The sequence below is a fragment of the Luteitalea sp. genome, from assembly GCF_044337415.1.
Classification (GTDB): Bacteria; Acidobacteriota; Vicinamibacteria; order Vicinamibacterales; family Vicinamibacteraceae; genus Luteitalea.
In genome coordinates this window covers 1-43,363 of the sequence record NZ_JBIINP010000027.1, presented here as the reverse complement: position 1 = coordinate 43,363, position 43,363 = coordinate 1, and the positions used below count along the sequence as shown (strand labels likewise).

At 70.0% G+C, this 43,363-nt stretch carries 41 protein-coding genes; 18 read left to right on the top strand and 23 right to left on the bottom strand.

Annotation, left to right across the window (positions count from 1 at the left end; translation table 11 throughout):
- The 4 genes from ACIRDX_RS07225 to ACIRDX_RS07210 form a co-directional block, all read left to right on the top strand.
- On the top strand, positions 1-1,188 hold a 1,188-nt coding region (locus ACIRDX_RS07225; protein WP_396624733.1), incomplete at its 5' end, for an IPT/TIG domain-containing protein.
- A 185-nt stretch (positions 1,189-1,373) separates the two neighbouring features.
- Positions 1,374-2,108, top strand: coding sequence for a DUF3891 family protein (locus ACIRDX_RS07220; protein ID WP_396624732.1), 735 nt, complete (start codon positions 1,374-1,376; stop codon positions 2,106-2,108).
- Positions 2,105-2,815 (top strand): response regulator transcription factor, encoded by a 711-nt coding sequence (locus ACIRDX_RS07215; RefSeq protein WP_396624731.1) that lies wholly within the window; start codon positions 2,105-2,107, stop codon positions 2,813-2,815. Before ACIRDX_RS07220 ends, ACIRDX_RS07215 begins: the two co-directional genes overlap by 4 nt.
- A 197-nt stretch (positions 2,816-3,012) precedes the next feature.
- Positions 3,013-4,434 carry a sensor histidine kinase gene (locus ACIRDX_RS07210; RefSeq protein ID WP_396624730.1) on the top strand — a complete coding sequence of 474 codons (1,422 nt, stop codon included), beginning with the start codon at positions 3,013-3,015 and terminating at the stop codon, positions 4,432-4,434.
- A 73-nt stretch (positions 4,435-4,507) separates the two neighbouring features.
- On the opposite strand, the gene ACIRDX_RS07205 is transcribed toward ACIRDX_RS07210, so the two are convergent.
- Both ACIRDX_RS07205 and asnB read right to left on the bottom strand, forming a co-directional pair.
- On the bottom strand, positions 4,508-5,368 hold the full coding sequence (locus ACIRDX_RS07205) for a glycosyltransferase family 2 protein (protein WP_396624729.1): 861 nt from the start codon (positions 5,366-5,368) through the stop codon (positions 4,508-4,510).
- A 5-nt stretch (positions 5,369-5,373) separates the two neighbouring features.
- Positions 5,374-7,263, bottom strand: coding sequence for an asparagine synthase (glutamine-hydrolyzing) (asnB, locus tag ACIRDX_RS07200; RefSeq protein ID WP_396624728.1), 1,890 nt, complete (start codon positions 7,261-7,263; stop codon positions 5,374-5,376).
- Positions 7,264-7,464: 201 nt separating this feature from the next.
- Between asnB and ACIRDX_RS07195 the strand changes: the two genes are divergently transcribed.
- From ACIRDX_RS07195 to ACIRDX_RS07175, 5 genes are all read left to right on the top strand, one after another.
- Positions 7,465-10,266, top strand: coding sequence for a TonB-dependent receptor domain-containing protein (locus ACIRDX_RS07195; RefSeq protein ID WP_396624727.1), 2,802 nt, complete (start codon positions 7,465-7,467; stop codon positions 10,264-10,266).
- A gap of 11 nt (positions 10,267-10,277) precedes the next feature.
- The gene (locus ACIRDX_RS07190) at positions 10,278-11,609 is read left to right on the top strand and encodes a T9SS C-terminal target domain-containing protein (RefSeq protein WP_396624726.1); all 1,332 of its coding nucleotides are present in this window, start codon (positions 10,278-10,280) and stop codon (positions 11,607-11,609) included.
- 5 nt (positions 11,610-11,614) lie between these two features.
- Positions 11,615-12,148: a hypothetical protein gene (locus tag ACIRDX_RS07185; RefSeq protein ID WP_396624725.1), complete on the top strand. Its 534-nt coding sequence runs from the start codon at positions 11,615-11,617 to the stop codon at positions 12,146-12,148.
- Between the two features lie 199 nt (positions 12,149-12,347).
- Positions 12,348-12,701 carry a YciI family protein gene (locus tag ACIRDX_RS07180; RefSeq protein ID WP_396624724.1) on the top strand — a complete coding sequence of 118 codons (354 nt, stop codon included), beginning with the start codon at positions 12,348-12,350 and terminating at the stop codon, positions 12,699-12,701.
- Positions 12,701-13,972, top strand: coding sequence for an RNA polymerase sigma factor (locus ACIRDX_RS07175; protein WP_396624723.1), 1,272 nt, complete (start codon positions 12,701-12,703; stop codon positions 13,970-13,972). Before ACIRDX_RS07180 ends, ACIRDX_RS07175 begins: the two co-directional genes overlap by 1 nt.
- 39 nt (positions 13,973-14,011) lie before the next feature.
- Here the strand turns inward: ACIRDX_RS07175 and ACIRDX_RS07170 are convergent, their stop codons facing one another.
- The 4 genes from ACIRDX_RS07170 to asd all read right to left on the bottom strand — a co-directional run bounded on the left by ACIRDX_RS07170 (position 14,012) and on the right by asd (position 17,684).
- A complete protein-coding gene (locus ACIRDX_RS07170; protein ID WP_396624722.1) occupies positions 14,012-14,548 on the bottom strand; it encodes a hypothetical protein in 537 nt (178 codons plus the stop codon).
- Complete coding sequence (locus ACIRDX_RS07165; protein ID WP_396624721.1) at positions 14,539-15,714, bottom strand: glycosyltransferase family 4 protein; 1,176 nt, start codon at positions 15,712-15,714, stop codon at positions 14,539-14,541. Before ACIRDX_RS07165 ends, ACIRDX_RS07170 begins: the two co-directional genes overlap by 10 nt.
- Entirely contained in the window at positions 15,714-16,625 is a 912-nt protein-coding gene (locus tag ACIRDX_RS07160; protein WP_396624720.1) for a PHP-associated domain-containing protein, read from the bottom strand. Before ACIRDX_RS07160 ends, ACIRDX_RS07165 begins: the two co-directional genes overlap by 1 nt.
- Before the next feature lie 189 nt (positions 16,626-16,814).
- Entirely contained in the window at positions 16,815-17,684 is an 870-nt protein-coding gene (gene asd / locus ACIRDX_RS07155; protein ID WP_396624719.1) for an archaetidylserine decarboxylase, read from the bottom strand.
- 11 nt (positions 17,685-17,695) lie between these two features.
- Between asd and ACIRDX_RS07150 the strand changes: the two genes are divergently transcribed.
- Complete coding sequence (locus tag ACIRDX_RS07150) at positions 17,696-19,363, top strand: aminotransferase class III-fold pyridoxal phosphate-dependent enzyme (protein ID WP_396624718.1); 1,668 nt, start codon at positions 17,696-17,698, stop codon at positions 19,361-19,363.
- A gap of 43 nt (positions 19,364-19,406) precedes the next feature.
- Here the strand turns inward: ACIRDX_RS07150 and ACIRDX_RS07145 are convergent, their stop codons facing one another.
- The 4 genes from ACIRDX_RS07145 to ACIRDX_RS07130 form a co-directional block, all read right to left on the bottom strand.
- Positions 19,407-20,012, bottom strand: a complete 606-nt coding sequence (locus ACIRDX_RS07145) for a hypothetical protein (RefSeq protein WP_396624717.1) — start codon at positions 20,010-20,012, stop codon at positions 19,407-19,409.
- Positions 20,009-20,689, bottom strand: coding sequence for a class I SAM-dependent methyltransferase (locus tag ACIRDX_RS07140; RefSeq protein ID WP_396624716.1), 681 nt, complete (start codon positions 20,687-20,689; stop codon positions 20,009-20,011). Before ACIRDX_RS07140 ends, ACIRDX_RS07145 begins: the two co-directional genes overlap by 4 nt.
- Before the next feature lie 25 nt (positions 20,690-20,714).
- Positions 20,715-21,050 carry a hypothetical protein gene (locus ACIRDX_RS07135; RefSeq protein WP_396624715.1) on the bottom strand — a complete coding sequence of 112 codons (336 nt, stop codon included), beginning with the start codon at positions 21,048-21,050 and terminating at the stop codon, positions 20,715-20,717.
- Positions 21,051-21,204: 154 nt separating this feature from the next.
- Positions 21,205-22,194: a glycerophosphodiester phosphodiesterase family protein gene (locus ACIRDX_RS07130; protein WP_396624714.1), complete on the bottom strand. Its 990-nt coding sequence runs from the start codon at positions 22,192-22,194 to the stop codon at positions 21,205-21,207.
- Positions 22,195-22,358: 164 nt separating this feature from the next.
- Here ACIRDX_RS07130 and ACIRDX_RS07125 point away from each other — a divergent pair, with 164 nt between their 5' ends.
- Positions 22,359-25,613, top strand: coding sequence for a carboxypeptidase regulatory-like domain-containing protein (locus tag ACIRDX_RS07125; RefSeq protein WP_396624713.1), 3,255 nt, complete (start codon positions 22,359-22,361; stop codon positions 25,611-25,613).
- 126 nt (positions 25,614-25,739) lie between these two features.
- On the opposite strand, the gene ACIRDX_RS07120 is transcribed toward ACIRDX_RS07125, so the two are convergent.
- The 5 genes from ACIRDX_RS07120 to ACIRDX_RS07100 are packed head-to-tail and all read right to left on the bottom strand — an operon-like array spanning position 25,740 to position 30,520.
- The gene (locus tag ACIRDX_RS07120) at positions 25,740-27,005 is read right to left on the bottom strand and encodes a DUF5690 family protein (RefSeq protein ID WP_396624712.1); all 1,266 of its coding nucleotides are present in this window, start codon (positions 27,003-27,005) and stop codon (positions 25,740-25,742) included.
- A 2-nt stretch (positions 27,006-27,007) separates the two neighbouring features.
- Positions 27,008-27,556 carry an HD domain-containing protein gene (locus tag ACIRDX_RS07115; RefSeq protein WP_396624711.1) on the bottom strand — a complete coding sequence of 183 codons (549 nt, stop codon included), beginning with the start codon at positions 27,554-27,556 and terminating at the stop codon, positions 27,008-27,010.
- Between the two features lie 50 nt (positions 27,557-27,606).
- Positions 27,607-28,635 carry an alcohol dehydrogenase catalytic domain-containing protein gene (locus ACIRDX_RS07110; RefSeq protein WP_396624710.1) on the bottom strand — a complete coding sequence of 343 codons (1,029 nt, stop codon included), beginning with the start codon at positions 28,633-28,635 and terminating at the stop codon, positions 27,607-27,609.
- Positions 28,632-29,402: a phosphonoacetaldehyde hydrolase gene (gene phnX / locus ACIRDX_RS07105; RefSeq protein WP_396624709.1), complete on the bottom strand. Its 771-nt coding sequence runs from the start codon at positions 29,400-29,402 to the stop codon at positions 28,632-28,634. The genes ACIRDX_RS07110 and phnX overlap by 4 nt, the downstream gene beginning before the upstream one ends.
- Complete coding sequence (locus ACIRDX_RS07100; protein WP_396624708.1) at positions 29,399-30,520, bottom strand: TIGR03364 family FAD-dependent oxidoreductase; 1,122 nt, start codon at positions 30,518-30,520, stop codon at positions 29,399-29,401. Before ACIRDX_RS07100 ends, phnX begins: the two co-directional genes overlap by 4 nt.
- A 282-nt stretch (positions 30,521-30,802) precedes the next feature.
- Here ACIRDX_RS07100 and ACIRDX_RS07095 point away from each other — a divergent pair, with 282 nt between their 5' ends.
- Entirely contained in the window at positions 30,803-31,120 is a 318-nt protein-coding gene (locus tag ACIRDX_RS07095; RefSeq protein WP_396624707.1) for a hypothetical protein, read from the top strand.
- Between the two features lie 461 nt (positions 31,121-31,581).
- On the opposite strand, the gene arsN2 is transcribed toward ACIRDX_RS07095, so the two are convergent.
- Both arsN2 and ACIRDX_RS07085 read right to left on the bottom strand, forming a co-directional pair.
- Positions 31,582-32,013 carry an arsenic resistance N-acetyltransferase ArsN2 gene (gene arsN2 / locus ACIRDX_RS07090; RefSeq protein ID WP_396624706.1) on the bottom strand — a complete coding sequence of 144 codons (432 nt, stop codon included), beginning with the start codon at positions 32,011-32,013 and terminating at the stop codon, positions 31,582-31,584.
- 5 nt (positions 32,014-32,018) lie between these two features.
- Positions 32,019-32,831 carry an arsenite methyltransferase gene (locus ACIRDX_RS07085; RefSeq protein WP_396624705.1) on the bottom strand — a complete coding sequence of 271 codons (813 nt, stop codon included), beginning with the start codon at positions 32,829-32,831 and terminating at the stop codon, positions 32,019-32,021.
- Between the two features lie 141 nt (positions 32,832-32,972).
- Here ACIRDX_RS07085 and ACIRDX_RS07080 point away from each other — a divergent pair, with 141 nt between their 5' ends.
- Genes ACIRDX_RS07080 through arsA form a run of 4 tightly spaced genes read left to right on the top strand, consistent with a single transcriptional unit; the run spans position 32,973 to position 36,010 of the window.
- On the top strand, positions 32,973-33,419 hold the full coding sequence (locus ACIRDX_RS07080) for an ArsR/SmtB family transcription factor (protein ID WP_396624704.1): 447 nt from the start codon (positions 32,973-32,975) through the stop codon (positions 33,417-33,419).
- Entirely contained in the window at positions 33,416-33,847 is a 432-nt protein-coding gene (locus tag ACIRDX_RS07075; RefSeq protein ID WP_396624703.1) for an arsenate reductase ArsC, read from the top strand. Before ACIRDX_RS07080 ends, ACIRDX_RS07075 begins: the two co-directional genes overlap by 4 nt.
- Positions 33,844-34,227, top strand: coding sequence for an arsenite efflux transporter metallochaperone ArsD (arsD, locus tag ACIRDX_RS07070; RefSeq protein WP_396624702.1), 384 nt, complete (start codon positions 33,844-33,846; stop codon positions 34,225-34,227). Before ACIRDX_RS07075 ends, arsD begins: the two co-directional genes overlap by 4 nt.
- Position 34,228: 1 nt before the next feature.
- Entirely contained in the window at positions 34,229-36,010 is a 1,782-nt protein-coding gene (arsA, locus tag ACIRDX_RS07065; RefSeq protein ID WP_396624701.1) for an arsenical pump-driving ATPase, read from the top strand.
- Between the two features lie 3 nt (positions 36,011-36,013).
- Here the strand turns inward: arsA and ACIRDX_RS07060 are convergent, their stop codons facing one another.
- Together ACIRDX_RS07060 and ACIRDX_RS07055 are read right to left on the bottom strand one after the other, a co-directional pair.
- On the bottom strand, positions 36,014-37,180 hold the full coding sequence (locus ACIRDX_RS07060) for an AI-2E family transporter (protein ID WP_396624700.1): 1,167 nt from the start codon (positions 37,178-37,180) through the stop codon (positions 36,014-36,016).
- A gap of 75 nt (positions 37,181-37,255) precedes the next feature.
- Entirely contained in the window at positions 37,256-38,362 is a 1,107-nt protein-coding gene (locus tag ACIRDX_RS07055; RefSeq protein ID WP_396624699.1) for a P1 family peptidase, read from the bottom strand.
- 275 nt (positions 38,363-38,637) lie between these two features.
- Here ACIRDX_RS07055 and ACIRDX_RS07050 point away from each other — a divergent pair, with 275 nt between their 5' ends.
- Positions 38,638-39,360: a response regulator transcription factor gene (locus tag ACIRDX_RS07050; protein WP_396624698.1), complete on the top strand. Its 723-nt coding sequence runs from the start codon at positions 38,638-38,640 to the stop codon at positions 39,358-39,360.
- Between the two features lie 90 nt (positions 39,361-39,450).
- Here the strand turns inward: ACIRDX_RS07050 and ACIRDX_RS07045 are convergent, their stop codons facing one another.
- The 4 genes from ACIRDX_RS07045 to ACIRDX_RS07030 form a co-directional block, all read right to left on the bottom strand.
- Positions 39,451-40,452, bottom strand: a complete 1,002-nt coding sequence (locus ACIRDX_RS07045; protein ID WP_396624697.1) for an anion permease — start codon at positions 40,450-40,452, stop codon at positions 39,451-39,453.
- A 13-nt stretch (positions 40,453-40,465) separates the two neighbouring features.
- On the bottom strand, positions 40,466-41,086 hold the full coding sequence (locus tag ACIRDX_RS07040; protein WP_396624696.1) for a DUF47 domain-containing protein: 621 nt from the start codon (positions 41,084-41,086) through the stop codon (positions 40,466-40,468).
- Positions 41,087-41,299: 213 nt separating this feature from the next.
- Positions 41,300-42,145 carry a PHP domain-containing protein gene (locus ACIRDX_RS07035; protein WP_396624695.1) on the bottom strand — a complete coding sequence of 282 codons (846 nt, stop codon included), beginning with the start codon at positions 42,143-42,145 and terminating at the stop codon, positions 41,300-41,302.
- 3 nt (positions 42,146-42,148) lie between these two features.
- Entirely contained in the window at positions 42,149-42,919 is a 771-nt protein-coding gene (locus ACIRDX_RS07030) for a glycosyltransferase family 2 protein (protein WP_396624694.1), read from the bottom strand.
- Between the two features lie 133 nt (positions 42,920-43,052).
- Between ACIRDX_RS07030 and ACIRDX_RS07025 the strand changes: the two genes are divergently transcribed.
- Positions 43,053-43,363: sugar phosphate nucleotidyltransferase (locus ACIRDX_RS07025; protein WP_396624693.1), on the top strand; the 311-nt coding region annotated here is incomplete at its 3' end.

Sequence of the window (43,363 nt, the reverse complement as noted above, 5' to 3'; positions counted from 1 at the left end):
CGCAAGTGGGGCTTTGCCGAGGGCCTGCAGGGCGGCTTCCTGATGTACCAGGACGCGTCGCAGACCGACAAGCGGCGCTTCAACACGTTCTTCCCCATCTACAACCCCGGCACCACGCCCGCGGTCGTCACCGTGTACTTCTACACCGAGGGTGCGAACACCGGCGTGACCAAGACGGTGAACGTGCCGGCCCGCTCACGCGCCACCGTGTGGCCGCTGCTCTACCCCGAGCTCGCCAACGAGAAGTTCGCGACGTTCCTGTCGTCGGACCAGCCCATCGTGGCCGAGCGCGTCGTCTATTGGGGCAACGGCTTCACGGCCGGTCACGCCTCGCTCGGCACGCCCCTGCCCGACGGGTTTGCTCTGACGGCGGCGACGCTCCCGCCCGCGCCGCCGGGCGCCACCCTCACGCTCACGCCCAACCGCGGCGTGCCGACCGGCGGCACCGTGGTGGAGATCGAGGGCACCGGCTTCGGCCACCACGACCTCGGCACCCGCGTGCTCTTCGGTGGCGTGCCCGCAGCCTCGTTCGAGGTCGAGACCGACACGCTCATCCGCGCCGTGACGCCGCCAGGCGCGCAGGGCCTGGTGGACGTGACCGTCGAGACCAACGGCCAGACGGTCACCGCGCCGCAGGCGTTCGAGTACTTCAATCCCTGGGCGGCCACGGGCGCGCCGATCAACACGTTCCGTCCGAACTCGGGCTTCAACTGCACCGGTGGCGGGCGTCCGTGCCAGATCACGCCGTCGTTCCTGAACGTCGTGTCGGACATGGCGCGTCGCCAGCCGTTCGACATCGCCAACTCCTGCCGCGCCTTCGGCGGCAACGAGAAGTTCATGGAGGACGTGGTCGCCGAGCTCCGCATCCGCACCGGCACGAACCGCTGGGGCCTGAACATCAAGCGTGGCAACCAGGGGCTGTCGGAGGACATCGTGAACTACTACTACGGTCCCGAGGGCAGCGACATGCGCAACAGCACGCAGGTGTTCATCGTCGACATCATCGCCAACCACTGCAACCCGGCGCAGCGCAGCGGCGGAGCCCCGTTCTGGCTCGACCAGACGCAGGCCACGTTCGACGCCGGCACCATCGGGCGCTGGACGCTCGGCGAGATGTGCAGGAGCGCGCGCTACCGCGATGCGCGCAACCCGAACACCGGGGCATTCCTCTTCCCGGAATGCAGATAGAGCAATGCCGCGATGCCGGAATGCCGCCAAGGCATTCCGCGCGCGGACAGGGTTAGGCCTGACGGCCGCCGGAGTCTGACTCCGGCGGCCGTTGTCGTTCCCCTTCGGCCTTCCCTCCTTCCGGTTCCTGCATTCCGGCATCGCAGCATTCCCGGCATTGCCGCAATGTGCGCTACCCTGCCTCCGTGATCGTCCGACCCGACGGGGACAGCTGGCTCTTGATCCGGCAGCCTGACCACGCCGCGATGGCCGCCGACCTGCTCGCGCACTGGCAGGGCGACGGCGTGCCCGACCGGCCGACCCGCGACGTCCTGCTCGCGGCCACGCGGGCCCACGACTGCGGCTGGAGCGAGGAAGACGACGCCCCGACGGTCGATCCCGCGACCGGTGCCCCGTGGGATTTCATCCACCTGCCCGTCGCCAGGCGGCAGGCGGTATGGACGCGCGCGATGCAGACTCTGGGCGACACGCCGCATGTGGCGGCGCTGGTCGCGCATCACGCGCTCACCGCCTACGCCCGGTACGACGGGCAGCCGGAGTGGCGCGACTTCTTCCGCGCCATGGCCCGCGAGCGCGACAGCCGCGTGGCCGACCTCGCGGCTGGAGCCGCGGGCGGATTCGACGGCTTCCTGCGCGACTACGCTTCGCTCCGGGCGGTCGACCTGCTCTCGCTGGCGCTCTGCCACGGGTGGCAGGACACGTTCGAGATCGATTACTACAAGGGCGTCCCCGATGGCTTGAGCCTGACGCTCACCCCCGACCCGTTCGGCGGTACGGTGGTGCCGTGGCGTGTGCCCGCCAGGCGCATCCCCCGTCATGCCTACGCGACGGACGCCGACCTGCAGGCAGCGATGGCTGCAGCGCCCGTCGAGTGGCTGTCGGGCCACGTACAGGGACGCCCGGAGCCGCTCCCCTCATGAGCCGCATCCTCGTCGTCGAGGACGACCCCGACATCGCCGAACTGCTGCGCCACTTCCTCGAGCGCAGCGGCCATGCCGTCGACGTCATCGCGCAGGGCACCGACGCGCTCGCCCGCCTGCGGGATCAGCCGGCCGACCTGGCGATTCTGGACCGCATGCTGCCCGGCATCGACGGCCTCGAGGTGTGCCGACAGGTGCGCGCCACGCCGGCGCTCGCCGACCTGCCCGTGATCATGGTCACGGCGCGCGCCGAGGAGAGTGACCGCATCGTGGGCCTCGAACTCGGCGCCGACGACTACATCACCAAGCCGTTCAGCGCCAAGGAGGTCGTGGCTCGGGTCAACGCCCTGCTGCGCCGGTCCACGCGCGGACTGTCGCCGGGCGGGCCCGTCGGGGCGGCGGGGGCGGCCGCGCCCGCGCGGCTGCTCGAGTACGGCGCCCTCCGTGTCGACCTCGAGCAGCACGTGGTGACCCTCGACGGCCGCGACGTCCGCCTCACCGCGAAGGAGTTCCTGCTCCTGCAGTACTTCCTCGAACACCGGGGGCGCGTGCTGTCCCGCGACCTGATGCTGACCGACGTGTGGGGCTACCAGTACACCGGCGGGTCGCGAACCGTGGACGTCCACGTCCGGCGCCTGCGCGAGAAGCTGCCGCTGCTCACCGACGCGATCGAGACGGTGAAGCAGTTCGGCTACAAGCTGCGATAGGCCAGTCACACGCGGCCGCAGTGCGGGTCTCAGGCATCAGGTCTCGGGATTGACGTCACTCGTGAGCCCTGAGACTTGAGCCGTGAGCCGCCCCCGCCCCCGTCACGCGATCGTCGTACCGGCGCGGGATGCTTCTGGGGCACGTGCCTGCCCTACCCGATCCCGTCGCGCCCCCGGTACACTCGCATGACGCCACCGTGACGTCCCCCGAGGCGTCCGACAGCTACCGGGCTCCCGTGCGCATCCCCACCTTCGTCCTCCTCACGGCGCTACAGACGGCGATCTTCACGCCGCTGTTCATGCTGGGCGTCGCGTGGACCACCGGGCAACCGCTCGAGGCCACACCTGCCTTCCTGCTCCGCGTCGCCCTGGTCGGCGTGGGTACGGCGGCCGTGTCGGCCATGATCACCGGCTGGGCGGCATCGACGATCGTGGACGACCGCATCGGCGACGTGGTCACCTCCATCCGGGCGCTGGCCAACGGCGAGCCCCACCGCTCGCTGCCGGAGACCCGCGGCGATGCGCTCGGGCGGGTGTCGCGCGCGGTCAACGCGGCCGCCAACGCCCTCGAAATCAGGCTCGGCGACCTCACACGTGATCGCGCCCGCCTCGAAGCGGTGCTCTCGGGCATGGTCGAAGGCGTGCTGGTGGTGAACGAGCAGGGGCAGGTGCAGTTGGCCAACGAGGCCGCCCGCCAGTTGCTGCGCCTCGAGGCCTCGCCGATCGGCCGCAAGTACGTGGAGCTGATCCGGCATCCCGACATCGCGTTGCAGATCACCCAGGCGTTGCAGGGGGAGCGACCGGGCGGGCTCGAGCTGTCGATCGGGCGCGACGGGCAGACCTTCGTCGCCCGCTGCTCGCCGGCCATCACGCCCGGCAGCCGCGGCGCCGTGCTGGTGCTGCACGACATCACGGACCTGCGACGTGCCGATCGTATCCGTCGCGACTTCGTGGCCAACGTCTCGCACGAGTTGCGGACGCCGCTGACGGCCATCCGCGGCTACGTCGAGGCCCTCCTCGACGGCCCCGAGCTGTCGGATCAGTCGACGCGCTTCCTCGAGATCATCGCGCGGCACTCGTGGCGCATGGAGCGCCTGGTGAAGGACCTGCTGCGCCTGGCACGGCTCGACGCCGGCCAGGAGCGCCTCGACCTGGCCGACGTGTCGGTGGAAGGGTTGTTCTCGGCGGTCTCGGGCGACCTGCAGACGCTGACGGACGGCCGGAACCAGACGGTGTCGATCGCGGTCGCGCCCTCAGACCTCACCCTCCGCTGCGACCCGGCGAAGCTGCACGACGTGCTCCGCAACCTCGTGGAGAATGCCTGTGCCTACACGCCCGAGGGCAGCCGCATCGAGCTCACCGGGAGCGCCGACGCCCAGCACGTGCGCCTGGTGGTCGCCGACACCGGCCAGGGCATCCCCGAGGCGGAGCTGCCGCGCATCTTCGAGCGGTTCTACCGTGTGGACAAGGCACGGTCGCGCGAGTCGGGCGGCACCGGCCTGGGCCTGTCGATCGTGCGGCACCTGGTGGAACTGCACGGCGGGTTGGTGAGCGCGACCAACCGTCCCGAAGGCGGCGCCGTGTTCACGATCACGCTCCCGCGCACACCCCAGTCGTAGCCGTCGACCTTGGTCAACGGTCAGCGACCGCTGCAGTCTGCCTGCCGCCCGTCGCCTGTCGCCTTCGTCCGGCCTACAGGCTCGTCCTCCGCGTCACCAGGTCGGCCAGCAGGCCCATCAGCGCGATCTGAATCGCGGTCAGGATGAGGATGGCGGCGCCGACACCGAACGCCCCGGTTCGGGAGAAATCGAGCGCCGCCTTGACGGCACCGAGCATCAGCAGCGCCGCCGCCGTCGGCAGGAACACGTTGAGCGGGCGGAACGTGACCACCATCCGGACGATCAGCAGTAAGAAGTTCAGCGTGTCGCGCACCGGCCGGATCGACGAGGCGCCGGTGCGACGGTAGTAGTCGATCGGCACGTACTCCACGCGATAGCCGTTGATGTGCGAGGCGAGCGTGATCGTGGACGTGAACGAGAACCCCTCCGGGTACAACCCGAAGAACCGCTCCGCGAGGTCGCGACGGAAGACCCGCATGCCCGAGTTGAGGTCGGGAATGCGGTGGCCGCTCAGCAGGTTCGCGACACGCGTGAGCAGCCATTTCACCGGGCGTCTCAGCGCCGGCACGTGCACGCTGGCGCCAGTGCGTGCCCCGACGACCATGTCCGCGTCGTCGGCGCGCGCGAGCAGTTCCGGCAGCCGCGCGATCGGGTACGTGCCGTCGGCGTCGAGGATGGCGATGAGCGGGTGCGCGGTGGCGCGGATGCCGGTCTTCAACGAGGCGCCATAGCCCCGATTGGCGCGGTGACGCACCACACGGGCCGATGTCGCCGCCAGCGCCAGCGGCGTCCCGTCGGCCGACCCGTCGTCCACGACCAGCACCTCGTACCTGCGCCCGGTGGGCTGCATGGTGGCGTCGATCGCGGCGAGCGTGGACGCGATGGCGCCCTCCTCGTTGTAGACCGGGACGATGATCGAGACGGCTTCGGGCATGAGGGTCAGGGACGCCAGGCCTGGGCCCAGCGCACGAGCGTGACCAGGCCCCACAGCTTGAACGCGTGGTTGGCGCGACCGGCGACGTGCGCCTCCATCATCGCCTGTACCCGGGCCGGATCGAGCTCAGGAATCGCCGCGAGGGCGTCGGCAGACAGCGTGTGGCGGAGCAAGGGCTGCAGCGGCCCGCGGAACCACGACGCGAGCGGCGCGTGGAATCCTGCCTTCGTGCGCCGCACGATCGGGTCCGGCACGAGGCCGCGCATCGCGTCCTTGAAGATCACCTTCGTGTCGCGACCGTGCAGCTTCCACCGCCACGGCAGGCGCGCGCCGAGTTCCACCAGGCGGTAGTCGAGCCACGGCTCACGCGCTTCGAGCCCGAACGCCATCGTCGTGCGATCCACCTTCGGGAGGATCGAGTCGGCCAGGAAGGTCTTGACGTCGACGTGGAACAGCCGGTCCATCACCTCGGGCGCACCTGAAGCGAGGTAGGCGGCGAGGAACGGCGCCTCGGGCGCGGCTTCGCGCGCCGCCGCCTCGCGCACGTCTGGCCGCAGCAGGCTCGCGCGTTCGTCGCGCGTGCAGATCGTCCGCCAGTGGTAGTGCGCCTGTTCGGGCGCTTCCCCGGCGCCCGCCACGAACTGCCGCAGCGCGTAGTCGAGGCTCATCTTGCTCGTCGAGGCCGGGAGTCCCTCCACGATCGGCCGCACGAGCCGCTCTCGGAACCAACGTGGCAGCGCCCGCCACACGTGCGCGGCGCGGTCGGCGTGGTACACCGCGTAGCCACCGAACACCTCGTCGCCGCCGTCGCCCGAGAGCACCACGGTCACGTGGCGGCGCGTCTCCTCGGCCAGGCGGAACATCGGCACCATCGAGATGTCGGCGACCGGGGAATCGGCGTGCCACACGAGCCGATCGAGGCAGCCCTCGACATCCGACGCCCGGCACACGACCTCGTGGTGCGTGAGGTCGTAGGTCTTCGCGACCAGCGCGGCGTAGGGCCCCTCGTCGAACGAGCCCTCCTCGAAGCGGACGCTGAACGTGTGCAGCGGCCCGGTGTGCCGGGGTCGCATGAAGTGGACGACGGCCGATGAATCGAGTCCGCCACTGAGGAACGCGCCGAGCGGCACGTCCGACACCAGCCGCAGTCGCACGGCGTCGTCGCACAGCGCGCGAATCTCGTCGATGGCGGCCGAGCGGTCGGTGCGCAGATCACGACCGAAGTGCACGTCCCACCACGACTCGACGCGCACGCCGGAGGCATCGGCCGTCAGGAGGTGTCCCGGCGGGAGTTGCGCGACCTCGCGCCAGATGGTGCGCGGCCCCGGTACGTAGTTCAGCGCCAGGAACGCGTCGAGCGCCGCCGGGTCGAGCGAGCGCTGCACGCCGGGCACGGCCAGGAGCGCCTTGATCTCCGAGCCGAAGATCAGGCGGCCATCCTGCTGTGTGTAGTAGAGCGGCTTGACGCCCAGCCGATCACGGACCAGCCACAGCCGTCGCTCGCGCCTGTCCCACACCGCGAACGCGAACATGCCGTTGAAACGCGGCAGCGCGGCCGGCCCCCACTCCTCCCACGCGTGCGCGACCACCTCCGTGTCGGTGCGCGACACGAACACGTGCCCACGCGCCAGCAGGTCGCGGCGGATGTCGTCGAAGTTGTAGATCTCGCCGTTGTAGCAGACCTGGAAGCGGCCGTCCTCGGTGCCGATGGGCTGGCGCCCCGCGTCGGAGACGTCGATGACGCTGAGGCGTCGGTGGGCGAAGCCGAGCCCCGGCTCAGCCAGGAATCCGTCGGCGTCGGGTCCGCGGTGGCACAACCGGTCCGCCATGGCGCCGAGCCATGCCTGCTCCACCGGACCGCCGTCCTGGCGGTAGATCCCCGCAATTCCGCACACGCGCGACGGCATCGTACCAGAGCGACCGTTCGCTGGTGGGGCCGGACGCCACACCGACATCACACGCGAAACACGCAGGGATCAGGCATTTAACCTCCCGGAAACCAACCCGTCGTGACCCGGTGACGAGCCGTCCCTAGCCTTGATGGCGGGCATGCCGCGTCAGGTATGGGCGGACGGGCCCCCCAATAGAGGACCCCAATGAGATTGCTTCGTTACACAGGCGTGGCCCTGCTGTTCGCCACGACGCTCCCCACGACCGGCCTTGCCCAACCCACGGGATCTGCGGCGGTGCCCGCCTCCCGCGCGTCTGCGGCGTCCCGGGTACGCGTGGCTGGCCGAGTGCTCGACCAGGGCAACGCCATCCCGCTGCCCGGCGTGCCGGTGGAGTTGGTCGGCAGTGAGACCATCGTCTACACGGACGTCGACGGCCGCTACGTCATCGACCTGCCGGTCGGCCCCCACGAGCTGAAGGTGTCGATGGGCGGCTACCAGACACGCACGGTTCGCGTCGACGCGCAGCCGGGCTCGCCCATCACTGCCGATGTCGGCCTGTCGATGGAGGGCTTCGCGGAGCAGGTGACCGTCACGTCCGACGTCACGGACGCCAATTCGTCGACCGCCGAAGCGCAGCTCCTCGAGCGCAAGAACTCGGCCGTCGTGTCCGACAACATCGGCTCCGACGAGATGAAGGCCAACAACGACAGCAACGCGGCCTCGGGCCTGTCGCGCGTCACGGGCCTGTCGGTGGTCGGCGACGGCTACGTGTTCGTGCGTGGCCTCGGTGAGCGGTACAGCAGCACGACGCTGGGCGGCGTGTCGCTGCCCACGACCGAGCCGGAGCGGCGGGTGGTCTCGCTCGACCTCTTCCCGGCCGGCCTCATCGACAACGTCAAGGTCGCCAAGACGTACTCGCCCGATCAGAGCGCGGAGTTCGCGGGCGGCCTGGTCCAGATCGAGCCGCTGAAGTTCCCGTCGCGGCCGGTCCTGGACCTGTCGCTCGGGTTCGGGTTCAACGACCAGACGACGGGCCAGGACATCCTCAGCTACCGCGGCGGCAGCAACGACTGGTGGGGCTTCGGGACGGCTGACCGCGCCCTGCCGGCCATCATCCCCAGTTCGCGCGTGATCCGCGGCGCCGGCCGCTTCACGCCGGACGTCGGCTTCACGCAGGCGCAGCTCGAGACCTTCGGCGAGTCGTTCTCGAACAACTGGTCGGTGCTGCCCTCGACGGGCGACCCGAACCAGAGCTTCGGTGCGGTGTTCGGCAACCGGTTCGGCAAGCTCGGCGTGGTGGCCAGCTACAGCCAGAACTACCGTGAGCAGTACTACACCGACAACCAGATCACCTACGTGATCGGCCAGAACGACCAGCTGGAGAACTTCGTCGACTACGACTTCGAGTACGCCACCAAGCGCGCGACGATGGGCGTGGTGGCCAACCTCGCCTACCAGTTCACGCCGACGCATCGCCTCTCGTTCGACAACTTCCTGACCAACAACGGCGAGGACGAGGCCCGACGGTACACCGGCTTCAACGGCGAGGCCGCCCGCTACCAGAGCGCCCAGCGTCTCTTCTGGACCGAGGAGCGCATCACCACCAACAACCTCACGGGTGACCACTTCTTCGCGGGCCTCTCCAACAGCCACATCGACTGGCGCGTCGGCTACGGCCGGGGGCTGCGCAACGAACCGGACCTGCGCGAGACGATCTACCAGGCCATCAACCCGGCCAACCCGTACGAGTTCGCGGACCTCTCGCAGAGCGGCTTCCGCATGTTCAACGACCTCGAGGACGAGACCATCGACGGACAGGTGAACTGGTCGGTGCTCCAGCAGGCGGGGGGCAAGGCTCTTCTCTGGAAGTTCGGCGGTGCGTACCTCGACCGGCAGCGCGAGTTCCAGTCGCGTCGCTTCCGCCTGGTGCCCCTCAACCTGACCGGCCTGCCGATCACGTCGGCGCCCGAGGTGCTCCTCACGCCGGCCAACATCAGCCCGAACGGCTTCGAGTTGAAGGAAGAGACGCGCACGACCGACTTCTACGACGCCTCCCAGCAGGTCGCGGCGGGCTACGGCATGGTGGACCTCTCGCTGTCCTCGCGCCTGCGCCTGATCGGCGGCCTGCGCGTCGAGCAGTTCACGCAGGAAGTCAACACGCGCGACCTGTTCAGCCTGTCGTTCGATCCGCAGGTCATCACGGCCCGCCTCGACGAGACCAACCTCTTCCCGTCGGTCAACATGGTCTGGGCGCTGACGCCGGCCTCGAACCTGCGCGTCGGGTTCAGCCAGACGGCCAACCGTCCGGAGTTCCGCGAGCTGGCGCCGTTCGAGTTCACCGACGTGGTCGGCGGCCGCTCGAGCGTCGGCAATCCCGACCTGCAGCAGGCGCTCATCCAGAACTTCGACGTGCGCTACGAGATCTTCCCGCGCGCCGAGGAAGTGCTGGCCGTGAGCTTCTTCTACAAGAACTTCGACAGCCCGATCGAGCGCGTGCTCGAACCGACGGCCAACATCCGCACCTCGTACGCCAACGCCGAGAGCGCCCGCAACGTCGGCATCGAGCTCGAGGCCCGCAAGCGCCTGACCAACTGGTTCTTCGTCGGCGCCAACTACTCGTACATCGACTCGAGCGTGACGCTGTCGCAGGCGGCGGCGCAGGTGCAGACCTCCAGCGAGCGCCCGCTCGCCGGCCAGTCCAACAACCTGTTCAACGTGATGGCCGAGACGCGCTTCGGCTCGTCGGCGTCCTTCCGCGTGCTCTGGAACTTCGTCGGCGACCGCATCACCGACGTGGGGGCCTACGGCCTGCCCGACATCATCCAGGAAGGCCGTAACCAGCTCGACGTGGTGTATTCGCAGCGCCTGTTCCGGCGCCTGACGCTCCGCCTCAGCGCCGACAACCTCACGAACGACCCCTACGAGTTCACCCAGGGCGAGTTGCGCCAGCGCTACTTCGAGCTCGGCCGCACGTTCTCGGTCAACTTCGGCTTCTCGGCCTTCTAGTCATGAATCGCATGCCACTGAACCGTTTCGTCCGCACCGCGGCCCTCCTGCTCGCCGTCACGGCGCTCGCGGCGACCCAACGCGCGACCCTCGTGGGCCAGACCACCGTCATCGGACCGGCCTACACCGTCCCCGGCGTCGACAAGCCGATCCGGATCATCCAGGGCCGGTTGTCCAGCCCGCTGAACCTGACCAACGACCACTACTACGTGCTCCGCGGCGCGGTCTTCATCGACCCGGGCGGCGTCCTGAACATCCAGGCTGGGACGACGGTGGCCGGTGAACTGGCCACGCTCGGCACCCTCGTGGTCTCCCCCGGCGGCCGGCTGAACGCGCTCGGCACCGCCAGCCAGCCCGTGGTCATGACCTCGGACCAGGCCATCGGCAACCGCAACCGCGGTGACTGGGGTGGCCTCATCATCAACGGGCGCGCGCCCCTGAACGTCCCTGGCGGCATCGCGGTCGGCGAGGGCGACACGGGCGACTACGGCGGCACCGATCCCAACGACAACAGCGGCATCCTCCGCTACCTGCGCGTCGAGTTCGCGGGCATCGAGTTCAGCCCCGACAACGAGCTGAACGGCATCGCCTTCCAGGGCGTGGGCCGCGGCACGACCGTCGACTACGTGCAGGTGAAGATGAACCGCGACGACGGCGTCGAGTTCTTCGGCGGCACGGTCGACGCCAAGCACCTGGTACTCAACGCCATCCGTGACGACAGCCTGGACTGGACGTTCGGCTGGAGCGGACGCGTGCAGTACGTGGTCATCCAGCAGCGCGGCGACGACGCCGACATGGGCTTCGAGGCCGACAACAACGACGTCAACAACAACCTGCTGCCGCGCTCGAACCCCACGATCTACAACGTGACGCTCGTGGGCGACCCGACGACGACCTTCGGCAACGAGAGCAACATCGGCATGCTCCTGCGCCGCGGCACGGCGGCCACCATCCGCAACGCCGTCGTGACGGGCTTCAAGAGCTGGGGCGTCGACATCAACGGCACGGCGGCGGCGGCGCAGGCCCAGGAAGGCGCGCTCACCGTCCGCAACAGCATCTTCTTCGGCAACGGCATCACGCGCGCGGGCGCGCAGTTCAGCCCGGCCTCGGTCACTTTCATGACGCACCCCACGGTGCGCATTGCCGACCCGGGTCTCATCGACCCGTTCAACCTCACCAACCCCAACTTCCGTCCGACGATCGGCTCGCTCGCAGGCGGCCAGTTGGCCCCGGCGACGCCACCCAACGACGGCTTCTTCGAGGTCACGACGTTCATCGGCGCGCTGAGTCCGGATCCGGAGCAGGACTGGACGCGGGGCTGGACGGACTTCACGCTACGCTAGGCGCCGTGCCCACACTCCCACGCCAGGGCTGCTCGCGACGGGCAGCCCTGGCGGCTCTCGTGGTTCCGTTGGTCGGAGGAGCGGCGTGCCAGCGCCAGCGCTCCCGCCCACCGCTCTCCAACACGTTCGGCAGCCCCGAAGACCTCGGACGCGCGGTCCTGCGTCTCCTCCTGTCGCGGGATCTCGCCGGTCTGCGCACCCTCGCACTCACCCGCGACGAGTTCGAGGCCTGGGTGTGGCCGCGCCTGCCCGCGAGCCGACCCGAGCGGAACATGCCCATGGACTTCGTCTGGGACCGCCTGCATCAGCGCAGCGAGCTCTCGCTCGCGGCCACGATGGCCCGGCACGGTGGCCATCCGATGTCACTCGACGCTGTCCTGTTCGAGGGCGAGACGACCGACTACGTCGACTTCCTCGTCAGGCGTGACACCGTGCTCGTCGTCCGTACGGCCGACAACGTCGTCGAGAAGGTGCGTCTCTTCGGGTCACTCCTGACCATGGGCGACCGCCACAAGGTCTTCAGCTTCGTCGTCGACTGACGGCCGTCGCCTGCCCGACGCCGACGCCCCGGCGTGTCGCGCCCGTCTGCCTCGTCCCGCCTGCCTCGACGTCTGGTGCCCACGAACCATGTCGGCCCGCCCCGGCGTCCATCGTGTCGAAACGGGCAAGGCTCGCGCGTCATGATGCTGCGGGCCGGATGACCCGGCCCCACCCCACCTGACGAACAGAGGAGTGGCCATGCAGTACATGATCATGTTCTACGAGACCCCGGAGGACTTCGGACGCCGCCAGACCGATTCACAGGTCTACTGGGGCAGCTGGGCCTCGTACATCCGCGCCCTTCAGGACGCCGGCATCGTCCGTGGCGGAGGCGGCTTGCAGCCCCCCGACCTCGCAACCACGGTACGGATGCGTGACGGCGTGCGCCAGGTGCAGGACGGGCCCTTCCCCGAGACCAAGGAGCAGTTGGGCGGGTTCTTCGTGGTCGACGTGCCGACGCTGGACGACGCGCTCCAGTGGGCGGCGCGCGCGCCGTGCGCGTCGACCGGGGGGGTGGAAGTCCGCCCCGAACTGCCGCCGATGCAGGGGTGATGAGTGACGACGCGAGGCGGGCGGCGGAACACGTCGCTCGCCACTCGTACGGGCGTCTGCTGTCCTACCTGGCCACGCGCACACGCGACGTGGCGGCGGCTGAAGACGCACTCGCGGACGCGCTGCATGCCGCACTCCGGACGTGGCCGACGCGAGGCGTGCCCGATCGCCCCGATGCCTGGTTGCTGACGGCGGCGCGCCACGCCCTCGTGAGCAGTCAACGCCGCCAGCGCGTGCGCGATGACGCCGTGCCGGCGCTGACGGCCTTGATGGACCAGACCTCGCCCGCCGGTGACGAGGCGCCCTTCCCCGACGAACGATTGAAGCTGTTGTTCATCTGTGCGCACCCGGCCATCGATCGCGGGGTGCGCGCCCCGCTGATGCTCCAGGTCGTCCTGGGCCTCGACGCCGCGCGCCTGGCGTCCGCCTTCGTCGTCTCACCGTCCGCCATGAGCCAGCGCCTCGTGCGAGCGAAGAAACGCATCGCGCAGGCCGGGATTCCGTTCGACGTGCCCACGGGTCCGCTGCTCGAGGAGCGACTGGGGGATGTCCTCGAAGCCATCTATGCCGCATTTGGCGTCGCATGGCAGGAGGTGGTCCAGGGCACCGACGGCATGAGCGACCTGGCTGAGGAAGCCATCTGGCTGTGCCGGGTGGTGGTCGACCTCCTGCCCGACGCGCCGGAGGCACGCGGGTTGCTCGCGCTGATGCTGCACAGCGACGCGCGACGCAACGCGCGGCGCACGCCGCAGGGCCGCTTCGTCCCCCTGGTCAGCCAGGACGTGTCACGGTGGGACGCATCCCGCATGGATGAGGCCGACCGGCTGTTGCACGAGGCGTCTCGACTCGCGGCCCCGGGGCCGTTCCAGATCGAGGCCGCCATCCAGGCCGCGCACGCCTCGCGCCGTCACACCGGACTGGCGCCCTGGTCGGCCATCGCCCAGTTGTACGAGGGGCTGGTCCGCCTGGCACCGAGTCTGGGCGCACGCGTTGGACACGCGGCGGCCGTTGCCGAGACTGAGGGAGCCGAGCCGGCGCTGAGGCTGCTCGACGACCTGTCGGTCGCCCTCGTCAACACGTACCAGCCCTACTGGGCCTTGCGCGCGCAGGTGCTCGCCCGCCTGGGCGAGGCGAGCGGGGCTCGGGAGGCCTACGCCCGCGCCGCCGGGCTCGCGTCCGACCCGGCGGTCCGCGCATTCCTGCTGGAGCAGGCCGCGGGCGTTCCCGACACTCCGCCCGCGGACGAGCAGGAGGGTCGACGCAACACGTGAACCGAGCCGATGCCGGCAGCTATCGCCGACGCTGTCGTGTCAGACGCCCCTGAAGGGGGCCAGCAGGAACTCCGCCACCAGGCGCGGCAACCGACGGAAGTCCTGCGCCAGCGACCCGCCGGCGGGTCCTACCACCAGCACTCCCCTGCGCATCGCATACAGGTTGAACGCGGTCGACACCACGCTCAGCGCCACCGACGCGCTGATGCTGGCCGACAACAGGGCGGTACCGGCGGCGCGATGCACCAGCCATTCGACACCGTGGCCCGCCAGCGGGAGGCACACGACGGCCATGAGCGTGGCGCACCAGCGCGGTCTGGCGCGGCTCAGGGCCTGCGTGGCGGCGCCGTACACACCGGACGCCACGCCCCTGTACGACAGTTCGACGAGGGCAGCGTGCGCGGCCGCGTCGAAACCCGCAGCCGCATTGGTCGCGGCAAACAGGCTGGCCCTGACGATGGACGAGCAGACCGCCGCCTTCCAGTTCCAGGACGCAGCCAGTGCGCGCACCGCTGGCGGTAGCGCCACCGGTCGCGGTCGCTCGAGGGGCGCCGGCGGCCGACGCGTCAGCTCCATGACGTCGGCTGCACCGCCCATCGCCCCGCGGGACTGCGCTGGGCCAGGCTTCCGGCGTCGCGCCATGTCTGGAACAGCGGCTGCATCGCGCCCTTCCAGGTGCGCTGGAGCGCGTAGTGGCGTGCCCCGACGGACAAGCGCGCCCGCAGGTCTGCCGACGCCACCAGCTGTGCGAGCCTGGCCTCGAAGCCCTCGCCCATCGCACCAGGCCGGCACACGAAACCGGAGTGCCCCGGCACGAGGTTTTCCTGTGGGCCACCGGCGTCGGAGACCAGCACGGGCAACCCGCTCGCCTGGGCCTCGAGGACGACGTTGCCCAGGGTGTCGGTACGACTCGGAAACAGGAACGCGTCAGCCGAGGCCATGACCACGGCCAGCGCATCGTGCGTGAGCGGTCCGGTGAATGTCGCCTCGGGCAACCGCCGCTGCAACTCGGCGCGCAACGGCCCGTCGCCGGCGATGACCAGCCGTGCTGGCCCGGTCGCCGTCGCGTACCGCCACAGGGCCGGGATGTCGAGCAATCCCTTCTCCACCGACAACCGCCCCGCGTACACCACCACGGGCCGACCATCGGCCGCACCCCACGCGCGACGAAGTTCCATCGACCGCCGATTCGGGTCGAATCGCACGGTGTCCACGCCGCGGCTCCACACGTGCAGGCGATCGGGGGCGATCCGGGCGGCCACGAGTTGGTCGCGCGTCGCGGCCGACGGGACGAGCACCCGAAGGCATCGCCCGTAGGGCCAGCGGAGGTACGCCGCCATCAGGTCGCCGAGCCGTTGCGATCCGCTGAGCATCGCCGCGTAGTCGGCCAGCAGTGTATGGAAGCTGCCGACCATCGGCAGCCGGAGCCGCCATGCCACGTACTGCGCGACGAGTCCCATCGGCCCGGGCGTCGTGTAGTGCACGACATCGAGGCGGTCGCGCTGCGCCGCCCGCAGGAAGGCGCCGAACCGGGGCGCGCACATGTCCATGCCTTCGTAGAACGGGATCCCGAACGCGGGAGCGCGCAGCGCGAGGTAGCCTGGCGTCTCCACCGCTGCGCGCGACGCCGTGTACACGCGCACAGTCACGTCGTCCGGCGCGTGGTCGAGGACGGCCTTGAGCGTGGTGGTGACGCCGTTGATCTTGCCGAAGTCGTTGTCGGTGAAGATACCGACGCGCATCACGCGGCCTCCGGGACGGCCTGCCCCGACACCGGCGGCCTGGCCACCAGGTCGAGCAGCAACGACTCGGTGAACCGCTCCTCGTCCCGGAAGTGGCCGTGGGCCAGGACCAGCGGGACCAGGACCAGCGGACACGCCGCGATCGCCACACCGCACACGGCGTGGTTCCGCCACGCCAACGGGTGGCGCAGCAGCATCCCGATCCGCTCGCGATAGAAGTTCGTGGCGAACCGGAGGATGTCGGACGCCATCGTGAAGTAGTGGCCGTGCTGCCCGCCCACCTGCACGCGACCGGCGCGCAGTTCGCGCATGAACGACGCCCGGCAGGTGGCCGCCGGCGCCTCGACCCAGGTGCGGCCGATGCCACGCTCGGTGTGTGCATCGCTCCCGCCGCACGGCACCGAACCTGCTGCGGCCGCCAGCGCGCACGCCGCGCTGTTCTGCACCGCGAGCCGGGATCCGTTGCGCACCTCCATGCCGTCGACCCAGGGCAGGAGCCAGGCCAGGTGCGCGGCAGTGACGTGCCCGTTGACGCGCGACGCCACGTGGTTGAGGCTCACGAAGATGCCTTCGGCCCGCAGGTACGGCATCAGCTCGTGAATCGCGAGCCGCGCCCGATCGATCTCGGCGAACTGGGCCTCGGTGATGTCCAGCACGTTGAGGTGCACCCGCACGCCATCACGGAAGTGCGCCGTCACCTCGCAGCCGACGATCACGTCCGGCCGCTCTGCCAGAGTGAGGGCGCCGCTGATCGTGTCGTGATCGGTGATGGCGACCAGGTCCATGCCACGGGCTTTCGCCAGGGCATACACGCGCTCCGGCGTGTTGTATGACTCGCGCATCAACCGCGTGAGGGGCGCGAGCCCGGTGTAGCCCGAGTAGTGGGTGTGGACGTGCGTGTCGATCTTCACGAGCCCCCCTTCCGAAGGCGTCGGACGCGTCCGGCAGCGGACGCCAGCCTCCTGCAGCGTGCGGGTGTCGCGTGACCATCGGGTGATGTCGCGATGTAGGCTTCGTAAACTTCGCGCCCGAGACGCATGCCGGTGCGACACATCGTCACGCGGCCGTCAGATGGGACCGTTAGGCTGTGGGCCGTGTCCTCACCGCGACACGCGGCGCAGCAATGGCTCGCCCATGCGGATGCCGGTGCCTTCACGGAGGCCCTCACAAGGCTCGATGCCCGGCGGGGCGATCACCACGATCGTCGATCCGTGCTCGAACCAGCCCATCTCGTCGCCGCGAGCGACGGGGCTCGCGCAAGCACGGACCGACGGGCGCTCCGTGCGGACGAGGCCACCGAGCGCGTGCACCCGGATGCTGGCCACGAGCACGGCCGCCACGGCAACGAGCAGCAGCGGCGCCGACAGCCCCTCCACCTCCAGTTGCACCACGGCGCGCTCGTTGCGGCAGAACAACCGGGCCACACGACGGAGGGCCGGCGGATTCACGTTCCAGACATCGCCCGGCACGTAGGTGACCCGGCGCACGATCCCATCCTCCGGGGCATGAAACCGGTGGTACATCGCCGCGGTGAGTCGGAGCGTGACGAACGCGCCACCGGTGTACGCCGTGGCCAGCGCCGGGTCGCACAGCAGTTCCGCGAGCGGATAGCGGTCGTCCTTGGCCTGGACCACCCAGCCCTCCGCGATACGGCCGTGTGCCCCGACGATGGCATCAGCGGGACTCACGAGCACATCGGTGGCGCCGGCAACGGGCCGCGCCCCGGTGCGCAGTTCCCGAATGAAGCAGTCGTGCAGGCTGGCGAACCGCGTGTGCCTCGCCTCGGTGAGGTCGAGCGATGGATCGAACCAGCGCCACGCCGCGATGGAGATGTCGCGGATCAGCGGCTGGCGTATGCGGCTGAACCAGCCCATGAACTGCGTGAGCGCGCGACGCGGCACGCGGTTGGTCATCACGAAGTTCACGCCGTCGTGGGCGACGGCGGCATCGATCAGGCGGCGGAGAGACATGAGGAGACGTGATGACGAGTGAGTGGGTGGCGCTGGCGTCGGTGGGTCTGCCGGCAAGCGTGTGGGCAGCGCGGGCGGGCCGCAGGCGCCTGCAGTTGTCGCGCGCCAAGCACCCGTCGCTGCAGGGCCATGTGCGGCTGGCGCGGCGGATAGCCCGGCTGCTGCCGGGCTACAGCTACGACGAGGCGATGTTCTTCGGTGCCGACGGCGCCCCGCCAGACATCGTCATGGCCAGGCGCGAGGGCTTCGGGCGACTGGCCGCACTGCTGGCGCAGCGCTCGCCGCGGTCGATTGCGGCCACCACCCGGCTCGAGCCGATGGTGTCGGACCTGCAGTTCATCAAGGCATACCAGGTGCCCTTCCAGTACGCGCGCTACCTCCGCTCGCACCTCCAGGTCGGGCGCGTGCTGCAGGCGTCGTCGGGGGTGTTCCTGGAAGACCTCGACGGCCATCGCTACTACGACGTCGCGGGCTCGTATGGCGTCAACGTGTTCGGGCACGACTTCTACAAGCGCTGCATCGAGGACGGCGTGGCGCGGGCGCGCGACCTCGGCCCGGTGCTCGGCGCGTACCACCCGGTGGTCGAGGCCAACGTGGAACGGCTCCGCCGGATCTCCGGCCTCGACGAGGTGTCGTTCCACATGTCCGGGACCGAGGCCGTGATGCAGGCCGTCCGGCTGGCGCGCTACCACACCGGCCGATCGCACGTCGTGCAGTTCGTCGGGGCCTACCACGGCTGGTGGGACGGCGTGCAGCCCGGCGTGGGCAACCCCAGGGCCGTCGGCGACGTGTACGTGCTCGGTGACATGTCCGAACGGACCCTGCGCGTGCTCGAGACCCGCGACGACATCGCCTGTGTGCTGGTCAACCCGATTCAGGCGTTGCACCCCAACAGCGGGGCCCCCAGCGACGGCACGCTCATCGCCGGCGACAGGCGGGCGACGCCACAGCGAGACCGCTACGAGGCCTGGCTGGCCGACCTCCGCGCCGTCTGCACGCGGCGCGGCATCGTGCTGATCTTCGACGAGGTCTTCGTCGGCTTCCGCCTGGCGCTCGGCGGCGCCCAGGAGTACTTCGGCGTCGGCGCCGACCTGGTGACCTATGGCAAGAGCCTCGGGGGCGGACTGCCCGTCGGCGTGCTCTGCGGCAAGGCGGCGCTGATGAAGCGGTTCCGCGAAGACCGTCCCAGCGACATCTGCTTTGCCCGCGGCACCTTCAACGCCCATCCGTACGTCATGGCGACGATGGATGCCTTCCTCTCGCACCTGGAGTCGCCAGCAGTGGCCGAGGCCTACCGCCACGAGGAAGCGCGGTGGGACGGGTACGCGCTCGAGTGCAACCGACGCTTCGAAGGCGCCGGCCTCCCCATCCGCGTCGGCAACCTGTCGTCCATCTGGACCATCGGGCACACCGCGCCCTCGCGCTACAACTGGATGCTGCAGTTCTACCTGCGGGCACACGGACTGGCCCTCAGCTGGATCGGGACGGGGCGCCTGATCTTCAGCCACGACTACACGTCCGATGACGTCGCCGCGGTGGCCGATCGCATCCTCGCTGCCGGCGCGCAGATGGCCCAGGACGGCTGGTGGTGGCACCCGGCCGAGGCCACCACGAAGTCGGTGCGCGCCTCCGTGCTGCGCGAGGTGCTGCGCGTCCGCCTGGGCCGGGGTCCGGCGTGAGTCCGGCGGCGGCCAGACCTGGCCGCCGTCGGGGACGCCCCGGCTAGGCCTCGCGCGTCGTGTGCGCGGGCGCATACAACTCGCCGCGCAGCACCTGCAGCGGGGCGCGCCAGTAGAGCGTGATGTCGTGCACGGGATCGGTGAGGATCTTCGTGCCCCACGCCAGCCCCGTCTGGACGTCGGCCAGCACGAACAGCTGGACCATCCGGAACAGGACGCCGCCGACGCCGACGACGAGCCACAGCATCGACACGTTGTGCGCGAGGCTCCACGCGTCGTGGTGCGGGGTGAGCCAGCCGAACACCGAAGGGTCGAGCAGCAGCACCAGCGGCGAGAGCAACCAGATCGAGAGGAGCACCACCTTGCGCGCGAGGTTGTAGCCGACCTTGATCGCTTCCTTGTGCTCGTGGGTCGCCTGGTTGACCTCGTCGTAGGTATGCGGCTCGAAGAAGAAGTGGCCGGCCTGCCGGGTCGGCATCGAGACCAGCCACGCGATCATCACCGCGATGGTCGGCTCCACGAACAGCCACACGTACGCGGCCAGGAAGCTCAGCGCGCTGACCAGGTGCAGCGACTGGTTGATGCGGTTATGGTGATAGTAGCGGTGGTCGTCCCACCGCTGCTGGCGCAGCGTCTCGGCAAACGTCATGACACCTCCTTGGATGGACATGGCGGGTGAAGGGTGCGGGATGGAACACGGCACACCACCAGCGTCGACACGCCGGCGAAGTTGACACGCTCGACCGACAACGCGGCGAGCCCGGAACCGGCGAGGAAGGTCCCGAGGTCGATGTCCCAGTCGACGTCTCCCAGGCGCGCGGCGATGCGCCCGGCCAGTCGGTCGACCACTGGCGACGCGGCCCCGGCGCCGGCGAAGTGGTTCAGCAGCACGACCCGTCCGCCGGGCCGGCACACGCGACGCAGTTCCCGGCCCACGGCCACGGGGTCGGGGACGACGTTGACCATGTAGGGCGCATACACCGCATCGAACGTGTCGTCGGGCAACGCCAGGGCCCCGGCGTCCATCCGCGCCAACGCCACGTGGGCCTGCGGCGGCCTGCGGAACCGGTGCGCGGCACGACGCAGCATCGCGGCCGACAGGTCGATACCGACCACCGACACGCCTGCCGGATACGTGAGGGCACCGAGTCCGGTGCCGATGCCGACTTCGAGCACGCGCTCTCCGGCGCGCACTGCCATCGCCGCCATGGCCCGTCGGCGGCCCGGTTGCAGGCCCAATCCGTAGACCACGTCGTACAGCGGCGCCAGCCGGTCGTACAACGACGGCATGGACGACGGGGAACCGAGGGCGGTCGTGGAGTTCATGCGGCAGGCAGGCGGCGCAGCAGGCTCACTCCCCCGACAGTTCCGTCAGGAGTTCCAGGGCAGCCCGCGCCGGCGCCGCAGGCGCGACCGAGACGCAGAGCGCGCCCGAGATCGCGCGCCGGACATCCCCGAAGCGGAGGAGCCCGACCAGCGACTGCTCCTGGTCGATCCAGCGACGGACCTCGACATGGTCGGCGCCGCGGAAGAGGAGGCGTCGAGCGTCACCGTCACGCTCGACGTTGATCAGCGACTGTCGCCGCAGCGCCGCAGCGCCGGCGAGCACGTCGTCATACGGATCGGCAGGCAGCGCGTCTCCACCGCTCACATCGCTGACCGGGACGGACAGTTGTTGGAATGTCATGGCTGGGTGACTCTGCTCCCCCACGCGACGCACCGCGCGGGCCCGTCGTGACCTGGCCGGGTTGCCCACGGTTCTGGCATCGCGGGGCGATGGTCCCAGAGCCACGTGACACTCCGGCGACGCCTGCGTATCGATGGCAAGGCAGGCCCGCACGTCAGCGAGGAAAGAGGTCCGGATTGTCGGTGAAGAGGCCATCGACGCGATGCACGTCGACGAACCGGCGCATCTCGGCCGTCAGGGCCTCACGCGTGGTCGGCAGGCTGCGCAGCGACTGCTCGATGGCCGCACGCCACTCGGCGGGCGCGTCGGGATACGGGTCCTTCACCGGGCGCATCGCGAACGTGTACGGCACCACGGTCAGTCCAGCGGCGTGCGCGTCAGCCACGAGTGACGGCATGCGGTCGACGATCTGGTACGCCGGCGCGATGCCGGTGGCGAAGGTGCGGAGTTCGGACAGGCCGGCCGGCGTGAGCCACCGCTTCGCGCCGTCTGCTGATCCGATGAGGAAACTCCGCGGCACGTCGGGGAGAACCTTCGCCAGGCGCCGCAGGCTGTCTTCCTCGAAGACCTGCAGGTGCACTTCCGGACGTCCCTTGAACGAGGTGCCCACGAGGCCGTTCTTGCGAAGCGCATCGGCCACCAGCGCTTCGGGATCGAAGCCGAGGCTCCTGAACCGGCCTGGCGTCTTCAACTCCGGGAAGAAGCCGGCCTTCCCCTTCACCAGGTCGATGGCTTCCTGGAAGGTGAGCATCTTCGCGCCGGCGAACTTCGGGTCGAGCCACGATCCGGCATCGAGCTGCTTGATCTCGGCGAGCGTGAAGCTGTCGACGAACCAGTGACGCTCGACACGCCCCTGCCGCGTGACCTCGGTGTAACGATCAGGGAACAGCGCACGCACGTTGCTCGTGCGCTCGAGCATGGTGTCGTGCGTGCAGACGAGTACGCCGTCCTTCGTGATGCCGAGATCCTGCTCGACATAGTCGGCCCCCTGCGCGATGGCCAGATTGTAGGCCTCGGCCGTGTGCTCGGGCGCGTAGGCAGACGCCCCACGATGGGCGATCACGAAGGTGCCCGCTGGCGGCGCCGCCAGTGTGCTGATCGACAGGGCGGCGAGGACGGCGAGTCGCAGGAACGGCATCGGCATGGCGGCACGCTAGCGCGCGGCCGTGACGCCGCCGTGACAGGCCACACACATGACAACGGTGCATCGCGGTCGTCACAGGAACGTCAGGCCGCCTCCCTAGCCTGAGGGGGTCCGTCGCCGATCCGTGCGACGCCTTGCACCCTCGTCCATTTCAGGAGGCAGTGTTGTTGGCCATCACTCGACTCATGCTGGTCTGGGTCTTCATGCTCGTCTGCGTCACGCCGACATGGGCGCAGTTCGAAACCGGCTCCATCACGGGGACCGTCACCGACGACAGCGGCGGCGCCCTCCCCGGCGCCACCGTCACCCTGCGCAACCTCGCGACCAACGTCACGCAGGTGACGGTCACCAACGCGAGCGGCGCCTACGAGTTCTTCACGCTGCGTGTCGGCCGCTACGAGGTCAAGGTGGAGCTCTCGAGCTTCGCCACGACGACCGTCCCAGACGTCGCGCTGGCCATCGGCAACCGCCAGCGCGTCGACGTGATGCTCAAGGTCGGCGACCTGAGTGAGTCGATCGAGGTGCAGGCCCAGGGTGTGCGGCTCGAGCGCGACTCGAGCCAGCGCAGTTCGGTCATCACCTCCGAGCAGGCCGTGGCCCTGCCGCTCCCGGGCCGCGAGTACTCGGCGCTGGCGCTCCTCGCCCCTGGCGTGCGTCGCTCGGCCATCAACAACACGCAGGGGACCGGCCGCGAGGGCTCGTTCACGATCAACGGGCTGCGCAGCACCTACAACAACTACCTGCTCGACGGCGTCGACAACAACGCGTACGGAACGAGCAACCAGGGCCTGTCCAACCAGGTGATCCAGCCGCCGCCCGACGCGCTCGCCGAGATGCGCGTGGTGACCAACAACATGAGCGCCGAGTACGGGCGCAGCGGCGGCGGCACGATGAACGTGGCGTACAAGAGCGGCAGCAACACGCTCAGCGGCTCGGCCTGGGAATACCGGCGCGACCCGTCGCTCAACGCCACGGGCTTCTTCAAGCCGGCCGCCGGGACCGAGCCGAAGCTCACGCGCGACCAGTTCGGGTTCGTCCTCGGGGGACCGATCCTCCGGAACCGGACGTTCTTCTTCGCCGACTACGAGGGCCTTCGTCAGGACCGCGAGACGATCGGATTCGCCTCGATTCCCGACATGGCGCAGCGCAACGGCATCCTCGCGGTCCCGGTCCGGGATCCGCGCACGGGCACGGTCTACGCGGCCGGCAGCACGATTCCGATGACCGACCTGGCACGCAAGGTGCTGGCCGAGCTGCCCGAGCCCACGAGCGCCGGCGTCTCGAACAACTACCGGCGGACGGTGCTGTCGACCAACGACACCGACAAGTTCAACATCAAGCTCGACGGGCGGCTGTCGTCGCGGCTCTCGATCTTCGGTCGCTACGGCGACCGCGACACGCTGATCGTCGACGAGCCGACGCTGCCGCTGCCCTCGGGCGGCAACAGCAACGGCACGACGTACGTGCGCAACAAGCAGCTGGCGCTCGGCGCGACGTACATGCCCGGGGCCACGCAGCTGCTCGAGGTGCGCTTCGGGTGGTCCGACACGAAGGCCGGCAAGGACCCGCTGTCGCTCGGCACGGCCAGCGCGTTCGACGCCTACGGCATCACGGGCCTGCCCGACGATCCCCGCGTCGCCGGCGGCCTGCCCTCGCTGAACATCACGGGCTTGACGCAGCTCGGGCGGCAGGCTACCAACCCGCAGTGGCAGTACCCGAGCGCATGGAACCCGAAGGTCAACTACGCCTTCGTCCGCGGCCGGCAGTCGCTCAAGGTCGGCTACGAGTTCCAGGAGATTCACACGCAGGTGCAGGACGTGAACCCGCTCTACGGCATCAACGTCTATGCCGGCCAGTTCACGCGCCCGACCGGGGCGGCCGCCAACACGATCTACAACCTGTCGGACTTCATGTTCGGCTACCAGTCGCAGTACGGCCTCAGCAACATCCTGGCGGCCGACATGCGGCAGCGTATGCACTTCGCCTACGTGCAGGACGACATCCGCCTCAGCGACGCGCTCACGCTCAATGTCGGCGTGCGCTACGAGTACGCGACGCCACAGTGGGAGGCCAACAACGTGCTGTCGAACTTCGACCCGGTCGCGCTGGCGATGATCCCGGCGCGCGACGGGTCGATGGAGGACCGCTCGACGATCCGGCCCGACCGCAACAACCTGGCGCCGCGCGTCGGTTTCGCCTGGTCGCTGACGCCGTCGACGGTCGTCCGCGGCGGCTACGGCACGTCGTACGTCCACTTCCAGCGCGCCGGCGGCGGCAACATCCTGGCGATCAACGGCCCGCAGGTGATCAACGCCGTGGCCGTCCAGAACGACCCGACGGCCGCGTCGTTCCGCACGCAGCAGCAGGGCTTCCCCCTCGGCTGGAATGCAGCAGCCAACTTCAACCCGACAGCGGCCAACGTGACGTACATGCCCAACGACTACCGCTCGAGTCGCGTCGACAGCTGGTACGTGTCGCTGCAGCGCGAGCTGTTCCGCGGCACCATCGTCGACGTCGCGTACGTGGGCAATCGCGCCGACGGCCTGCTGCAGTTCGCCAACTTCAACCAGGCGCGCCCCAACGCGCCGGGCGAGTCGCTGTCCTTGCAGGCGCGCCGGCCGATCGCCTCGTTCGGCGACATCACCTATGCGTGGAACGGCGGACGCTCCGACTATCAGGGCTTCCAGCTCAAGACCGAGACGCGCGCGAGCGGATTCGCCTTCGTCAACGCGCTGACGCTGTCGCGGTCCCGTGACAGCGGCGCCGGCTCGCTCGAGAACCCGAACGGCAACTCACCGGCCGTCCAGGACTTCAACAACATCGACGCCGAGTACGCCATCTCCGGCTACGACCAGCCCTACAACTGGACCAGCAGCCTGGTGTGGGACGTACCGGTGGGCACCGGACGCCGCTACCTGGGGAACCTGCCGGCCCTGGCCGACGCGATCCTCGGCGGGTGGCAGATCGCCTTCATCAGCCTCCTGAACGCCGGCGACCCGGTGACCTTCACCTACGTTCCGACGGCGCAGGCGCAGGTCTCCGGCATCACGGCCGACTTCCGCGGCGCCAACAACTACCGGCCGAACGTGACGGGGGATCCATACGGCGACAAGTCGATCACCAACTACTTCAATCGCGCCGCCTTCTCCATCCCGGCCGTGTCCGCGCCCTTCGGCAACGCCGAGCGCAACACGGTGCGCGGGCCCCTCTACTGGTCGGTGGACTTTGCCGTGCAGAAGCGCTTCCGGCTCCCCATCGGCCCCCGGACGAACCTCGAGGTGCGCGGTGAGGCCTTCAACCTGCTGAACCGCACGAACTTCGCGGCGCCCAACGGCAACTTCAGTTCGGTGGCGTTCGGCACCATCACGGGCACCTTCGACGCCCGCCAGGTGCAATTGGGGCTCCGCGTCACGTTCTGACGCCGGCCTCCCGTCCGCGCGGGCGAGGTCCTCACGCGAGGGTCTCGTCCGCCGGGCGTCAGCTGCTGGCCCGGAGGTCAGTGCTCCGGAGCCGTCGACAGATCGGGGCGAGGGCGACCCGTCCGCTCAGGCCGATGGGCGGGAGACGCGCCACTCGACTCCGCGAGCATGGAGGGCGCCTGCGCTCAGCATGGCGACCAGGGCGACAACGAGCAGGCCGCCGGCGAGCTGGGTGAAGAAGCCGAGAAAGTCCTGCGGGTTCGGCAGGAGCGCCCGCGAGACCAGGATGGCCGCGTAGCCCAGGTAGCCGACGGCGTCGGCCAGGTACATGAGGTAGCCCATGTTGCCCTGCTCGCGCGTGAGAGCGATGAGGCGCTCGAACAGCGTCGTGTGCACGGCCACGTAGGGCACATACATGCCCGCGCCGAGCAGGACCATGAACGGGAACGGCGACAGCATGCCGAGGCGGTGGCCAACGAGTGCGGCGAGTGCCACGCACAGGCCCGCGACCGAGAGCGTCAGCCCCCACAGGAAGGCCCGCCGATTGTCACGCACCAGCACCAGGCTGCCGTTGACGCCGACCACCAGCAGCGTGACCCACAACTCGGAGGTCGTGAAGATGGCCGGTTGGTGCCCGAGACCGAGGCCGGCCCAGATCTCCGGCGCGAAGTCGGCGCGCACGCTGCGCAGCATCGTGATCTGCAGGTAGGCCAGCAGGAGGCCCGTCAGCCCGACGCCCATCCGCTGGCGCATGGCCACGCGATGGGCGGCGTTCATCGGGACGCGCCGCGAACGCTCCGCTTCGTCGCGGGCCGACGGCGCCGGAATCCTCGTGAGCATCCAGACGAACAGCACCAGCGGCGCCGAGAACAGCAGGCCGGCCACGGCCGGCATCCAGCGCTCCGCCACCCCGTACGCCAGGACCATCGCGCCGACCGACTTGGCGGCGCCATCGGCGAGGATGAAGCTGGCGCACATGCCCGCCACGAACAGTTCCGTCTGGCATCGCCCCTCGACGAAACCGAGCACCAGGCCGAACACGAGGCCGAGCGCGAGGCCGTTCACCAGCAGCCAGGCACTGTTGAAGGGCCACGGCGTGATGGCAAACAGCACGAGCGCCACCTGCGCGACGGCCACGCTGCCGAGCAGCGACACGACGCGTCGCGACGCCGGCATCTCGGCGATCACACGGATCCCGATCACCTTCGACAGCATGTACCCGACCACCTGCGCGGTGACGAGCCATGCCTTGGCATCGGGGCCGCCGTAGACGCCCACGGTGAACGGCTTCCTGAACCCGTACATCGCCGCGTACGCGCCGAACGCCGCCAGCACGCTCCAGGTCGTGAAGACCCAGGGGCGCGACATCCAACGCCGCAACAGGGCGTCCACGATCAGGCCTGCCGCACGAAGCTGCTGAGCAACGGCAGGAACGCCTCGAGGTCGGGCGTCGGCATGTCGGCCACCTTGCCCATGTCGTCGTAGCGACGCACACGCACCGCCAGGGCGAAGTGCGGCTCTCGCTCGAAGGCGAGCGCTTCTTCCTCCGACATCACGCCGCCCTGCAGGTGCAGGCTGGTGCGTGACGCGTCCGACAGGCCCCCCTCGTACCCGGGGTCCCTGAGGCACAGGTACCGCTTGGCCGCCACATGGAGGCGCGCGGCGTCGGCGATGCCGTCGGTGAACGTCTCCCTCAGCAGCGCGTAGCCGATCTCCTCGTGTCGCGCGTCGATGCCGTGGTCGGCGATGTCCTCGCCGAGGGCATGACAGAGATGACCATAGTCGTGCAGCAGCGCTGCCGCGACGACCTCCGCCGGCTCGCCGGCCGCCTGGGCGAACGTGGCGCACTGCAGGGCATGCTGGAGTTCGGTGACGTCTTCGCCATAGTGGCGGTGGCCGAACGTGCGGTAGGTGGCGACGACCTCGTCGAAGGTGTGGGACACCTCTGCGTTGTAGTGCGGGGCCGTGACGGACGGAGCGCGACCGTGTGACGTCAGGATGACGGACAGACCGCGACACGGGCCCAGCGCCGCGTCCCGGCGAGCACGAAGGCGTCGTCGATGCCCTCGAGCGGGAGCGGCGGACTCACGATCGTGTCCCACGGCAGCGACGACGCCTGCAGGTACTCCACGGCCGCGACCAGATGACGCGGCGCGTAGTTGTGAACGCCACGCAGCGTGACGCAGCCACGGACCAGGGCCTCTCCCGTGAGGGCGAGCGCCGGCTGCGGATGCACCGACCCCACCAGCGTGCAGGTCCCGCCGGGGCGGAGCACCCGAAGGACCTCCCCCATCACCCGCGGATCCCCCGTCGTGTCGATCACCAGGTCGACCGTGTGGGGCGGCACGTCCGCCGCGACGACCGCCTCGCCCTCGAATGCCGCCACCTGGGCGAGTCGCGACGGGTCGGTGTCGGTCATCAGGACGCGCTCGACACCGATCCGGCGCAGCAACGCGCAGCCGTGCAGCCCGAGCAGTCCCGCGCCGAGGACCAGGGCCGTGCGACAGGGCGACGGCCGCTGCTCCACGGCGTGCGCCATGGTCGCCAGCGAGCAGTTGGCCGACGCAGCCACCGCGTCGGGCACGTGTGCCGGCACCTCGACGAGGTGCGTCCCCTCACGCAACAGAATGTGCGTCGCCAGCGTGCCCGACAGTCCGTGCGACTCCTCGGCACGCGCATGGCCGTACTTGAAGACGTGCGCGCACTTCTGCGGCAGGTCCCAGTCGCGACACGCCGGGCAGGCGCCACAGCCGTCGGTCGACGTCCAGGTGATGCGCCGGCCCACCCAGCCGCCGCGTCCCTCCCCCGCCGCCAGCACGCATCCGACGCCCTCGTGCCCGAGCACGGACGGCGTCGGCTCGCGTCGACGGCCAGCCTGCGTGTGGATGTCGGACCCGCAGATGGTGGCCATCGCGATGGCCACGAGCACGGTCCCGGGCTCGAGTTGCTCGGGAAGCGGGCGGTCGACCAGTTGGAACGGGCGGCCGGGACCGTCGAAGATCGCGACTCGCGCCGCACTCACCCGGCAGTCTCCAGCCAGCGGGGCAGGTCGGCGACGCTCTCGATGACCGCGTCGGCACCCGCATCGAACAGGTGCCGTTCGGCCCGGGCGATGCGGGCGCCGCGGTCCCGGTCGTCGAGGGCGCCCAACACAGCGGCGTCGAGGCCCACCTCGTTGCCCGTGGCACTGACACCCACGCAGCGCATGCCGGCGTTGCGCCCTTCGGCCATGTCCGCGGGCGTGTCGCCGACCTTGACGGCGCGCGACGGATGGACGCCGAACTGCTCGGCGATGCGCAGGCAGGCCCAGGGGGCCGGCCGAGGCTGCGGAACCTCGTCGGCGCAGATGACCAGGTCGGGCGCCACGCCGGCCGCACGCGCCACTGGCTCGAGCGCGGCCATCATCGCGCGCGTGTAGCCCGTGGTGCTGCCAATCGACACGCCGTGGCGCCGCAGCCATTCAAGCGTCTCGATGACCCCGGGGATGGGGGCCGCGTGCGCCGGCACGTGCGCCGGCAGGTGCCGGGAGAACGCGAGGAACAGTTCCTCCACGAGGTCCTCGTCAGGCTCGCGACGGAGGTCGCGGCGGACGCGTCCGGCGACCTCGGGGTCGGCGAGGATCTCGCGCACGTGGTCCCGCTTGTGGGCGCCCATCGGTGCCCGCGCGACCGCCTCGGTGATCGGCAGCCCCGCCTCCGCGAACGCGTCGAGAAAGGCCGCCAGCGGCGCACGGCTGCCGAAGTCCACGAGCGTACCCGCCCAGTCGAACACGACGAGCGACGTGTTCACGATCGCCAGCCTTCCACGGTGCGCGCCGCCAGTCCCCAGCTCAGCGTCATGCCCAGCCCACCCATGGCGGTGACCATCGTCACCCGTTCACGAGGGTGCAGCACGACCTGGGTCTCGCCCACCGTGCTCTTCAGGTACACACCATGCCAGCGCGACGCGATGCGGGGGTCCGGCAGATCCACGAAGTCGCCCAGCGCGTCGAGGATCAGCTGCTCGACACCCTCGTGGCTGTCGGGGTCGAAGTCGAGTCCGTACTCGTGCGAATCGCCCAGCGTGAGGGTGCGGTCGTCGTGCTGCGCGGCGATCACATGAACTCCCCAGTCGCAGTGATGAGGCAGTTCGCGCTCGAGGCGCGCACGGAGCAGCGGCGTGCTCGGGCAGTCCTTGAAGGCCGGGTAGTGGCAGAGTGTCAGGTCACTCACGAACACCGCCCCCATGTCGAAGGCCGCCGGCTGCGGCACGGTGCGCATCATCTGCAGGCGGCAGCGCTGCACATGCGCGGCCGCCAGGGCCTCCGGAAACAGCAGGCGCATCTCGTCGCCGGCAGCGATCACCAGGTGCTGGAACGGGACGCGGCGGCCATCACTCGTCTCGACGGCCTCGTCGTGCACCTTGACCACCGGTGTCCCGAAATGGATGGTGATGCCGCGACGTCGTGCGTAGTCGGCCAGTGCCGCCAGCGTCGAGGCCGGGTGCACCACCGCCTCCGCGGCGCTGTAGATGGCCCCCCGCAGGCCCCGCGGGTTGGCTGCCGGGAACCGGCGCAGCACGGCGTCGGCGTCGAGCAGCGTGCAGTCGTCGACGCCGTCCCTGAACTCCTGGAGGACGGCCCACGCCTCCTCCCGGTACGCCAGGCTGAGCGAGCCCTGCCGGCCCATCCAGAAACCAGCCTCCTCGGACAGGTGCGCCCAGCGCTCGATGCCGAAGAGTGCCTGCGCCCGCTCGGCTCCGGGGACGCAGCCGATCGGCCACAACGTGCCGAAGTTACGGACGGACGCCCCCAACGCACGGCCGTCGCGCTCGAACACGACGACGTCGTGCCCGTGTTCGCGCGCCGTGATGGCGTGGGCGAGTCCGATGATGCCGGCACCGACGATGACAACCGGGGATATGCGCATGCTCGCGTGACTGATGGTCGGCGGGCTCGTGGGGGCCGCTGAGGCGCCCGCGGGTGCGTCGACTGGCTGCGGGCACGGTAGCCGGGGCGTGTGACAGCGCAGTGTCGCACCGGGCCCGTGAGGGCGATGCCGCCTCCCGGCCCCACGATTCCGACGCACCGACGTTACCTCAGCGCCATCCGGCCGCGACAGGCCTCCGATAGTCTGGACGCCTTGCGCATCGAGCGCGCCCGGGAGGCCGACCAGACGTCCCTCCAACGTGCGCCCGCGCAGGAGGTCGACATGAGAGCGTCTGAACCATCACCCGGGGACTTCGTCGTCGAGTATCGGCACCTGTCGCACGGCCGGGGGGCAGCGCGCGTCGCCGTCGTGCACCTGACGATGGATGCGGGCCCCGAGGAACTCTTCACGTCGAATGCCGCGCGATCGGGTGAGCGCGCCGAGAACCTGGCGACGATCTGGGCCTTCGAGGACGGCACCCGCGCATGGCGGCTGATGTGGGGCGACGGCGATCGGGCGACGCTCCAGCCGATCGGCATCGACGCCAGGCTGCCGCGACCGCTCGGGGGCGTCATGGAATCCGTGCTGCCCGCTCGGTAAATCCGAGAGCCTCCCCCACGAACACTCGAACATCGCTGCCCGGGGAACGCCACGTCCCCACGGCGAACGAAGGGCCTGCGGTGCCGCATGCACGGCAGGCCTTTCGTGTCTCGGTCACCGCCCACTACCGACTACCGACTGCCGACCGCCGACCCTGTCCCGACATTCCGGCATCGCGGCATCGCGGCATCGCGGCATTACCCGCAAGGCGTCGTGGGATCCGTGCTCCCCGCCCGGTAGGTTCCGCCGACTGCCGACTGCCGACTGCCGACTGCCGACTGCCGACTGCCGACCCTGTCCCGACATTCCGGCATCGCGGCATCGCGGCATTACCCGTAAACAGAAAAAAGGGCCCCGTATTCCCGGGACCCTTGCCATCCAGTGGCGCCACCCTGGAGATCTCCCAAGTGCAGCGCAGGGTCAGTGTCGCCCGCCCTCGTGTCGAGGCGATGACGCCGATCTCAATTCGATGCGACGATGCGCAGCGCCATGGTCTCGGCGCTCGCCGGACAGGCGCCCCGGAACTCCGACGACGCCAGCAGTGCGGCAGGCACGGCCTCGCGCCCGATGCGTTCGAAGCCGAAGCGCGGGAAGAAGCGCGCCGCCGTCGTCGTGAGCAGGATCACGTCGTGTACGCCCGACGCACGAGCCTGCGTGATCGCCGCCGTGACCAGTACCGACCCCAGCCCCGCCCCAGGCTCGGCGACCGCGACCGAGCGCAGCAGCGCCGCGTCGCCGTACACCTCGAGGCCCGCCACGCCGGCAATGCTCCCCGCCTCCTCGGCCACGATGAAGTGCGCCAGGTGGTCGGCGGCGCCCTCGGTGGGCAGCCCGTGCTGCGAGAGCAATGCCGCGATGGCCGGCCAGTCCCCGGGCGCGGCGGGACGGAGCACGGGACTCATCGCGCGCCGGGCTTGCGCGCCCGCACGAAGCCGCTGAAGAAGCGGCCGTCGGCTGCTGCCAGGTCGCCGACCGGCTGCCCCGCATCCTCGAAGTAGGCCTGGGCATCGGCGGCTGAGTACTCGCGCCACGGCTCGATGTCGACAGCCTGGAAGCCAGCCGCTCGGAGTCCGGCGACGTACTCGTCCTCGTTCAGCGCGCCGGCGATGCAGCCGACCCAGAGGCCCATGTTGCGCCTGACATCCTCGGGCACGTCGCCGCGCACCAGCACGTCGGAGACGGCGAAGCGTCCACCCGGCTTCAGCACACGGAAGGCCTCGCGCAACACGCGCGGCTTGTCAGCCGAGAGATTGATCACGCAGTTGGAGATGATCACGTCCACCGACGCCTCGGGCAGCGGGATGTCCTCGATCGTACCCTCGAGGAATTCGACGTTCGGCAGGCCGGCCCGCGCCTGATTGCGGCGCGCCAGCGCGAGCATGTCTGCCGTCATGTCGAGCCCGTAGGCCTTGCCCGTGGGGCCGACGCGACGCGCCGAGAGCAGCACGTCGATGCCGCCGCCCGACCCGAGATCGAGCACCACCTGCCCCGGCGCCAGATCGATCAACGCCGTGGGATTGCCGCACCCGAGCGACGCCTGGAAGGCCTCTGGCGGCAACGTCCCGATCTCCTCGGGCGAGTACAGGCCGCCGGTGATCGGATCGTCACAGCACCCGGTCGTGCCACAACAGGACACGACAGGACCACTGGACTCCACTGACGCTGCGAACGTGCCGTACCGCTCCTGCACCACTGCCTTGATGTCGGTCATCTTCCACTCCGCCGCTGGCGGGCCACGGCCGACAGGCGGCCTGAGCCCTGACTACATTCGCTGATGCGAATACACTATGGACAACGTATCCGCGAGTCCGTATATTTGTCAATGCGAATACACTTCGCAGGACATCGACGCATGCCAGACGCCCGAAGTTCCACCGCCGTCGCCGACATCGCCGAGGTCTGTGCCGCCCTGGCCGACCCGACGCGCCTGCGCATCCTCGCGCTGCTGGCCGACGGCGAGGTGTGCGTGTGCCACATCCACGGGAGCCTCGACATCCCGCAGCCGACGGCCTCACGACACCTGGCCTACCTGCGCCGCACCGGCCTCGTGCAGACACGACGCGCCGGGCTGTGGGTGCACTACCGCGTCGCTGAGGACCTGGCGCCACAGGTGCGCCATGCGCTCGACGCGGTGCTGCACGCCGTGCGCCACTGCCCCGAACCAGCCGTCGACGGCAAGCAGCTCGCGCGAACCACCGGCCGCGCGGTGCCGACCCTCGTGTCGCGCATCGCCGGCTGCTGCGCCACTCCTGTTCCCCCGGCATCGCGCCGTTCCCGACTCGAGAGGTCCACGACATGACCAGCCCGTCCGCGCGCGTCATCTTCGCGTGCATCCACAACGCCGGCCGTTCGCAGATGGCGGCCGCGATGTTCAACCTGCAGGCCGATCAGGCGCACGCCCACGCCATCTCGGCAGGCACGGCGCCCGGCCCTCGCGTGCATCCGGTGGTCGTCGAGGCGATGCACGAGTTGGGCGTGGATCTGTCGGGCGCGCAGCCGCAGTTGCTCACCGACGAGCTCGCCGCGGGATCCACGATGCTGATCACCATGGGCTGCGGCGAGGCCTGCCCGCACGTCCCGGGCCTCGAGCGCGACGACTGGCCGCTGCAGGACCCGAAGGACCGCCCCATGGAGGAAGTCCGCCTCATCCGCGACGACATCGCGCGTCGCGTGCACGCGTTGCTCGCCCGCAAGGGATGGGCACCCCCCGAAGGAGTCCAGGCATGACCCGCATCGACGTGTTCGACCCGCCCCTCTGCTGTTCATCCGGGGTGTGCGGCCCCTCGGTGGACCCGCTCCTCGCAGCATTCGCGGCCGACGTGCAGTGGCTCGGGCAGCAGGGCGTGGACGTGGTGCGCCACAACCTCGCGCAGGTGCCGCAGGACTTCGTGGGCACCGAGGTGGTGCGCGAACTGCTCTCCCTGGAGGGCGAGGCCTGCCTCCCGGTGGTCCTCGTCGATGGTCAGGTGCTGCAGCGCGGCGCCTACCCGCGCCGCGACGCCCTCGCGCAGGCCGCTGGCCTGCAGCCCGCAGCCTCCACGACGAAGCCGCGCCTGAAGCTGTCGGCGGTGGCCAACGGATGCACGCCGGGCTCCGGCTGCTGCTGACATGACTGCGATCGACGCGCTCGCCACCGGCGCCACCCGCATCCTGTTTTTCACGGGCAAGGGTGGCGTGGGCAAGACGTCGGTCGCCTGTGCGACGGCCGTGCGCCTCGCCGACGCCGGCAAGCGCGTGCTGCTGGTGTCGACCGATCCCGCGTCGAACCTCGACGAGGTCCTCGGTGTCGGGCTGGCCGGCTCGCCCCGTGATGTGCCCGGAGTGCCTGGCCTGCAGGCCCTCAACATCGACCCGGAAGCGGCGGCCCTCGCCTACCGCGAGCGCGTCGTCGGACCGTATCGCGGCGTGCTGCCCGCCTCGGCCGTGGCGCGCATCGAGGAGCAGTTGTCGGGCGCGTGCACGCTCGAGATCGCCGCGTTCGACGCCTTCACGGCCCTGCTGTCGGGCAGCAGCGTGGCCGCCGACGTGGATCACGTGATCTTCGACACGGCGCCCACCGGCCACACACTGCGCCTGCTGGCCCTCCCCGCGGCGTGGACCGGCTTCATCGACACGAACACGACCGGCACGTCCTGCCTCGGCCCCCTCGCCGGCCTCGAGGGCCGCGTGGACACGTATCGTCGGAGCCTCGAAGCGCTGAAGGACCCCGCGATCACGACGGTCGTGCTCGTGGCCCGGCCCGACACCTCCCCGATCGCCGAGGCCGCGCGCACGAGCACCGAGTTGTCGGCGCTCGGCGTCACGCACCAACGCCTCGTCGTGAACGGCGTGTTCACGGCCGCCGGCACCACGGACGCCCTTGCCGCGGCGCTCGATGCCCGCGGACGCGCGGCGCTGGCCACCCTGCCGGGTCAGCTGCGTTCGCTCTCGTGCCTCGAGGTGCCGCTCGGCGGCGTGGCTCCGATGGGCGTCGACGGCCTTCGCGCTTTCGGCAACGCCCAACCCCTCGCCCGTCGAGCCGACGACGCGGCCTCCATCGATGCCGATCCGCTGGACGCACTCGTCGACGCGATGGCCACGCGCGGGCGCGGCGTGATCTTCACCATGGGCAAGGGCGGCGTCGGCAAGACGACGATCGCCGCCGCGATCGCCGTGCGCCTCGCCGATCGCGGCCACGAGGTACACCTCACGACGACCGACCCTGCCGCGCACCTCGCCGTCACGATTGGCGCAGACGTCCCCCGCCTCACCGTGGCGCGCATCGACCCGGCGGCCGAGACACGCGCGTACTCGGACGAGGTGCTCGCCACGGCGGGCGCCGGACTGGACGCGCACGGCCGCGCGCTGCTCGAGGAAGACCTGCGCTCGCCATGCACGGAAGAGATCGCGGTGTTCCGCGCCTTCGCGCGGGCCGTCGACGAGGGCACGCATGGCTTCGTCGTGCTCGACACGGCACCGACGGGCCATACGCTCCTGTTGCTCGATGCCGCCGAGGCCTACCACCGTGAGGTGGCTCGCGCCAGCACGGGTGCGCTGCCCGACGCCGTCAGCCAGTTGCTGCCGCGCCTGCGCGATCCGCAGTTCACGCGCGTCCTCTTGGTCACCGTGCCTGAGGCCACGCCGGTCCACGAGGCCGCGCACCTGCAGGCCGACCTCGTACGCGCCGGCATCACGCCGTTCGCATGGGTGGTGAACCAGAGTCTGGCCGCCGCGCCTGGACTCACCGACCCGCTGTTGCGTCTGCGGGCCGAGCGCGAACAGCACTGGCTCGAGGACGTGCGCCAACGCCACGCCACGCGCATGGCGTGCGTGCCGATGGTCGCCGAGGCCCCGGTCGGTGCGGACGCGCTGCGGGCGCTGTCGAGGGCGGGGGCTCCCGCACGCGCCTGAGCCTCAGGAACGGTGGGCGTCGTCGGCTTCGATGACCACGACGTCGATGTCCACCGTCGTCGGGGCGGCCGCCGCGTCTGCCGCCGACGGCAGGGTGTCGGCGAACGCCAGGCCGAACAACTCCCACGACGTCTGGAACAGCGCCGCGATGATGGGGCCGATGATGAAGCCCAGCGCCCCGAACACGAAGATCCCGCCCAGCGTCGAGAACAGGATCATCAGGTCGTGCATCTCGGTGTCGCGGCCGACCAGTCTCGGGCGCAAGACGTTGTCGACCGAACCCACCACCAGCGCGCAGAAGGCCGCCAGCAACACGGCCCGGCCCCAGTCGCCGCTCAACCCGAGGTAGAGGCATGCCGGGACCCAGACGATGGCGCCACCCAGCATGGGAATGACCGACAGCACCACCATGACCGCGCCCCAGAACGACGCGTGCGCGATCCCCGCCACCCAGAAGGCGATGCCCGCCATGGTGCCCTGCGCGAGTCCGATCACGAGCGTGCCCTTGAGCGTCGCGCGTGTCACCGACACGAACTTGTCGAGCAGCAGGTCGCGCTCGCCCTCTCGCAGCGGCAGGAACCGCCGCATCGCGTGCAGCAGGTCGGGACCGTCGAGCAGCAGGAAGAACACCGTGTACAGGAGGATGAAGAAGTTGAACAGCGCGTTGACGGTCCCCAGCGTCGTGTCCGAGAGCGACGACACCATGAACCCGCCGACACCGGCCGCCCACTCCCCGGCCTTCTGCAGGATCTGCTCGCGGTAGGGCACCAGGTACTCGCCGTACGGCAGGCGTTCGATGGCCGGCGTGATCGACCCCGGCTGGCTCGACACCCGCTCGACCCACGGGCGCACGCTGGCGCTGAGGCGAATGGCCTCCGTGGTGACCATCCAGGCCACCAGTCCCAGCGGCGCCGCCACGGCCACCACGCCCACGAGCAGCGTGCCCGCGGCCGCCAATGGCCGGCGCCCCCGGAACACCTGCACCAGCCGTTGGAACAGCGGGTACGCGAGCCCGGCGAAGATGGCCGCCAGCAGGATGGTCAGCAGGAAGCTGCGGATCATCCCGAGGAACACGACCGTGATCCCGAGAACGAAGACCAGCAGGAACGCGCGGCGGAAGCGGTTCTCGCGAAGCGGCAAGGGCTGACCGAGGTCTGACGCGATGGACACGGCGCCTCCATCATAGCCGCGAGGCGCCAGCCGCCGCCCGGGCGTGACCGTGACGGGGCCGCCGGTCCGGTGGCGTCAGCGCAGGTCGCGCACGGCGGGCCAGCCGTCCAGCCCGGTCGCCTGTTCGACGCCCCGCAGGATCGCGTGCGCGGCCGCCTCGGCCGCCACCGCGCCGATGGCGGTCAGCGACGCCGTCGAGGTCAGCCGCCCCGTCGAGATGGTGATGACCTGATCCCCGTCGCCGTTGGTGTGGTACGGGTTGATCGCACGCGCCGCACCGGTATTGGCCATCATCGCCAGCTTGGTCAGGCTCGTCTTGTCCAGCGCCACGTTGGTGGCGATCACCGTCAACGTCGTCGCCCGCAGGGGCTCGTCGTCCAGGCCCACGGTCGCGCGCGAGCGCGTGGCCTCCAGGTCGCGTCGCAGTTGTGCGGCGCTGTCGACCAGCGTCCGGCCGTCGAGCGCGCGGGCACCGGCCACGAGGCGCCCCGTGCGCCAGTCACGGATGTCGCCGGCCGCGTTGACCACGCTGAGGGCGGCGACGACCACCTCACCCGCCCGCACCGACACGCTGCCGACACCACCCTTCATGCCGCCCAGCTTCCGGCTGCGGAACATCTTGCCTACGGTGGCCCCCGCGCCAACGCCCACGCTTCCCTCCGGGACTGGCCCGGCACTCGCCGCCTCGCAGGCGCGCATCGCCAGGGCCGCGTCCGGCCGGATGCGGCCATCGCCCAGCGCAAGATCATCGATGACCGCGCCGACGACGATCGGGATGCGCACGTTGGGGATCCCCCAGTCGTAGCCGACCTGCCGCGCCTCGAGGTAGCGTACGGCGCCGCTCACGGCCTCGAGTCCCATCGGCCCGCCACCGGTCAACAGCAGCCCGTGGATGTGCTGCAGCGGGCTGACCGGCTGCAGCATCACGCCGAGCATCTCGCCCGGCGCCGACCCGTCGTAGTCGACGCCGGCCGTCACCGGTGCATCGAAGAGGATGGCCGTGCAGCCGGTCGGGCGCCTCGGGTCGGTGGCGTGCCCCACCCTGATGCCCGGCACGTCGGTCAGGGACCCGGCGCCGGCATCCGCCACCTGCGCGGCCAGCACCGGTGCCCCCCGCAGGGCGGCGACGCCACCGGCGAGGAGGGACGAGCAGTCGCGGACGAAGCGGCGGCGAGTAGGCATGGGCGGACTCTACACGCAGCCCGCCGGCCGGCTCAATGCCGCAGCCGCGCGGCTTGCCCGCATCCGGGTCGGCGGGCGATGCCACGACGCACCAGGTCGAGACGACGCGTCGACACAAGGCCTGATGCGCCTGACGCGAAACCCACAATTAACGCAATCGACACTGCAGGGAAACGACAGCCACGTAACGTCAGGGTGGCGCGGTCGTCGATCGCGCATTCCAGTATCGAAGGGGAGCACGCGTGAGTCTGGCTCAATCGGAAGGGGTTGCCCCGTTGTCCTGGCCCGGTCAGGCAGCATCGCCCGCCACCACCCGCATCCTCGTCGTGGAAGACGAGCACGACATCGCGGGGCTCATCAAGCACGCGCTCGAGCGCGAACCCGACACCCGCGTCGAGATGGTCAACAGCGGCGATGCCGCCCTGAAGGCGGTTGCCGAGCAGGTACCGGACCTGGTCGTCCTCGACCTGAACCTGCCGGTCCTTTCGGGCTTCGAGGTGTGTCGACTGCTGCGGGCGCGCCCTGCCACCAAGCATGTGCCCATCATCATGCTGACGGCGCGCACCTCGGAGGTCGACCGGGTGTCTGGCCTCGATCTGGGCGCCGACGACTACGTGACCAAGCCGTTCAGCCTGCGTGAGCTCGCCGCTCGGGTCCGTGCGGTGCTGCGCCGCCCGCGCGAGGCCACCACCCGCCCCGCCGCTGGCGCGACCTACCGGGGCACCCACCTCACCGCCGACTTCGACGCCGTCGCCGTCCACGTGGGCGGCGAGCCCATCAAGCTGACGCGGCGCGAGTTCGAGTTGCTGCGGTGCCTGGTCGAGAACCGGGGCCGGGTCCTGTCGCGCGACCGGTTGCTCGAGCGGGTCTGGGGCTACGACCGTCTCATCGAGACGCGCTCGGTCGATGTGCACATCGGCCGGCTGCGCGCCAAGCTGGGCATCGCCGGCGAGCAGATCGAGACCGTCGTGGGGCTGGGCTACAAGTTCGTCGAGTAAGCCGGCGCGTCAGCACGCCGGAACGCACGAGGGGCGAGCGCCTGACGGCCGCTCGCCCAGTTTTTCGTTCTTCCATCCACGCCGGGCGGCTCAGTCCGCGCCAACCACCTTCAGGAACCCGTAGGTGGCCGCCCCGACGGTCGCGGCCGCCGGGATCGTCAGGACCCAGGCCCAGACAATGCGGCCCGCCACGCCCCAGCGCACTGCCGACAAGCGGCGGGTCGCGCCGACGCCGACGATGGCCCCGGTGATCGTGTGGGTGGTGCTGATGCCCACGCCGAGGACGGTGGCGATGAGGATGGCCACGGCCGCCCCCGTCTCTGCCGCGAATCCACCCACGGGCGCCAGCTTGGTGATCTTGGTGCCCATCGTCTTCACGATGCGCCAGCCGCCCGAGAGTGTGCCCAGTCCGATCGCCAGGTGGGCGGCCAGGACCACCCAGAACGGCACCTCGAAGGTCTTCAGGTAGCCCGCCGTCACCAGGACGCCGGTGATGATGCCCATCGTCTTCTGGGCATCGTTGGCGCCGTGCATCAGGCTGAACAGGGCGGCGGAGAGGAGCTGCAGGCGGCGGAAGAGCGCATCGACCCTGGCCGGTGCGGTCTTGCGGAACAGCCAGAAGGTCGCCGTCATCGTCCCGAGCCCGACCAGCAGTCCCACGGTCGGCGCGACGACGATGAAGATGAGCGTCTTGGTCCAGCCCGACCAGATGATCGCCGGCAGGCCGGCCTTGGCCACCGCGGCTCCCGCGTATCCGCCGAAGAGCGCGTGCGAGGAACTGGTGGGCAGGCCGTAGAACCAGGTGATCAGGTTCCAGACGATGGCGCCGGTCAGCCCGGCGCCGATGACCGCGAAAGTCACGACCTTCAGGTCGACCATCCCGGCCCCGACCGTCTTGGCGACGGCCGTGCCGAAGGCGAACGCCGCGACGAAATTGAAGAACGCGGCCCAGACGACCGCCTGCCCGGGCGTGAGCACGCGGGTCGAGACGACCGTGGCGATGGAGTTGGCGGCGTCGTGGAATCCGTTGATGTAGTCGAAGGCGAGCGCGAGCAGGATCAGCAGTACGACGACGGGAAGCGCGGCATCCATGAGGAACCCGATGCTAGGCGTACTTCACGACGACGCCTTCGATTTCGTTGGCGACGTCTTCGCATTCATCGGTGGCCTTCTCGAGGAGGTCGAGGATTTCCTTCCACTTCAGGACCTCGATGGCGTTCTGCTCCTCGGAGAAGAGCCGGCCGATGGCCTCGCGATGAATCAGGTCGGCCTCGTTCTCGAGACGGTTGATCTCGACCACCATGGGCTCGAGGCCTTGCCGGCTCTCGAGCCGCTGCGTGGCCAGCAGGATCTGCTGGGTGGACTTCTGGATGATGGCCGCGAGTTCACGGGCGCCATAGCGCGGGGCCTGGACCCGGTAGAGACGAATGCAGCCACCGGCGGCATCCATCATGTCCATCACGTTGTCCAGATAGAGGACCAGCGTGTGGATATCCTCGCGGTCCAGCGGCGTGACGAAGGTCTGGTTCAGCCGGTGCAGGGCATCGTGCGCAATCTGGTCGCAGCTGTGCTCGAGCGCCTTCAGTTCGTCGGCGGCGTCCCAGCGGGGCGTGTCGCCCGCCAGCATGTCCACCAGCACGGCCGACCCCTTGTCGATGACCTGCGCCATGTGGATGAAGTCGTCGAAGAACCGACCGTCTTTCGGAATCAGGCTGAATCGCGCCACACCGTCTCCTAGGTGGACCGGCCCCGCCTCCGCCGCTCCCCGGCGGTTGCAGGAGGGGCACCGTGGCGGGGCAAGATGGCCATGCAGGGCCGAGAGTGGAAACCTGCCGTGGCGGGCTCCGTGGGGGCGATCATAGCGGTGAGCTCGACCAGCCCCCTGTAAATTCCACGTAAACAAAGCACCGCCCCGCAGCGGAGAGCCGCGCCAGCGGGGTCACACCGTCACGCCCACGAGCGCCGCCCGGGCGCCGTCCGCCGCCGGAGTGGAAGCCTGCGGCTCAGCCCACGCCTGGGTCACGCCGGGCGACGCGGCCTGGCTTTCACGGAGTTGCTGACGATAGAGGAACACCCCGACGCCCACGTTGGCCCGGAGCGCCGCCGCGATGGAGGGCCAGTCCTTCCGCGCCTTCAGCAGGGTCTTCCACGAATAGAGGTGCCGCGGCCGGTGGAAGTCGCTGTTGGCGACGTACGGATAGGCGGCCTCGCTGGTGACCGGGAACAGGTCATCCCGATTGGCGGCTTCCCAGACGTCGATCAGGTGCGCGAGCGAGGCCCGGTTGTCCCACAGGTGGCAGGTGCTGATCTCGAGTCGGCGGGTGGAGCGATGCTGCGGATGGCAGGCGATGCTCAATCCACCCTGGCGGCGGATGTCGAGGAGGATCGCTTCAGCCGATTGGTCGGCGCTGATCCACTCGTGGATGCCGAGCCCGATGATGTGGCTGTTGCGGGTCGCCCGCAGGTGGTTCTGCGTGACCTCGGCGCCCGGGATGACCAACAAGCCGTACTTGGCCATGGCTCGTCGGCCCTCCTCGGCAATCTCCTCGAGATAGGCGGCAAAGTGCTCCCGCTGCACCGAGAAGTGCCGCCGCCCGAGCGACGCCGCTCGTGCCGCCCTCCCCAGCATGTCTCCGGCCATCAGGATGTGATCGGTGATCGCGATCACGTCCACGTGGCCCGTCTGGCCGTACAGGTCGCACACCTCGCGGATGCTCAGGGTGCCGTCGCTCCACCGCGTGTGGACGTGGAAGTCGCAGAGCAGGAAGGGCTCGAATCCGGGCATGGGTCAGGACCTCACGTCGAGATGGGCCGTGTCGGCGGGCGCCTGCCACACGAGCTCGTGCCAGAAGTTCCGTGCGTAGAGTCGCAGGACCGTCAGCCGCCCCATGGCGAGGTAGCGGCGGGCGGACGTGTACATCCAGCACTCGCGGGCGAGCGCGACGCGCCCGAGCGGGTGCAGTCGGCGGGCGAGGTTGGTGTCCTCGCCGTGGAACTCGATCGAGGTGTCGAAGCCGCCGATCTGCGCCAGCCGGTCGGCGCGCACGGCGAAGTTGCCGCCGTACAGGACCGCGCCGCGTCCGGCCACGTCACGCACCAGCCAGTGCGTGAGCGGCGCCAGCGTGAGGTCGTAGGCCCGCAGGAGCAGCCGCCCGCGCCAGTCCCAGTCGTAGTAGCGGAACGGTCCCGACACGGCGATCACCCCGGGACGCGAGAGGCGCCGCTCCATGCGCTCGAGCCAGCAGAGCGGCGCGCGGCAGTCGGCATCGAGCCACGCAAGCAGGTCGCCCGTGGCCGCGCGGCGGCCGGCCTCACGTGCCCGCGTCAGTCCCTTCCTGGGCTCGTGCACGACGCGCACCCCCGCAATCGCGCCGGCGACCCGCGCGGTGTCGTCGGTGCTCGCGTTGTCCACCAGGATCACTTCGTCGGGGGGACGCGTCTGGGCCAGCACCGAGTGCAGGCACGCGGCAATGGTTGCCTCCTCGTTGAAGGCGCAGACGATGACGGACATCCGGGCCCGGGGCGGCCGGGGCGGCAGGACCTCTGTCTGATGGGTCATGCCCTCAGAGAATGTGGGCGGCGCGTGTCACGGCCGCGATGGCCGCGTGTAGAACCGGTAAACTCTTGCGCGCGCGCCCGGTACGAGGGCTGGCTTGCCACGGACCAGCCGGGGGCACTAAGGTGAGGGCACCATGCATTCGGTGCTGACCCTCATCCTGGGTGGTGGCCGCGGGAACCGGCTCTTCCCACTCACGTGGACCCGCTCCAAGCCCGCCGTCCCGATCGGCGGCAAGTACCGCCTCATCGACGTGCCGGTGAGCAACTGCCTGCACGCGAACCTGCGCCGCATCTTCGTGCTCACGCAGTTCAACTCCGCCTCGCTGAACCGCCACGTCGCGCAGAGCTACCGGCTCGATCACTTCTCGCAGGGCTTCGTCGACATCCTGGCCGCCGAGCAGACCCCCGACAACACGTCGTGGTTCCAGGGCACGGCCGACGCCGT

Excerpts from the sequence above, each read along its gene's own strand:
- ACIRDX_RS07215 (WP_396624731.1), top strand. The coding sequence starts at position 2,105 with ATGAGCCGCATCCTCGTCGTCGAGGACGACCCCGACATCGCCGAACTG.
- ACIRDX_RS07205 (WP_396624729.1), bottom strand. The coding sequence starts at position 5,368 with ATGCCCGAAGCCGTCTCGATCATCGTCCCGGTCTACAACGAGGAGGGC.
- ACIRDX_RS07195 (WP_396624727.1), top strand. The coding sequence starts at position 7,465 with ATGAGATTGCTTCGTTACACAGGCGTGGCCCTGCTGTTCGCCACGACG.
- ACIRDX_RS07190 (WP_396624726.1), top strand. The coding sequence starts at position 10,278 with ATGCCACTGAACCGTTTCGTCCGCACCGCGGCCCTCCTGCTCGCCGTC.
- ACIRDX_RS07180 (WP_396624724.1), top strand. The coding sequence starts at position 12,348 with ATGCAGTACATGATCATGTTCTACGAGACCCCGGAGGACTTCGGACGC.
- ACIRDX_RS07175 (WP_396624723.1), top strand. The coding sequence starts at position 12,701 with ATGAGTGACGACGCGAGGCGGGCGGCGGAACACGTCGCTCGCCACTCG.
- ACIRDX_RS07170 (WP_396624722.1), bottom strand. The coding sequence starts at position 14,548 with ATGGAGCTGACGCGTCGGCCGCCGGCGCCCCTCGAGCGACCGCGACCG.
- ACIRDX_RS07165 (WP_396624721.1), bottom strand. The coding sequence starts at position 15,714 with ATGCGCGTCGGTATCTTCACCGACAACGACTTCGGCAAGATCAACGGC.
- asd (WP_396624719.1), bottom strand. The coding sequence starts at position 17,684 with ATGTCTCTCCGCCGCCTGATCGATGCCGCCGTCGCCCACGACGGCGTG.
- ACIRDX_RS07150 (WP_396624718.1), top strand. The coding sequence starts at position 17,696 with ATGACGAGTGAGTGGGTGGCGCTGGCGTCGGTGGGTCTGCCGGCAAGC.
- ACIRDX_RS07145 (WP_396624717.1), bottom strand. The coding sequence starts at position 20,012 with ATGACGTTTGCCGAGACGCTGCGCCAGCAGCGGTGGGACGACCACCGC.
- ACIRDX_RS07140 (WP_396624716.1), bottom strand. The coding sequence starts at position 20,689 with ATGAACTCCACGACCGCCCTCGGTTCCCCGTCGTCCATGCCGTCGTTG.
- ACIRDX_RS07135 (WP_396624715.1), bottom strand. The coding sequence starts at position 21,050 with ATGACATTCCAACAACTGTCCGTCCCGGTCAGCGATGTGAGCGGTGGA.
- ACIRDX_RS07130 (WP_396624714.1), bottom strand. The coding sequence starts at position 22,194 with ATGCCGATGCCGTTCCTGCGACTCGCCGTCCTCGCCGCCCTGTCGATC.
- ACIRDX_RS07100 (WP_396624708.1), bottom strand. The coding sequence starts at position 30,520 with ATGCGCATATCCCCGGTTGTCATCGTCGGTGCCGGCATCATCGGACTC.
- ACIRDX_RS07095 (WP_396624707.1), top strand. The coding sequence starts at position 30,803 with ATGAGAGCGTCTGAACCATCACCCGGGGACTTCGTCGTCGAGTATCGG.
- ACIRDX_RS07085 (WP_396624705.1), bottom strand. The coding sequence starts at position 32,831 with ATGACCGACATCAAGGCAGTGGTGCAGGAGCGGTACGGCACGTTCGCA.
- ACIRDX_RS07080 (WP_396624704.1), top strand. The coding sequence starts at position 32,973 with ATGCCAGACGCCCGAAGTTCCACCGCCGTCGCCGACATCGCCGAGGTC.
- ACIRDX_RS07075 (WP_396624703.1), top strand. The coding sequence starts at position 33,416 with ATGACCAGCCCGTCCGCGCGCGTCATCTTCGCGTGCATCCACAACGCC.
- arsD (WP_396624702.1), top strand. The coding sequence starts at position 33,844 with ATGACCCGCATCGACGTGTTCGACCCGCCCCTCTGCTGTTCATCCGGG.
- arsA (WP_396624701.1), top strand. The coding sequence starts at position 34,229 with ATGACTGCGATCGACGCGCTCGCCACCGGCGCCACCCGCATCCTGTTT.
- ACIRDX_RS07055 (WP_396624699.1), bottom strand. The coding sequence starts at position 38,362 with ATGCCTACTCGCCGCCGCTTCGTCCGCGACTGCTCGTCCCTCCTCGCC.
- ACIRDX_RS07045 (WP_396624697.1), bottom strand. The coding sequence starts at position 40,452 with ATGGATGCCGCGCTTCCCGTCGTCGTACTGCTGATCCTGCTCGCGCTC.
- ACIRDX_RS07035 (WP_396624695.1), bottom strand. The coding sequence starts at position 42,145 with ATGCCCGGATTCGAGCCCTTCCTGCTCTGCGACTTCCACGTCCACACG.
- ACIRDX_RS07030 (WP_396624694.1), bottom strand. The coding sequence starts at position 42,919 with ATGACCCATCAGACAGAGGTCCTGCCGCCCCGGCCGCCCCGGGCCCGG.